Source organism: Stenotrophomonas sp. 22692 (assembly GCF_052045015.1).
Taxonomy (GTDB): domain Bacteria; phylum Pseudomonadota; class Gammaproteobacteria; order Xanthomonadales; family Xanthomonadaceae; genus Stenotrophomonas; species Stenotrophomonas geniculata.
This window is the reverse complement of sequence record NZ_JBQEMR010000019.1, coordinates 1-56,359: the sequence shown is the minus strand read 5'-3', so window position 1 is coordinate 56,359 and position 56,359 is coordinate 1. Positions and strand designations below refer to the sequence as shown.

The window sequence follows — 56,359 nt, the reverse complement described above, 5'->3', positions numbered from 1 at the left end:
GCCACCTGGAACCGCAGTGTTTCGACGTCGTCGCCACTGGCCTGCGCCGACGGTGCCAGCAATCCCGCCAGCACCAGGCCCAGCACGCATTCCCTGTGTTTCATCATCGCTCCCTGCGGCACCGCGGTGGTGCCTTCAACTCAGAACGATACCTCGACCGGCTGCCGCGACCACAGCACCGATTGATGCTTGGTCTGCTGCTTCCACGCCAGGCGGATCGCTTCGATATCGGCGCGGCGCTGCGGGGTGTCCTCGTGCAGCACCACCAGCACCTTCGTGCGCAGGCGGTTGGGCGCGGCATCACCGCGGAACAGCCACTGGCCGTAGGCATCGAACACGGTCAGGCCATCCGGGAAGCGCGGGGTCACTTCCTTGTCCAGGAACGTGCGCCACTGCGCCTCGCTGATGGTGTCGGCCTGCGGGCGGTTGCCGGCACCCTGCTCCTCGCCCACGCCGAAGTACAGCTCACTGCGCACCCAGCCATGGCCGGCGGACGGGCGTGCTGCATCGCCCTTCAGTTCGGCGGTGGTGGCCGTGGCATAGGCGCTGGGCGCCTGCGAAGAGAGGCTGGCGCAGCCGCTGGTGGCCAGCAGCACGGCGAAGACGAGGCCAAGGTGTTTCATCGGTACAGCTCCGGGGAAGGGGGACAAGGCGAGCCGGCAGCGTACAGCGCCACCTGCCCGGCGTGCTGATGCCAGCAGGGCATCAGCTCATGCCGGACTGGCAGGGGCTTGCATCGGCACCGGCCATCACGCGAAGATAATATATCGCTTCATCCGGATGGATGTAAGTGAAACTATCTCCCCCTTCCCCGTCGTCGTTGTTGCTGGAGTCCCCATGTCCGTCCGCCTGCCCGCGTCGCCGCTCGGCCTCGCCATCGCCCTCGCGCTTTCCTCCGCCGCCGTCCCGGCCCTGGCCCAGGACGCCACCAACCTGGACACGGTGATCGTCACCGGCACCCGTGCCGCCGACCGCACCGTGCTCGAATCCACCTCGCCGGTGGACGTGCTCACCGCCGAGGACATCCGCAAGGCCGGCGTGGTCAACGGCGAGCTGGGCAGCGCGCTGCAGGCGCTGCTGCCGTCGTTCAACTTCCCGCGCCAGTCCAACTCCGGTGGCGCCGACCACGTGCGCGCGGCACAGCTGCGTGGCCTGTCGCCGGACCAGGTGCTGGTGCTGGTGAACGGCAAGCGCCGCCACCACACCGCGCTGGTCAACACCGACAGCAAGATCGGCAAGGGCACCACCCCGGTCGACTTCAACTCGATTCCGGTCAGTGCGATCAAGCGCATCGAAGTGCTGCGCGACGGCGCCGGCGCGCTGTACGGATCGGACGCTGTGGCCGGCGTGATCAACGTGATCCTCGACAACGGCGGTGACGGCGGGGAGATCGAGGCCAGCTACGGCGCCAACCACACCGACCTCAAGCCGATCGGCCGCACTCTCACCGACGGCCAGACCGGCAACATCAGCGCCAAGGTCGGCACTTCGCTGGGCGAAGACGGCGGCTTCCTGCGCGTCGGCCTGGAATACAAGCACCGCAACGGCACCAACCGCGCTGGCTTCGACCAGATTCCGCCGTGGGACCAGACCCCGGGCAACCTGGCGCTGCAGGGCAAGCGCAACTACGTGCTGGGCGATGGCAAGAGCAAGGACATCAATCTGTGGCTGAACACCGAGATCCCGGTGGGCCAGACCTCGACGTTCTACGCGTTCGGTACCTTCAACCAGCGGGATACCGAAGGCGCGAACTACTTCCGCTACCCCGATGGCGATGCCAACTGGAAGGAGATCTATCCGAACGGTTACCGGCCGATCTCCGAAGGCGAGAACCGCGACGTGCAGACCGTGGCCGGCGTGCGTGGGCAGTGGGGCGAGTGGAGCTACGACGGCAGCCTGGATTATGGCCAGAACGACTTCACCTACCGCCTGCGCGATTCGCTCAACGCCTCGCTGGGCCCGACCAGCCCGACCCGCTTCAAGACCGCCGATTACGAGTACGCACAGACCGTGGGCAACCTCGACCTGAGCCGCGTGTTCCCCCAGAGCGAGAGCATCAGCCACACCCTGGGCCTGGGTGTGGAAGCGCGCCACGAGCGCTACCAGACCCGCCCCGGTGACCCGGCCAGCTACGCGGCCGGCCCGTTCACCGACCGCCCGACCGGTTCGCAGGCCGGTGGCGGCCTGACCCCGCAGGATGCAGCCACCCTGTCGCGTGATGTGGCCAGCGCCTATGCCAGCCTGTCCAGCCAGTTCGGCGAAAAGTTCTCCACCGATCTGGCCGCGCGCTACGAGCACAACGACGATTTCGGCGGTGAACTGACCGGCAAGCTCGGCCTGCGCTACGAATTCACCCCGGCGTTCGCGTTGCGTGGCGCCATCTCCAACAACTTCCGTGCGCCGTCGCTGGCACAGATCGGCTACGAGTCCACCTCCACCGGCTACAACGCTGGCGGCCAGCTGGTGCAGGGCCGTTTGCTGTCGGTCAACAATCCGATCGCGCGTGGCCTGGGTGCGCAGAACCTGAAGCCGGAGAAGTCGATCAACACCTCGCTGGGCTTCACCAGCCGCATCGGCGAGCACTTCGACCTGTCGCTGGACTTCTTCCAGATCGACATCGACGATCGCATCGCGCTGTCGGAGAGCATCACCGGTGATGCGCTGACCGACTATGTGGCGGCCAATTACGGCGTCAGTGGCCTGCAGAGCGCCAGCTTCTTCGTCAACGCCGCCGACACCCGCACCCGTGGCGCCGAGCTGGTGACCAACTGGCGCCAGTCGCTGGGCGATGGCCAGCTGCTGCTGACCGGCACCTATGCGTATACCAAGACCACGCTGAAGAACGTGCTGGCCACGCCGGCACAGCTGCGTGCGCTGAACCCGGACTACGTGCTGTTCGGCATCGAAGAAACCAACACGCTCACCGACGCCACGCCGCACACGCGCGGTAGTTTCTCGGCAGCCTGGAGCAACGACCACTGGTCGCTGAGCAGCCGCGTGAACCGCTACGGCAGCGCCACCCGCGTGTTCAACTTCGGTGACGGCTACATCCCGCGCCAGACCTACCAGGCCGAGTGGCAGCTGGATGCCGAGGTCGAGTACCGCATCACCCCGCAGTGGAGCGTGGCCATCGGCGGGCAGAACCTGACCGACAACTACCCGGATCGATCCAACAGCGATATCCACTACTTCGGCAACCTGCCGTACGACGTGCTGTCGCCGATCGGCAGCAACGGCGCCTACTACTACGGCCGCGTTCGCTATACCTTCTGATTGCTCTGGGTGTAATTGCCTTGGGTCGGTGCGGACCGTTGGTCCGCACTGTCTGGGTTCAATGCAGGCTGACCCTTTGTGCCGACCCACGGTCGGCACCCACCGAAGCAAGGCCGTAGCCTGCCCTCGACCCCACGTACACGCCCACGCTGGCAAGCTGGGCGTCATGGCTGAACCGCTCCCCCTGCGTCCGCCACCGCCATTGCTGGACGACGCCTGCGCGTTGTTCCTCGATGTCGACGGCACCCTGATCGAATTCGCTGCGCGCCCGGATGCCGTGCAGCTGCTGCCGGATGTGCGTGAAGCCATCGGCCGCATCAGCGACCGCCTGGAAGGTGCCGTGGCACTGGTCAGTGGTCGCCCGCTTGAACAGCTGGATCAACTGTTCGCTCCCCTGCAACTGCCTGCCGCTGGCCTGCACGGCCATGAACTGCGTGGCCAGGATGGTCGTGTGCTGCGTGACGAACACGATGACGACACCGCCGAGTGGCTGCACGCACTGCACCAGCAGGCGATGCGCTTCGCCCACGGCCATCCCGGCGTACTGGTGGAAGACAAGGGCGTCGGCCTGGCCCTGCACTGGCGCGGCGCGCCGCATGCCGCCAGCGATGTCCGCGCCTTCGCCGACCGCCACGTGCGCGGCCGTGCCAGCTACCGCCTGCAACCTGGCGACCATGTGGTCGAGTTCGTGCCTGTCGGCACCGACAAGGGCCGTGCCGTGCGCCGGATGATGCAGTACCTGCCCTTCCGCGGCCGCCTGCCGGTGTTCCTCGGTGACGACCTCACCGATGAATTCGGCTTCGACGCCGCCAACGTCCAGCATGGCTGGAGCGTGCTGGTGGGCGAGCGGGAACCGAGCAAGGCGGTGTTCGCGCTGCCCGACATACGCAGCGTGCACGCCTGGCTGCGTGAGAATGCCTATTGACCCGGCCACCCCACGGCCGCAACCGAGATGTACCGCGTGATGACCCAACCCGATCTTGATCTGGGCGTGGTCGGCAACGGCAGCTTCGGCGCCCTGGTCGACAAACGTGCCCGCGTTGTCTGGAGCTGCCTGCCCACCTTCGACGGCGACCCCACCTTCTGTGCCCTGCTCGGTCCCAACCAGCAGACCGGTGGCGACTTCGCCATCGAGCTGGAGGACTTCGCGAGCAGCGAGCAGGAATACCTGACCAACACCGCGATCCTGCGCACCGTCCTGCGCGACGCGCACGGTGGCGAACTGGAAATCCTCGATTTCGCCCCGCGCTGGCGCCAGAACGACCGTTTCTACCGCCCGGTCAGCCTGATCCGCCAGGTGCGTCCGCTGGCCGGCAGTCCGCGCATCACCGTGCGTGCGCGACCACTGGCGGACTGGGGCGCGCGCGTGCCGGAGTCCACCTGGGGCAGCAACCATGTGCGCTGGATCCTGCCCGAGCATGTGCTGCGGCTGACCACCGATGTACCGGTGCGCTTCGTGCGCGACGGTCTGCCGTTCGTACTCAACCATCCCATCCACCTGATCCTGGGCGTGGATGAATCGCTCAACCGCTCGATCAGTGGCTATGTGCAGGAAGCCTTCCAACGCACCCGCGACTACTGGCGCGAATGGGTGCGTTACCTGTCCATTCCGCTGGAATGGCAGGACGCGGTGATCCGCAGTGCGATCACCCTGAAGCTGTGCCAGTACGAGGACAGCGGCGCGATCATCGCGGCGATGACCACCTCCATTCCGGAAGCCCCCGGCAGCGTGCGCAACTGGGACTACCGTTACTGCTGGCTGCGTGATGCCGCGTTCGTGGTGCGCGCACTGAACCGCCTCGGCGCAACACGCACGATGGAGCAGTTCCTCGGCTACATCTTCAACCTGGCCACCACCGACGGCACGCTGCAGCCGCTGTATGGCATCGGCTTCGAAGCCAAGCTGGACGAGGACGAAGTACCCAGCCTGTCCGGCTACCGTGGCATGGGCCCGGTGCGGCGCGGCAACCTGGCCTGGGTGCAGCGCCAGCACGATGTGTACGGCAGCGTGGTGCTGGCGTCCACGCAGCTGTTCTTCGACCGGCGCCTGCAGGACCCGGGTGATGCGCACACCTTCGCCCGCCTGGAGCCCCTGGGCGAACAGGCGTTCGCCCTGCATGACGTACCCGATGCCGGCCTGTGGGAATTCCGCGGCCGCACCGAAGTGCATACCTATACCAGCGCGATGTGCTGGGCCGCGTGCGACCGCCTGTGCAAGATCGCCGTGCGCCTGAAGCGTGATGACCGCGCCCGCTACTGGCGCGAGCGCGCCGACACCATCCACGCGCGCATCATGGCCGAATCCTGGAGCGAGGAGCTGGGCCACTTCACCGATACCTTCGGTGGCCATCGGCTGGATGCCTCGCTGCTGCTGCTGGCCGATATCGGCTTCATCGACGCGCTGGATGCGCGCTTCATTGCCACCGTCGATGCCATCGGCCGAGACCTCAAGCATGGCAATTCGCTGTACCGCTATGTCGCGCCGGATGACTTCGGCGAGCCGGAAACCAGCTTCACCATCTGCACCTTCTGGTACATCGATGCGCTGGCGGCAATCGGGCGCATGGACGAAGCACGCGAGATGTTCGAGCTGCTGCTGAAGCAGCGCAACCACCTGGGCCTGCTGTCGGAGGATCTGGCCTTCGACAGCGGCGAGGCCTGGGGCAATTTCCCGCAGACCTATTCGCACGTCGGCCTGATCACCGCCGCGATGCGCCTGTCGCGGTCCTGGCAGGAGGCATCGTGAGTCGTCTGGTCGTGGTATCAAATCGTGTGGCCGTGCCCGGCGAGAACCGCGCAGGCGGCTTGGCGGTCGGCCTGCTGGCCGCCCTGAAGGAGCGCGGCGGCCTGTGGTTCGGCTGGAGCGGCAAGACCGTAAAGGAAGGCAGCGGCACGCTGCACCGGCAGAAGGACGGTGACATCGACTACGTCACCATGGACCTGAGCAAGCGCGAAGTCGATGGCTACTACAATGGTTTCGCCAACCGCACGCTGTGGCCACTGCTCCACTTCCGGCTGGACCTGGTCGACTACGACCGCGGCACCCGCGAGACCTACCACAAGGTCAATGCGCTGTTCGCCGACAAGCTCGCGCCATTGCTGCGAGAGGATGACATCGTCTGGATCCACGACTACCACCTGATCCCGCTCGGCGCACTGCTGCGCGAGCGCGGCATCGGCTGCCGCATCGGCTTTTTCCTGCACATCCCGATGCCGTCGGCCGACCTGCTGCAGGCGATGCCCGACCACCTGCGACTGTTCTCCGCGCTGTACGCCTACGATCTGGTCGGCTTCCAGACCCAGCGCGACGCCGATCGTTTCCAGACCTACCTGCGCCTGTTCGGTGGTGGCCGCGTACTCGACAACGGCGAGCTGGAAGCACCGGGCGGGCGCCGCTTCCGTGCGGCGGCTTTCCCGATCGGCATCGACACCGAGCTGATCGCACGCCAGGCCGGCACCGCCGCCACCAAGGCCGCGGTGAAGAACCTGCGCAACAGCCTGCGTGACCGCCAGCTGGCGATCGGCGTAGATCGCCTGGACTACTCCAAGGGCCTGCCCGAGCGCTTCCTCGGCTTCGAGCGCTATCTTGAGCGCCACCCCGACCAGCGCGGCTCGCTGACCTACCTGCAGATCGCGCCGGTCTCGCGCGGCGACGTCACCGAGTACCGGCAGCTGCGCAGCCAGCTGGAACAGATCGCCGGCCACATCAACGGTGGCCACGCCGAACCGGACTGGACGCCGCTGCGCTACGTCAACCAGAACTTCACCCATGCCACGCTCACCGGCTTCTACCGGGCGGCGGCGGTCGGCCTGGTCACGCCGCTGCGCGATGGCATGAACCTGGTGGCCAAGGAGTACGTGGCCTCGCAGGACCCGGAGGATCCCGGCGTGCTGGTGCTGTCTCTGCTGGCCGGCGCTGCCGACGAACTGAAGCAGGCACTGCTGGTGAACCCACATGATCTGGACGGCGTGGCCGACGCCATCGCCACGGCAGCGACGATGTCGCTGAGCAGGCGCAAGGAGCGCTGGCACGCGATGATGGAACATCTGCGCACCTACGACATCAACCACTGGCGCCGCAGCTACCTCGACGCGCTGGAAGGCTGAGGGAAAAAGGGGACGGAGGGGATTAAGTCGTTTGTGCACAAACGACTTAATCCCCTCCGTCCCCTTTTTTCTTCAATCCAGGAACCGCGCGGCCTGCTCCGGTGCGGGCAGGTAACAGGCGTCATGCCGCCCGAACCAGCGGTAACGGTTGCGTGCCAGCGCGCGATACGCGGCATCACGCCAGCCGCGCGGCACTGCCCGCAGCACGCCGCTCAAACGCCAGGCGCCGCCCAGCCCCGCCAGCACGCGCAGGATCGCATCGGTATCGGTCCAGGCGCCCTGCGCGTCCAGCAGCAGGAACGACATCGGGTCCTGCGGGTCCAGCCCGTGCGCGCGCAGCATCGCGCTGCCCTGTGCGCCCTGCATCGCCGCAAAGCGATAGCGCCCCCTGCGGTCGAAGCGCAGCAGGAAGCGCACCCAGCGGTTGCACAGCGCGCATACGCCATCGAATACGATCACCGCGCTGCCAGCCTCGGCGGCGGCCTCACTGCGGTTCGAGCCAGCCTTCATAGCGGATCAGGGCTCCCACCCAGGGCAGCGTCACATCGACCAGGAAAGTGTAACGCTCACCCTGCCAGGCTTCGCGGCAACGCACGCCACCAAACCAGCGCCTCGGCAGCGGCAGCAGCCCGAAGGCCCAGACCCGCCGCACAGACCAGTCGATGCCACCTTCGCGGGCCTGCTTCGAAGCGCACCGCGCCCAACTGCTCGCGCAGGTATCCCTCATGCGCCCACAGCCGCGACACCATCGGCCAGCGCCCAAAACGCCGCGCCCACTGCTCGCCCTGCCCGTGTGCCCTGAACGCCACTTCGGTCGGCAGCGCGTCTCCGTCCTTTGGCAACCGTGCCAACGCAGCCAGCAGCGGCACCAGCCAGTGCCACCCCCTCACGATGCGCGCCTGCCCCACGTAGCGGCAGGGCAACGGCGCGGCATGCAGCGCCTGCACCGGCGCGGCCAGGGTGGCGAAGGCCGGCCCCAGCACACGCGCGAACAGCGGAGTGGTCAGGGCGCGATCCAGGCCAGGGTTGCCATGCGCCCGGTGCGATGATCGCGCCGGTGCGAATACAGGTCCGGATCGGCCATGGTCGACACCGTGCCGCCATGCACCTGCGCCGGGTCCATGCCCGCCGTCTGCAGGCGCTGGCGGGCCAGCGCGAACAGATCGACCTTCCAGTGACCCGGACGCGTCGCCACGAACGCCGCTTCGGCCGCCGGATCATGGCCGACGAAGGCGTGGTAGACCTCCTCGCCGATCTCGTAGTCGGCCGGTCCTGCGGCCGGGCCCAGCCAGGCCCGCAGCTGCGCCGGCGGCGTCTGCATGGCGGCCACCGTGGCCTCCAGCATGCCGTCGGCCAGGCCACGCCAGCCTGCGTGGGCCGCGCCCACCTCACTGCCATCGGCGGCGGCGAACACCACCGGCAGGCAGTCGGCGGTCAGGATCGCCAGCACCACGCCCGGCACCGAGGTCACCGCGGCATCGGCCACCGGTTCGCTGGCGCCGGGCACCGGCGGCGCGCTGAAGCGCAGCACAGTGCTGCTGTGCACCTGGCGCAGCCAGTGCGGGGCCGACGGCAGCGCCAACCCCTGCTGCAGCAGCTGGCGGTTGTGCTCGACGTTGGCGGGGGTATCACCATCGGCCGCGTGCCGGTTGCCCAGGTTGAACTGCGCGAACGGCGCCGGCGAGATGCCCGCACCGTGCCGGCGCGTGGTCAGCGCATGGACGCCCGGAGGCGCCGGCCAGTCCGCCTGCAGCAAGGGCAGCGCGGCGTCCATCACCAGCGGTCCCGCTCGCGCGCGGCGAAGGCTTCGCTGTCTTCGCGCAGCACCTTCATCAGGTGCAGCATGTCGTCCGGCACCGGCGCGGTGTTGCGCACCGGCTCACCGGTGATCGGGTGCGTGAACTCCAGCGTCTCGGCGTGCAGGGCCTGGCGCTTGAAGCCGCGCAGCGCGGCCACCAGCTCGTCGCTGGCGCCCTTGGGCAGCTTCAATGCACCGCCGTACAGCGGGTCGCCGATGATCGGATGGCGCACGTGCGCCATATGCACGCGGATCTGATGGGTACGGCCGGTTTCCAGGCGGCACTCCAGTGCGGTGTGCGCACGGAAGCGCTCGCGCAGGCGGTAATGGGTGATCGCTTCCTTGCCGTCCTCGCGCACGGCCATCTTCAGGCGGTCGCGCGGGTGGCGGTCGATCGGGGCATCAGCGGTACCGCCGGCCACCAGCGCGCCCATCACGATGGCCAGGTACTGGCGGTGCACGTCGCGTGCGGTCAACTGCTCGACCAGCGCGGTCTGCGCTTCCAGAGTCTTGGCCACCACCATCACGCCGCTGGTGTCCTTGTCCAGGCGGTGCACGATGCCCGCGCGCGGCAGTACCGCCACCGACGGGTCGCGGAACAGCAGGGCATTGACCAGGGTGCCGCTGTGGTTGCCGGCGCCCGGGTGAACCACCAGGCCCACCGGCTTGTTGATCACCAGCAGGTGCTCGTCCTCGAACAGCACGTCCAGCGGGATGTCCTCCGGCTGGGCGTCGGTCTGCGTTTCCAGCACCACGTTGAGGGTCACCACCTCGCCGCCGCGCAGCGGATCGCGCGGACGCACCTGGGCGCCGTCCAGCAGGACCTCACCGGCTTTGATCCACTCGGTCAGGCGCGACCGCGAGTATTCGGGGAACAGTTCGGCCACGACGGCGTCGAAACGGCGGCCGGCAGCGGTGTCGGGGACGATGGCCTGGCGGGCCGATTCAGAGGGTTGTTCAGACATGGCAGGGGGGCATTCTTTGAAATTTTGGGGTCCCGGCGGCCGGTTTCAGTCGCTGGACAGGACACTAGGCTATCATCGACCCTTCGTATTCCAGCCGCGTCCCGCCTCGACCCCATGATCCGACGCTCCGCCATGCTCTCCGCGCCCGTCCGCCTCACCGCCCTGCTGCTGGTGCTGGTCATCGCCGCCACCGGCTGCCACCGTGGTGCCAAGAAGGGCGATCGCCCCGATGAAGGGACGCCGGTCGAACAGTTGTACGAGAAGAGCCACAAGCTGATGCAGGGTGGCAACTGGAGCGGCGCCGAAGCCAGCTTCCGCCGCCTGGTGGCCCAGTATCCGTACGGCCCGTACACCGAGCAGGCGATGATCGAGACCGCCTACGCCCAGTACAAGGCCGGCAAGCACGATGACGCGGTGTCCAGCATCGACCGCTTCATCCGTACCTACCCGACCCATCGCAACATCGCGTACCTGTACTACCTGCGCGGCCTGGCCAACTCCAATCGCAGTACGGTTTTCCTTCGTCGCGTATGGTCGCTGGATGCCAGCCGGCGCGATCTGTCCACGCCGCACCAGGCGTATTCGGACTTCAACATCGTGGTGGACCGCTACCCGAACAGCCGGTACGCCGCCGATGCGCGCCAGCGCATGCTGGAGCTGCGTGACGTGTTCGCCCAGCACGAGCTCGACAACGCCCTGTACTACATGCGCCGCGGCGCCTGGGTCTCGGCCGCCGGCCGCGCCAACTACCTGCTGGAAACCTACCCGCAGAGCGCGTTCCAGTACGACGCCGTCGCCGTCCTGGCCGATTCCTACACCCACCTGGGCAACAAGACCCTGGCCGACGACGCCCGCCGCGTCCTGCAGCTGAACCAGCCGGACCACCCGTGGCTGGAAGGCAAGTGGCCGAAGTACCCGTGGATGATCCGCAAGCTGAACCCGTTCGCTGGCGAGAAGTCCGCCAGCACCGGCCAGCGCAACGCGCGACTGGAAAAGAAATAAGAAAAAGGCCCCGCAAGGGGCCTTTTCTTTGTCGGTTATCCACGCCATGCGTGGAGGGTTCGTGCGCCCATGGACCACGACACTAGGAATTCTACGAATCCCCGGCGGATGCGACGCCGGTCCCAATCGGCGCGGGCGAGCTCCTCCACACTGCGGCGCAACGGCCATCCCGGCCGTGAAGGAGCGCCTCATGACCCCACCGCCACGCCATTTCCGTCCCCGCGCCTGCCTCCTCGCCACTGCCCTGCTGGCGCTGTCCCCGGGCCCCCTGGCCGCCGCACCGGTTGCACCGGGCGACCTGCTGTCTGCTGCCCCCTATCGCGCGTCATGGGTGCCGTCCAAGGCCGCGCAGGCCTACAAGCTGCACTACCGCACCCCGGATCATCGCGGCCAGCTGGCCGAAGGCACCGGCCTGCTGTATCTGCCCGCCGGCGCGGCGCCTGCAGGCGGTTGGCCGGTGGTGTCCTGGGCACATGGCACCCAGGGCATCGCAGATCGCTGTGCGCCCTCGGTGTCCGGCCCCTACCAACCCCAACGCGACGGGCGCTTCCTCGATCAGTTCCTGGCACAGGGCTATGCGGTGGTCGCCGCGGACTACCAAGGCCTCGGCAGTCCAGGTGACCATGCCTATCTGCATGTGCGCACTGCCGCGCGCAACGCCATCGACCTCGTCAAAGCCAGCCGCCAGTACCTGGGCAACGCAGCGCTGTCGCCGCGCTGGGTCTCGGTCGGCCATTCGCAGGGTGGCGCCGCCGCGCTCACCGCAGGCCACATCGCCCCCACCTATGGAGGGCCGGCGTTGCACTACCGCGGCAGCTTCACCACCGGTACGCCCACGGCAGTGGAGTTGACCGCGCTGGTGATGAAACCGGACAACCGCACCGCCAATCCAGGTGCAGTCAACGCGTATCACGCGTATCTGCTCGATGGCCTGCTGCAGGTCGCGCCGCAGATCGACCGCGTCCTCAGCGACACCGGCCGCGCCCGCGTGGCAGTGGCACGTGAGCAGTGCCTGGGCGAACTGGCCGCCACCCTGGACGGTGCGGATACCGGCAGCATGTTCACTGCACCGCTGACCAGCGTGCCGGGCATCTGGGCGGTGCTGTACGACTATCTCGGCGTACCGCGCCGCGGCTTCAGCCAACCACTGATGCTGGGCCATGGCAGCGCGGACCGCGATGTGCCCTATCTGACCACGCTGCTGTACGCCGCAGGACTGGCCCTGCGAGGCGAGCCGGTCGCGTTTCGACGCTACCCGGTCGACCACCGCGGCACGCTGGATGCGGCGGCGGCGGATGGCCTGGCATTTGTGCGTGCACGGCTTGAGGGCGGCCACTTCAGCGACGCTGCGGAAACCGCCGGCCTCGAACAGCTGCTCGGCGAAGCCCGGTAGATCCACGCCATGCGTGGATGATCTTCGACCATCGTGCGGACCAAGGTCCGCACCCACCGGAGAGGGCCAACGGGTTGCCGGCCATCGGCCGGCACTCCCTGTCGTCTGCTGGACCGGGCCTCAGCCCTTGTAGCCGTTGCTGATCGGGTAACGACGCTCACGGCCGAACGCCCGGCGCGAGACCTTCGGCCCGGGCGCGGCCTGATGCCGCTTCCACTCGCTGATGCGCACCAGGCGAAGCACGCGGTCGACCACGGTCGCGTCGTAACCGGCCGCCACGATCTCCGTGCGCGACTGCTCCTGATCGATGTAGCGGTACAGGATGCCATCCAGCACGTCATAGGCCGGCAGCGAATCCTGGTCCAGCTGGTTCTCGCGCAGCTCGGCCGACGGCGGGCGGCTGATCACCGCCGGCGGGATCACCGGTGCGCCGCCCACGGTGTTGCGCCACTTGGACAGCCCGAACACCTCGGTCTTGTAGAGGTCCTTCAATGGCGCATAGCCACCGCACATGTCGCCGTAGATGGTGGCGTAACCGACCGCGTACTCGCTCTTGTTGCCGGTGGTCAGCAGCAGGCCGCCGAACTTGTTGGCCAGCGCCATCAGGATCACGCCACGGCTGCGCGACTGCAGATTCTCTTCGGTCACGTCCGGCGTGGTGCCCTCGAACATCGGCGCCAGCGATTCCATCAGGCCCTTGAACGCCGGCTCGATCGACACCGCCTCCAGCTTCACGCCCAGTGCCTGGCACTGCTCGGCCGCCAGGTCGTTGGAAAGGCCTGCGGTATAGCGCGACGGCAACCGCACGGCGGTGACGTTCTCGGCGCCCATCGCGTCCACGGCCATGGCCAGCACCAGCGCCGAATCGATGCCACCGGACAGGCCCAGCCACACCTTCCTGAAGCCGTTCTTGCGGCAGTAGTCCTGGATGCCACGGGTCACGGCACGCCAGGCCAGCGCGTCCATGCTCTCGTCGCCATCGTCCATCCACACGTGCGGCATGAAGCGGCGGGTTTCACCGTCGTACTCCACCACCAGCCACTGGTCGACGAAGGCGGCGGCGGCCGGGTGCACGGTACCGTCGCCATCGGCCACAACCGAGGCGCCATCGAACACCAGCGCGTCCTGGCCACCGACCACGTTGAGGTAGGCAATCGCCGCCCCGCTCTCACGGGTGCGCGCGGCCAGCACCGCATCGCGCTGGGCATGCTTGCCCCGCTCGTACGGCGACGCATTCGGCACCACCACCAGCTGCGCGCCGGCGCGCACGGTGTCGGCCAACGGCTCGGCGAACCACAGGTCCTCGCAGATCAGCAGGCCGACCGGCACACCGTTGACCTCGAACACGCAGCTGCCGCCATCCGGATCGACATCGAAGTAGCGGCGCTCGTCGAACACCGCGTAGTTCGGCAGCTCGCGCTTGCGGTAGGTCTGCTCCACCAGGCCATCGCGCAGCACGCTGGCAGCGTTGTAGACCACCGCGCCAGCCGCCTGCGGCCAGCCGACCACCGCGGTGATGCCGCGGCAGGCGGCAGCGATGCGGGTCATCGCCTGCTCGCACTCGTACAGGAAGCCCGGGCGCAGCAGCAGGTCCTCCGGCGGGTAACCGCTCACCGCCAGCTCGGGGAACATCACCAGCTCGGCGCCGTACTCGTCGCGCGCCTGGCCGATCATCTCGATGATGCGCTCGGTGTTGCCGGCGACATCGCCGACCGGGAAGTCGAACTGCGCCATCGCGATGCGGATCGAAGCCATTGGGAATCCAGCCTGTGGTTGCAATGCCGCCATTGTAGCGCTGCGCCATGCGCGCACCGGGCGTGCTCACTGCGTGGACAGCCCTGGCTCAGTAGATCCACGCCATGCGTGGATGGGCCGACCAGGCGGCCGCCAGACGCAGAAAAGCCGCCCGAGGGCGGCTTTTCCAAAGCAAGCCGAGCGTGGGCTCGGCTCTACAGAATCGGCTGCCAGAGGCAGTCGTTCTTATTTCACCAGCTTGGCGATGGCAGCGCCCAGGTCGCCCGGCGAGCGGACGGTGACGACACCGGCAGCTTCCATGGCGGCGAACTTGCCTTCGGCCGTGCCCTTGCCGCCCGAGGCGATCGCACCGGCGTGGCCCATGCGCTTGCCGGCCGGAGCCGACGCACCGGCGATGAAACCGACGACCGGCTTCTTCACGTGATTCTTGATGTACTCGGCGCCGGCTTCTTCGGCGTCACCGCCGATTTCGCCAACCATGATGATGCCTTCGGTCTGCGGGTCTTCGTTGAACAGCTTCAGGCAGTCGACGAAGTTCAGGCCGTTGATCGGGTCACCACCGATGCCGATGCAGGTGGACTGGCCCAGGCCGACTTCGGTGGTCTGCTTGACCGCTTCATAGGTCAGGGTGCCCGAACGCGACACGATGCCGATCTTGCCCGGCTGGTGGATGTGGCCCGGCATGATGCCGATCTTGCACTCACCCGGGGTGATGACGCCCGGGCAGTTCGGCCCGATCAGCACGGTGTCCGGATGCGAACGGGTCAGCACGTTCTTGACGCGCAGCATGTCCAGCACCGGGATGCCTTCGGTGATGCAGACGATGACCTTGATGCCGGCAGCAGCGGCTTCCAGGATCGCGTCGGCCGCGTACGGCGGCGGCACGTAGATGACCGAAGCGTTGGCGCCGGTGCTCTGCACGGCGTCGGCAACGGTGTTGAAGACCGGCAGGTCGATGTGGGTGGTGCCACCCTTGCCCGGGGTCACGCCGCCAACAACCTGGGTGCCGTACTCGATCATCTGAGTGGCGTGGAAGGTGCCCTGCTGGCCGGTGAAGCCCTGCACGATCACCTTGGTGTTCTTGTTAATCAAAACAGACATGGGAATTCCTTGGTGTCGAATCAGGCAGCGTTCTTGACAGCTTCAACGATCTTCTTGGCGCCATCGTTGATGTTGTCAGCCGGGATGATGGCCATGCCGCTGTCGCGCAGCAGCTGCTTGCCTTCTTCCACGTTGGTGCCTTCCAGGCGCACCACGACCGGAACCTTGACGCCCACTTCCTTCACGGCGGCGATGATGCCTTCGGCAATCATGTCGCAGCGGACGATGCCGCCGAAGATGTTGACGAAGATGCCTTCAACCTTGTCCGAGGACAGGATCAGCTTGAACGCTTCGATGACGCGCTGCTTGTTGGCACCGCCGCCCACGTCCAGGAAGTTCGCCGGCTCGCCGCCGTTGAGCTTGATGACGTCCATGGTGGCCATGGCCAGGCCGGCGCCGTTCACCATGCAGCCGATGTTGCCGTCCATGGTGACGTAGTTGATGTCCAGCTCCGAAGCGATCACTTCGGTCGGATCTTCCTGGGTCTTGTCGCGCATGGCGACCAGGGCCTTCTGGCGGAACGCGGCGTTGTCGTCGCTGTCGAACTTGCCGTCCAGCGCGTACAGGTTGCCGTCGTCCAGGATGGCCAGCGGGTTGATTTCAACCAGGGCCAGGTCCTTTTCGTTGAACAGGCGGTACAGGTTCACCATGATGCTGGCGAACTGGCCGGCCTGCTTGGCGGTCAGGCCCAGCTTGAAGCCGAAATCACGGCCGTGGTAACCCTGCACGCCTTCGACGAAGTCGACGTTCAGCGAGTGGATCAGCTCCGGGGTTTCAGCAGCGACCTGCTCGATTTCCACGCCGCCTTCCGAAGAGGCGATGTAGGTGATGGTCTTGGTGCCACGGTCGACCAGCACCGACAGGTACAGTTCCTTGACGATCTCGCCGGCGGTGGTCACCAGCACCAGGTTGACCGGCAGTTCAACGCCTGCGGTCTGGTAGGTGGCCATCTTGGTGCCGAGCATCTTGGCCGCAGCGGCCTTCACGTCGTCGGTGGTCTTGCAGAACTTGACGCCGCCAGCCTTGCCGCGGCCGCCAGCGTGGATCTGCGCCTTGACCATCCAGGGGCCCTGGCCCAGGGAGTTGGCAGCGGCAACCGCTTCGTCCGGGGTCGCAGCGACCTTGCCGGCCGGGACCGGGATGCCGTACTCGGCAAGCAGTTGTTTTGACTGGTATTCGTGGAAATTCATGCGTCACCGTGGGAATAGGAACGACCGCACGCAATTCCTCAGGGCCCCGGCGGGGCGCCGGCATGGACCGCGGCGGGCCCACTATTGTGGCCGAGCCAGCGCCGGGGCGCAAAGAAGTCTGTACAAAACGCCAGACCCGGCCAGATTTCCACCGCCATTCAGGCAGTTGCGCCCGGGCCGCCGTTGGCCACCGGTATCCACGGCGGGCCAAATGCGCGATCCGGGCGGCTCCGGCGGCGCCCTGCCGGGGGCCCTATACTGGTCAACCAAGGTGTGTAGTGCCGGGCCTGCCCGGCTGCTTCCACCGCAGGCCACAGAGAAGCGACGTACCCGCCCGGCTTCAGGGGATGCCAGGCAGGACCGCCGCAGATTCCAGACCCAGGCAGCCAGAAGGGGAGTTCCGGCGTGTCACCCAGTGCTTCATTGATCGACCGCATCGAATCGATTCCGCGGCGTGAGCTGTACTTCTTCGCGCTGTACCGGGTGCTGATCGCCGCGGTCATCGCCGGCCTGCTCTACAGCCCCCTGTCCGGCATGGTCGGCGAGGCCCATCACCCGCGCCTGGCCGATACCGTCGCGGCCATCTATCTGCTGCTGTCGCTGCTGGCCCTGGCGATCGGCCGCAACGAACGCTGGCTGCGCCCGATCGTGGTCAGCAGCGTGCTGGTGGACATCATCGCCGCCACCCTGCTGGCGCATGCCCTGCCCGGTGCCAGCGCCGGCATCTCGATGTCGCTGCTGTTCAACATCGCCGCTGCCGCCACCCTGCTGCCATTGAGCTGGGGCCTGGGCCTGGCGATCGTTGCCAGCCTGGCTACCGGTACCGAATACCTCTGGAAGGTGCTCGAAGGCGGCGACCCCACCCGCACGCTGGCCGAGCTGGCCATGTTCGCCACCAGCTATCTGGCGTTGGCCTTCATCAGCTACCAGGTGGGCAACCGCGCGCGCCGCAACCAGCAGCTGGCCAACCAGCGCGGCGACGAAGTGGCCAACCTGTTCCAGATCAACGAACTGATCATCCGCCGCATGCGCACCGGCGTGCTGGTGGTGGACGCCGACAACCGCATCACCCTGGCCAATGAAGCGGCCTCGATGCTGCTCGGCGACAACGACGGCATCGGTGAGACAGGACGCCTGGATCTGGCCAGTGCCGCGCCGGAACTGGCGCGCCGCCTGCAGCGCTGGCGCAACGGCTGGGCGCAGGACGAACTGCCGCTGCAACTCAACCCCGACCAGCCCGAAGTGCAACCACGCTTCGCCCGCCTGCTGGCCGGCAGCGAGCTGGCCCTGGTGTTCCTGGACGATTCCAGCGTGGTCTCCCGGCGCGCCGAATCGCTCACTCTGTCGGCCATGGGCCGCTTCTCGGCCAGCCTTGCCCATGAAATCCGCAACCCGCTGGCGGCAATCAACTACGCCGTGCAGCTGCTGGAAGAAGGCACCGGTTTCAACGAAAGCGACCGCCGCCTGCTGCAGATCATCCGCCAGCAATGCCAGCGCACCAACGGCATCGTCGAGAGCGTGCTGGGGCTGGCACGGCGCGAACGCGCCACGCCCGAGAACGTGGACCTGGTCGCCTTCGTGCGCCGCTTCGTGCTGGAGTACAAGCAGGGCCAGACGCTGGAGACCGACAGCATCGAACCGATCATCAGCGACACGGCGGTGATGGCGCAGGTCGATACCAAGCACCTGTACCAGGTGCTCACCGTGCTGGTGCACAACGCATTGAAGTACGGCCGCATCGGCCAGCAGCCGGCGCGGGTACGCCTGCGCGTGGCACAGCACGAACGCAGCGCGGTGATCGACGTGATGGACCGTGGCCCCGGCATTCCCGAGAGTGTGGCCGCACAGCTGTTCCGTCCGTTCTTCACCACCTCCGAGCACGGCACCGGGCTGGGCCTGTATATCGCCCGCGAGTTGTGCCGCGCCAACCAGGCACGGCTCGACTACATCCCGGTGCCGGCAGGCGGCTCCTGCTTCCGCCTGGTGCTGCCCGGCCCGCACACGCTGTTGCCCACCTGATCCCCAATCTGTGCGTCAAACATTTGTCGCTTCCAGCCCCCTCGTTTATCTTTCACGCCCATGAACGAAACCCGCAGCGCCCTCGTCGTCGACGATGAACGCGACATCCGCGAACTGCTGGTACTGACCCTCGGCCGCATGGGGCTGCGCATCAGTACCGCCGCCAACCTGGCCGAAGCACGCGAGCTGCTGGCCAGCAATCCGTACGACCTGTGCATCACCGACATGCGCCTTCCGGATGGCAACGGCATTGAGCTGGTCAGCGAAATCGCCCAGCACTACCCGCGCACGCCGGTGGCGATGATCACCGCCTTCGGCAGCATGGACCTGGCCGTGGAAGCGCTGAAAGCCGGCGCCTTCGACTTCGTCAGCAAGCCGGTGGACATCTCGGTGCTGCGTGGCCTGGTCAAGCACGCGCTGGAACTCAACAACACCGAACGCCCTGCGCCCGGCCCCGCCACCGAACAGGCTGCACGCCTGCTGGGCGCTTCGCCGGCCATGGACGTGTTGCGCACCACCATCGGCAAGGTCGCGCGCAGCCAGGCGCCGGTCTACATCCTCGGTGAATCCGGGGTTGGCAAGGAACTGGTCGCTCGCACCATCCACGCCCAGGGCGCGCGTGCGGCCGGCCCGTTCGTACCGGTCAACTGCGGCGCCATTCCCGGCGAGCTGATGGAGAGCGAATTCTTCGGCCACCGCAAAGGCAGCTTCAGCGGCGCGCATGCCGACAAGCCCGGCCTGTTCCAGGCGGCACACGGCGGCACCCTGTTCCTGGACGAAGTGGCCGAGCTGCCGCTGCAGATGCAGGTGAAGCTGCTGCGCGCGATCCAGGAGAAGTCGGTGCGCGCGGTCGGTGCGGCCAACGAAGAGCCGGTGGACGTACGCATCCTCTCTGCCACCCACAAGGACCTGGCCGAGCTGGTCGAAGATGGGCGCTTCCGCCACGACCTGTACTACCGCATCAACGTGATCGAACTGAAGGTGCCGCCGCTGCGCGAGCGCCGCCAGGACCTGCCGGAGCTGGCGGCCGCCGTGCTGGCGCGGCTGGCCCGCAGCCACGGCCGTGCCACCCCGCTGCTGGCGCCGTCGGCGCTGGAGGCGCTGGCCCACTATGCGTTCCCGGGCAATGTGCGCGAGCTGGAGAACATTCTGGAACGCGCGCTGGCACTGGCCGAAGAAGACCGCATCGGTGCCGACGACCTGCGCCTGCCGCAGCACGCCCCGCGTGCGCCCGGCGGCGCAGCTCCCGCCGAAGCCGTGGCCGACCTGCAGCCGGGCGGCGCCGCCCTGCCCTCGTACATCGAGCAACTGGAACGCAGCGCCATCCAGCGCGCGCTGGAAGAGAACCGCTGGAACAAGACCCGCACCGCCGCGCAGCTGGGGATTACCTTCCGCGCGCTGCGCTACAAGCTGAAGAAGCTGGGGATGGAGTAGAGCCTTACAGTGCGTGGAGGCATCGCTGGCACTGCCAGCGATGGCTCACACGCGGCAGGAAGATCAAAGCATCCAGTCGCAAATGCCCCGCGCGGCATCGAGGCCTTCGATGGTCGGCAGCGCTTGATTGAGGCTTGGCGCAACGAAGATCACGGTACGTCCGCGACAGATGCCTCCTTTTGATGGCAAGCAGCAGCTATTGCAATCGTTTCGAAGTGATCCGTGAGCCCGCACGTGCACCCTGTGATCTCCTTCCAACCAAAGGAGTACACGTCATGAAACCGCTGCTCGTTCTCGCCCTTCTGGCCGGCATCGGCATCCTACCCACCACGGACGCAAGCGCCCAGACGACCCCGCTGGTGTGCCAGGAGAACTTCGCGCGGTCCGAGGCCTACCTCACCTGCAGGGTGAATAGTGTGGAAGTGGTTGCCGGTCGATGCCAGATGCAGATTCCTTGCCAGCGCAACAACGGGGCGACTTATCTCAACCATGGTTCATACGACGTCGCACGGCTACAGAACCTGTGCAACCGCGACGGTATGCTGGTTTACGGCTGCCCGCCGCGCCCCTGACCTCTGCGGAGGTGTCCCTGCAGGGCTCTTGCCCTGCAGGGATCAATCCTTGGTCACGCGATTGATCTCGGCCAGGCTGGTCACGCCCGCGGCGGCCTTCTTCAACGCCGACTGCCGCAGGTCATTCACCCCGATCTGCTGCGCCGCCTCGGCAATCTGCAGTGCATTGCCACCGGCCAGCACGATCGTAGCGATCTCATCGGTCATCGGCATCACCTGGTAGATGCCGGTTCGGCCCTTGTAGCCCTCGGTGCACTCATCGCACCCCACCGCCTCGTACAGCTCAATGCCTGCGTCCAGCTGCGCCTGGGTGAAGCCTTCGGCCAGCAGCGCATGCTCCGGCAGATTCGCCGGACGCTTGCAGTTGCCGCACAACCGGCGCGCCAGGCGCTGCGCGATCACCAGCGTCACCGAGCTGGTGATGTTGTACGGCGCGATGCCCATGTTCATCAGGCGCGCGATGGTCTGCGGCGCATCATTGGTATGCAGCGTGGACAGCACCATGTGGCCGGTCTGCGCCGCCTTGATCGCAATCTCGGCCGTCTCCAGGTCGCGGATTTCGCCGACCATGATGATGTCCGGATCCTGTCGCAGGAACGAGCGCAGTGCCGCGGCGAAGGTCATGCCGCGCTTGTTGTTCTGCTGCACCTGGTTGACACCGGGCAGGCGGATTTCCACCGGGTCTTCGGCGGTGGAAATGTTGCGCGTCTCATCGTTGAGGATGCCCAGCGCGGTATACAGCGACACGGTCTTGCCCGAACCGGTCGGGCCGGTCACCAGCACCATGCCGTACGGCTTGTGGATGGCGTCGTGGAACAGCTTCTGCTGGTCCGGTTCGTAGCCCAGCTTGTCGATGCCCAGCTTGGCCGCGCTGCCATCGAGGATACGAAGCACCACCTTTTCACCGAACAGGGTCGGCAGCGTGCTCACGCGGAAGTCGATCTGCTTGGTCTTGGACAGGTTGAGCTTGATGCGACCGTCCTGCGGCACGCGCTTTTCGGCGATATCCAACTGCGCCATCACCTTCAGGCGCGCAGCGATGCGCTGGTTCAACTTCACCGGCGCACGCGCCACCATCTTCAGCAGGCCGTCGATGCGCAGGCGCACGCGGTAATCGTCTTCGTAGGGCTCGAAGTGGATGTCCGATGCGCCCTTGCGGATCGCATCCACCAGCACCTTGTTGACGAACTTCACCACCGGGGTGTCGTCGCCCTTGGCGTCGATGCCGGAGTCGCCACCCGCGTTGTCTTCGTCGCCCAGGCCAACATCGAGGTTGGCCATGCCCTCGTCATCGCCACCCAGCGCATCGCCGATGGTGTCGTGGCTGGCGTGCCACTGCTCCAACGTACGACGGATCTGGTCTTCGTCGACCAGGATCGGTTCCACCACCAGATTGGTGTGGAACTTGATCTCGTCCAACGCATGGGTCGGGTTGCTGGTACCCACGAACAGCTTGCCACCGCGTTTGAACAGCGGCAGCACGTTGTGCTTGCGCAGCAGCTCCTCGCTGACCAGGCTCATCGCGTTCTGGCTGGTATCGAACGTGGATACGTCGAAAAGCGGCATGCCGAACTCGACCGCATTGGCGGCGGCGAGCTGCGAGGCGCTGACCAGCTTGTTCTGCGCGAACCACGTGGGTAGCGGCTGACGAGCGGCGGCGGCCTTGGCCATGGCGTCGCGGGCGGATGCCTCGTCCAGGGCGCCGTCCTGAACCAGGCGGCGGGCCAGGCCGGTGATGCCGACGAGGTTGGGAGGGGAAACAACGCTCATGGTCTTCCTCGTATCACTTTTGCCCTGACGGCTGGGAATCAGCGGTTGCAGCCGGAACCGGGCCGGTGGAGGCTAGGTAGCTCAGCAGGCGTAGTGGCTTGTTCCTTGGAGCGTCAGGCGCAAGCGCCTGCCAGCACTGGTCCGTCAGCTGCCGCGACGCTGCGGTATCCCCCAGCGACCGTGCGGCATGTTGCATTGCACCGAACAGATAATAGCCCGAGCCGGCATCGACCAGCAGCGCCGGGCCATGCTCGCCCTGCAACAATCGACGTCCTTCCGTTAGTACGGTGTGGTGATCGTCGGTGGCCGCCGCAGCGACCAGCGCCAAGCTGGCAGACAGGGCCGCGCTAAGCTGCAACGCCAAGTCGAACCCTGCTTCGGGCACCAGAACCGCCAATGCACCCATGATGCATCTCTAGCCCAAAATCGCACTCGACAAAAAGGCCCCGTACAAACGGGGCCTTTCTTCTTCGCACTCAGAATCAGAGCTTACTTCGGAGCAGGCGCAGCGGCACCCTGGCACGAACCCGGGCGATACTTCGACTCAATGGAGCCTTCGCAGGTCCACTTCGGAATCACGCCGTTGGCGACGTTGCTGTCATCAGCCAGCAGGGTGATGTTCTTGCCATCGATGTCGGACGAAATGCCCTGAGCGGTGGCAGTGATCTTCTTGTTGGTGGAATCCCAGGTCAGGTCCGAAACATACTGGGTCTTCTGCACATCCGGGGTCCAAGAAGCCGGCGGCAGCTTGTTGTTGCTGGCCACGTATTCCGACACGTCGGTACGCAGCGAAGAAGCCGCCAGGATCACTTCCGAGACCTTGGCCTTCTTGGTGTAGTTCGAGTACGCCGGCAGCGCGATGGCGGCCAGGATGGCGATGATCGCAACGACGATCATCAGTTCGATCAGGGTGAAGCCCTTCTGGTTCTTCATGGTGGTACATCCCCAAGATAAGTGGTGGTTGATGTCGGGGGTGGCTGCCGACCGGCCAGATGGCCGGATGAGCAGGCTGCCCGTCCCCGCGGGTGGATCAACGCAGGTTACGTGCCAATCTCCCATGGCAGCGTCTCCCCGATTTCCCCGCGCCAATGATGGCAGCAATTTCGCGGATGGGAACCCCCCAGAAGCGAATCTGCGATGGACGCGGCAATGTGACGCGGTACGTCACCTTTCGTCTCGCCAGGTCGAAAACCCTGCGCGGCGTCACGCCAGCAGGCTCCCCGGATGGCCCTGAACCGGCTACCATCGCCGGTCAGGATGCCCGCCTGGGGATGGCGGGCCTTGGGGAGCCAACATGTCTGTCAGTCGCAGTGCGATCAAGAAAGAGCCCGTGGCGCGTAGCACCATGGAGCTGCAGCCGTTTGTCTGGGAGGGGACCGACAAGCGGGGTATCAAGATGAAGGGCGAGCAGTTGGCGAAGAACGCCAATCTGCTGCGCGCCGAACTACGCAAGCAGGGAATCAACCCCGGTCAGGTCAAGCCGAAGCCGAAGCCGCTGTTCGGCGCGGCCGGCAAGCCGGTGAATGCCAAGGACATCGCTTTCTTCAGCCGGCAGATGGCCACAATGATGAAATCCGGTGTGCCGATCGTCTCGGCGCTGGAGATCATCGGCAGTGGGCACAAGAACCCGCGCATGAAGAAGATGGTGGATGATATCCGTACCGACATCGAAGGCGGCTCTTCGCTACATGAAGCGATCAGTCGGCATCCGGTGCAGTTCGACGAGCTCTACCGCAACCTAGTACGCGCTGGTGAAAGCGCCGGCGTACTGGAAACAGTGCTGGATACGATCGCTTCCTATAAAGAGAACATCGAAGCGCTGAAGGGCAAGATCAAGAAGGCGCTGTTCTACCCGGCCATGGTGCTGGTGGTGGCGTTCCTGGTCAGCACCGTCCTGCTGGTCTGGGTGGTGCCGCAGTTCGAGGAGGTCTTCAAGAACTTCGGCGCCGATCTGCCGGCCTTCACCCAGATGGTGGTGAACCTGTCCCGGTTCATGGTGTCCTGGTGGTGGCTGATGGCCATCGTCATGATCGGATCGGTGGTGGCCATCGCCATGACCTACCGGCGCTCGGAGAAGATGCAGCATACAGTCGACCGACTGATACTGAAGGTTCCCGTGATCGGGCAGATCATGCATAACAGCTCGATCGCCCGATTTGCACGGACCACGGCGGTGACCTTCAAGGCCGGCGTGCCGCTGGTGGAGGCACTGGGCATCGTGGCTGGCGCCACCGGCAACAAGGTCTATGGCGAGGCGGTACTGCGGATGCGCGACGACGTCTCGGTGGGCTACCCGGTCAACATGGCCATGAAGCAGCTGAACCTGTTCCCGCACATGGTCATCCAGATGACCGGCATCGGCGAAGAAGCGGGCGCCCTGGACGCCATGCTGTTCAAGGTGGCTGAATACTACGAGCAGGAAGTGAACAATGCCGTGGATGCCTTGAGCAGCCTGCTGGAACCGATGATCATGGTGTTCATTGGTACCATTGTCGGTGGCTTGGTCATCGCGATGTACCTGCCCATCTTCAAACTCGGCGCCGTCGTCGGCTAAAGGTATCAATGGCATTTCTCGACCAGCACCCCGGCCTCGGCTACCCCGCCGCGGCCGCCCTGGGACTGCTGCTGGGCAGTTTCCTGAACGTGGTCATCCTGCGGCTGCCCAAGCGGCTGGAGTGGCAGTGGAAGCGCGATGCGCGCGAAGTCCTGGAGGAACCGGACTTCTATGAGCCCCCGCCTCCGGGGATCGTGGTGGAGCCGTCGCACTGCCCGCACTGCAAGCACAAGCTGAGCTGGTACGAGAACATCCCGCTGTTCAGCTGGATCATCCAGGGGGGCAAGTGCCGCCACTGCAAGGCGCCGATCTCGCTGCAGTACCCGCTGGTGGAGGCGCTGACCTCGGTACTGGTGCTGGCCTGCGTCTGGCAGTTCGGTTTCGGCTGGCAGGGCTTTGGCGCCATCGTGCTGACCTGCTTCCTGATCGCCCTGTCCGGCATTGACCTGCGCACGCAGCTGCTGCCCGACCAGCTCACCCTGCCGCTGATGTGGCTGGGGCTGATAGGCAGCATCGACAACCTGTACATGCCGGCCAAGCCCGCCCTGGTGGGTGCGGCGGTGGGTTACCTGTCGCTGTGGACGGTCTGGTGGCTGTTCAAGCAGCTGACCGGCAAGGAAGGCATGGGCCACGGCGACTTCAAGCTGCTGGCGGCGCTGGGCGCTTGGTGCGGGCTGAAGGGCATCCTGCCGATCATCCTGTTGTCGTCGGTGCTGGGCGCCATCATCGGCTCGATCTGGCTGTACAGCCGCGGTCGTGACCGCGCCACGCCCATCCCGTTCGGCCCCTACCTGGCCGTTGCCGGCTGGCTGTACTTCATGTGGGGTGCGCCACTGGTGGAGCAGTACCTGGTGATGAGCGGGCTGCGCTGAGGGGAGTCCCCATGAGCCGCTATGTAGTTGGCCTGACCGGAGGCATCGCCTCCGGCAAGAGCGAAGTGACCCGGCGCTTCGAGGCGCTGGGCATCGTGGTGGCCGACGCCGATCTGGCTGCCCGTGCCGTAGTGGCCGCCGGCAGCCCGGCGCTGGCCCGCATTGCCGAGCGCTTCGGCGCCGACATGCTGCTGGCCGACGGTAGCCTGGACCGAGGGCGCCTGCGCGCCCACGTGTTCGCCGACCCGGCCGAGCGAACGGCGCTGGAAGCGATCACCCACCCTGCCATCCGCCTGCTGATGCAGCAGCAGTGCGAGCAGGCCACCAGCGCCTATGCGATTGCGGCCATTCCGCTGCTGACCGAGGTGGGCGGGCGGAAGGCCTACCCGTGGCTGGACCGGGTGTTGCTGGTGGATGCACCCGAAGCCGTGCAGCACGCCCGGCTGATGCAGCGCGATGGTATCGACGCGGCGCTGGCCGACCGGATGATTGCCGCCCAGGCCAGCCGCGCGCAGCGGTTGGCGCTGGCCGATGACGTGGTGGTCAATGATGGACAGCCGGAGGACCTGCAGGTGCAGGTGGAACAGCTGCATGCGCGGTATCTGGGGTTGGCCGGGGGTTGAGGCCGGGTTGCCGGCCAGCGGCCGGCACTACCAAAGCGTATCCACGCGTGGATCTGGGGATCTGCTGTAGAGCCGAGCCCATGCTCGGCTGCGACCATCAAAGCCGAGCATCGGCTCAGCTCCACAAAGCGCTCTGCATCCACACGTGGCGCGGATCTAGTCCAGCTGCAGGCGGGCGTAGCGGGCGAGTTCACGGGCGCCGAGCAGCAGGCCGTCGACCACATCGGGATTGAGTTGCTGGCGGGCACCGCCCTGCTCCCGCGCGAGTTCGGCGGCGTGCAGCAGCTGGATCAGGGTATGCAGACCGGCAAGCGTGCGGCTGAGGCCGGCCATCATGGCTGCCTGCGCCGGGCTGGCCCCCTGCACGTCCAGCGGCTGGCCGTCGGCGGCGTCGCGGCCATCCATGCGCGCCAGCAGCGCGGGCAGCAGGTCCTTGGGGTCATCCAGCAGAACTTCGACACGCTCGGCGACGTCGGCAGGCAGCAGGTTGGCCGCATCGCCGATCAGGGCGTGCAGCTGGGGGAACAGCGGGCGGTTGGACACGGTGGAACTCCTCGCAGTCGGCAGGCCACCTGCAGATGCAAGGTGGCGGACGGTGCGGGTTGGCGTACCGGAGACCCAACAATCAGCAAAAAGACTCCAGCGGATTCTGACGAATCCCCACGCACCGCCCGCCGAAACAAGGCACGCGGTGCATTTTCCACGACAGGCCGACGCCAGCCGGAAGTTTGCTGAATGTTGGTTTTTTTCAGGACGCCAATCCCGGCCAAGGCACCTGCCCCGGCCAGGTCATCAGGCCATCGCCGCACGCGGCGATCTGTAAGGAAATTCCCAAGTGCGGCGCGGGCTTGCCAATGCGTGCGCTGGAACACGCGCGGGGCGCGGCAGCGATCACGGTGGTGTCGTGTTGGGCCTGAGGCCCGATCATCGCGCGAGGGGAATTCGGTGGCACAAACGACACAGCGCGCGATGCAAGGTCGGCAGGGTTCGTGCCGACCGAGGTCGGCACCACCAAAGCAGGGCCCTTACAACGGCTTCGGCGAGAACGTCAGGGTGGCGATCACGCCACGCTGGCCGCCGGGGCGCACGCTCACCTGCCAGCCGTACAGATCGCACAGGCGGCTGACGATCGACAGGCCGATGCCGCCGCCCTGCGAATGGCCGGCGTGGGTGCCACGGTAGCCACGCTGGAACAGCTTGGCTGCGTCTTCCTCGCTCAGGCCCGGGCCGCTGTCGGTCACCGACACCGAATTGGTGCCGACGAACACGCGTACCTCGCCGTCCTGCGAGTACTTCACGGCATTGCCGATCAGGTTGCCCAGTGCCACCGACAGCGCCGCCTCGGGCGCATCGATCACCAGGTTGCGCTCACCTTCCAGCAGCAGTTCCAGCGGCTTGCCACCCAGCTGCGCACGATGCGCGTCCAGCAGTTGCTCGGCCACGCGGGCGACGTTGCTGGTGCCCTGCCCGCGCTCGTTGCGCGACAGCAGCAGCAGTGCGCCGATCAGGTCGCTGCACTGCTGTTCGGCACGCTGGATGCGCTGCAGGCGCTGCAGCACCTTCTCGTCTAGGCCGGGCCGGGTCAGCAGCAGCTCGGTGGCGCCACGGATCACCGCCAGCGGCGTGCGCAGCTCATGGCTGACGTCTGCATTGAATTCACGGTCGCGCTGCACCACTTCGGTCAGTCGCGAGGAATAGTCGTCCAGCGCCTGTGCCAACTGCCCCACTTCGTCGTCGGGGAAGCGTGGCGCCAGCGGTTCGGGATCGCTGGTGCCGCCGCGATAGGCACGCAGCCGCGCAGCCAGATCCGACACCGGCTTCATCACCTTCGACGCCGACCACCAGCCCAGCACCAGCGACAGCACGCTGAACACCAGCACCGACAGCACCAGCGCGCGGTTGAGCTGCTTGCCGCCGCGCACGCTGTCGGTCATGTCATAGGCAAGGAAGAACCAGGCGTCGGGCGTCTTGCGCACGGCCAGCTTGTAGGAGTACGGCTCGCCGTGCTCGTCACCGCTGACGCTGTGGATGCCATCGGAGAAGCCCGCCCACTGCGCGCGTTCTTCGCGCACCCGGTCGAACTTGTCCTTCGAATAGGCATAGGCCCTGATCTGCAGCACCGGCGCGTCCGGGTTATGCCCGGGGTGCTCGTAATAGCGGCGCGCATACTCGTCGATGTTGCGGTTCATCAGCTCTTCCACCAGCTGGTTTTCCACGCGCAGGCGGGCCCAGTTGGTGGCGAACGCGAACAGTGTCGTCAGGCAGAAGCCCAACAACACGAACGAAACGATGATGCGGCTGCGCAGGCGCCGCCGATAAGGCGTGCGCCGGCGCTCCCCCTTGGTTGCCACCGAATCAGGCTTCCGGGGTGGCGATGCGGTATCCGATGCCATGGCGGGTCTGGATCAGCGGCACTTCAAACGGCTTGTCGACCACCGCACGCAGGCCATGGATGTGCACGCGCAGGGAATCGGAATCGGGCAGTTCTTCGCCCCACACACGGGTTTCCAGTTCCTGGCGGGTCACCACGGCCGGGGCCGCTTCCATCAGCGCCTGCAGGATCTTCAGTGCGGTCGGGTTGAGCTGCAGCAGCTTGCCCTGGCGGCGCACTTCCAGCGTATCCAGGTTGTATTCCAGATCGCCGGTTTCCAGCACGCGGGTCTGCACGCCCTTGCCGCGCCGCGACAGGGCGTTCAGACGCACTTCCACTTCCTGCAGCGCGAACGGCTTGATCAGGTAGTCGTCCGCGCCGGAATCGAAGCCCGCCAGCTTGTTGTCCAGCGAGTCGCGGGCGGTGAGCATCAGTACCGGGGTCTGCTTGCGCGCTTCATTGCGCAACTTGCGGCAGACCTCGATGCCGTCCATGCCTGGCAGATTGAGATCCAGCACGATCGCGTCGAACTCGTGCACCACGGCCAGGTGCAGACCGGTAACCCCGTCAGCCGCGAAGTCCACGGTGTGGCCCCGGTCCTCCAGGTAGTCGCCCAGGTTGGCCGCAATGTCGCTGTTGTCTTCGATTACCAGGATTCTCACTGTCACCTCTAATTGACGAATTTGCCGACGCGCTGGGCCTGGCCCATATCACGCTGTGCCTTGTCCTTCCGCCGGGCGCGCTCGGCAACGGTAGTGCACTGCGTCGTGGCCCGGTTCGAACCCGTGGCCTTTTCACGTTGGCATATTAGACGACTATCTTCACGTGCCTGTGTCAAAACCGTGTTCACGATCTGCTGGTCGTTGAAGACATCGGTTCGTACCTGTTCAGGCATGGAATCGCGGTCAGGGTGCTGCTCGACGGCCGTACGCATGCGCACCAGCGCCTCGCGCACGCGGCTGCGGTCGGTCTGCTTCAGTTCGCTGTAGGTCTCGCCATCGTTGAGTTCGATTTCGATGCGCTCGATCTGCTGTTGCAGCGGCTTGCCGGGGATAAAGACCTCACCGGCCTGGTTCGATGCAGAGGCGGCGGTGGCCAGGGTCAGGCCCGAGACCAGGACCGCCGACATCAGGAGGGACTTCATGACAAACGAATCCTTGTTTGAGTTGAGTGCTGACTGTATTCGCACCACCTTCACGCCAGCAAGTGCCATGCGCAGGGGCATCGGACGGCCTAGTGGTTGGTGGCAGGGTTGAAGTTGTTGAAGGTGCGCTGGTCGTTGAGCAGGGCCTTGCCCTTCTCCTCGATCCGGCGGCGCTCAGCCACGGTCAGGCAGCGGCTTTTAGGCATGTTGCTGCCGGTGGTGCGGGTGTGCTGGCAGATCTGGCGGCTGTCTTCATGGGCGCGGACAAGAACCGTGTTGATCCGCTCCTGGTCGTTGAAGACCTCCGCCTGGACCTGCGGCGGGAGCTCCTGAAGCGTGCGGTGGTCACCCATGCGCTGGGTGATGCGCGCCAGTGCCTGCTGCACCTGGGCACGGTCGTCAGCGGAAATCTCGCTGTATTCGCCGTCATCGAGGGCCTTTTCAACCCGCCGGACCTGCTCGGCCACCGGTGCCTGCCCGTCCATCTGAATGGCGGTTTTCTCCGGCTTGGCGGAGACAGCACCAGACAGCCCCAGCAACAACGCGATCATCGTGATGCGGTACATCGCCAGCCTCCGGATCCATCCAGGAACGATGGGCGCCACTCTACGGCCGTCACGTTGCCTCCACAAGGGACCTGCGGCTGGCATAAAAAAGACCCAGGCGGTGCCCCGCCTGGGTCTGAAGTCGTATCCCGATACCGATCCTGCTGAGAGGCAGAGCTGCGGTTCGCTGAAGGCTACGCCGGCGCCGATTAAAGGCATGTTAAAGCCGGCCTCATTTGCCCATGAGAATTTCAAGCCATTGATTGATCATGGCTTTTTGAGCTTCTCGACGTGCTCGATGATGCGCGTGGCCACATCTACCCCGCAGGCGGCTTCGATGCCCTCCAGCCCTGGCGTGGAGTTGACCTCCAGCACCAGCGGGCCGCGCGCGGAGCGGATCAGGTCCACGCCACAGACCGACAGGCCCAGCGCCTTGGCCGAGCGCACCGCCACCTGATGTTCGGCGCGGCTGGCCTTGGCCGCCACCGCGGTGCCGCCGGCATGCAGGTTGGAGCGGAAGTCCCCTTCCGGCGCCTGGCGCTGCATCGACGCCACCACCTGGTCACCGACCACGAAGCAGCGCAGGTCGGCGCCCTTGGCTTCGCCGATGAACTCCTGCATCAGGAAGTTGGCGTACAGGCCCCGCAGGGCCTCGACGATGCCACGCGACGCACTGGCCTTCTCGGTGAGGATCACCCCCCGTCCCTGGGTACCTTCGTTGAGCTTCACCACGTGTGGCGGCGGGCCGAGCATGGACAGCAGGTCGACGGTGTCATCCGGGTTGTCGCCGAACACGGTGACCGGCATGTCGATGCCCTTGGCGGCCAGCAGCTGGTGCGCACGCAGCTTGTCGCGCGAACGCAGGATCGCGTCGGAGGGGTTGGGCGTACGCGCCCCCATCAGCTCGAACTGGCGCAGCACGGCGGTGCCATAGCGGGTGATCGAGGCACCGATGCGCGGAATGACCATGTCCACGCCGGTCATCGGCCGGCCCTTGTAGTGCATCGAGAAGCCATCGGCGGCGATGCGCATGTAGCAGCGCAGCGGGTCGAGGATGCGTACGGTGTGGCCGCGCGCGCGGGCCGCCTCGACCAGCCGGCGGGTGGAGTACAGGGAGCTGTTGCGGGACAGGATGGCGAGCTTCATCGCGGCAGGATCGGACGGCAGGCGCGCAGCATAGCGCGGGCGGGTGGCGGGTGGATGATGCCCAGCAGGCCGCCGCATCTGCGTGCCTGCCGGGGCTGTGCGAAGATGCCTTTCGCCGGCTGATGGACAGGACACGACCGGCTTACACACCCCAAGGAGAACCACAGATGCGAATGGGAATTCCGCTGTTGTTGCTGTTTGGCCTGGTGGGAGGTGCCGCAGACGTACAGGCTGCGCCGACCCATGCAGTCTCCCGGCTCTACTTCGATGCCAACAACACGCTGATCGGCCAGGGCCTGCGCTACTGCACAGGCAAGACACAGCACCAGGGCGTTGCCTCACACGCCAATACCCGCTGGATCGATGTTTCCTACGCCTGCCAGGGCGACTCGACCAACGTTTCCTACGGCAGCTGGGTGCCTGCGCAACTTCGGCAGGACTTCTGCACGCTGTATGACGCCTGCACGTCACTGATGCCATGGCCGGAACCCGGCCTGCCCGGCACCCTCGGCAACGGCTTCTACTCTGACTGACGCCCGGTAGCCGCTGCACCGTCTCCGGCGATGGCCGCACCGTCGCCGGGGACATCCTCATGGCTCATCCAAGGGATGCGTGGCGCCGCCGAACCGCGCGGGGCAGGCGCAACGAGAAGTGCCCATCGCGGACACGCACGGCCAGTGCGGTTTCCCGCCATTCCACAGGCAAGGCGAGTGCCGTGTGTGGCGTGGGGATGCGTGTGATCGCGTCGAACGACCAGTGTTCCTCATAGGCGTCGCAGCGAAGCGTACCGTCATCGCCGGCCTCGATCACATCGATCCAGGCCGCACTGCGGGCCTTGCCGCTGCCGCCCGTCGCACGGCGGCCAATGGCCTGCCAACGCCCCTGCCAGTGGACGAGCCATACGCCCTCGATGGGACGCAGATCCCCATCAAGCACGCTGCCCGCCACCACCACGCATCGTCCGGACGGGCTGGTGATCACCGTCTCCAGATCGCAGGCGTGACGGTCACTGGGCTCGCCATCGAGACAGAGCGCGTACGGGCAGATGCGCGCGAACAGGGTCGGATGCGCGGTCAGGCGCAGATCGTCGGGCAGCAGCGGGATGGCCCGCAGCACCCGGGCATCCGGCAGGACATGCCGCAATGCCTGCGGCAGCCCGGCGGCCAGTGCGGGATGCTCCGGTTCCAGCCATAGACCCCGGCAGGGGCGGAGCGTGCTCGATCGGCAGGGAAGATCCCGCAACCAGATCGCGGCTTCGGCATCCCCGCCAAGCTGCCGGCGCTCGTGCAGTTCCTGCCAGAACAGGCTGGGAACAATCGTCAGCAGGTGCATCACCTTCTTGTCCGCTTCGTCGTAGACGATCACCGCTTCGCTGCGATCAATGTAGCCACTGGCCACGCGCAGCGCGCTTCCCGCCAGCGTCTGCCACTCGCCACTGGCATCGTGGCTGCCTCCGGTGGATACGCCCTCGACAATGGCGCCATCGCGCAGCATCTGGGTGCTGTAGGCCGGCCCTCCCATGCCCAGCTCCCCCCAATCCAACAGGACATCATGCGTGGGCGGGCGTGTGGCAAAGGGCAGCGTCGCCCGCGAGCGCAGCAGTGCGCCGCCTACGGCATCGCCGACCAGATCGAAGCGCTGCAGCACGCCGCCCACTGCAAGGCACGCGGCCAGGGCGACAACCACGCCCAGCGGCGACCACCAGGCCACGCAGATGGCGACCAGGACCAGGAACGGCAGCCACTGGGTGAAACGGCGGAGGGCGATTCGATCAACGGTCATGCGGGCAGGGTGACTGCGATTGCGCACCATTCAAACCTTCAACGCGGTGCCAGGCAATGGGGGTCGAACCGGCATTGCCGCTAGACTTTCCCTGATGATGGAACCGATGACTGCCGTGAACCGCCGGAATCTGCTGCTGGACGTACTACCGCGATGGAGAGCACTGTCCAAGGATCCGGGAGTACCGCGCCGCATGCTTCGCCTGCCGGACTGGCAGGCAGACTGGAACGCGGGCATGGCCCTGCTTGCGCGTCATGCGCGCAATGGCGGTGAACCTGCGGAGGAACCGCTGCAGGGGCATGCGGCACTGGAACATGCCTACGGCTGGGAAGCGGTTGCCCAGACCGGCAGCAACCTGCTGCTGAAAGGCATTGACCGCGGCTTCGCCCCCACGGCATTGCAGCAGATGCATGCCGACGTGACAGAGCTGTGGCTGGAACACGCACGTTTGCTGGCGTTAGCCCGGGACAGCCTGCAACAGCAAGGCCACGACATCGCGCTGGCCGCGTCGTTGCAACCGCGTACAACGCAGCACTACGAATACGCACTACAGTTGTTGTCACTGGGCGTGCTGCTGGATGCGCAGGATCGTCTTCCGGCGCTGGTGGAGCAGGTGCTCTGCTTCGAAACCGACCGCGTGCTGGACTACCTCAGCGCGCCGGCACTCGGCCTTGCCGAAGCCAGCGATGCGATATTCCATCCGCGCCCGTTCGCCGAGCTGTTCGCGCCATTGCGCGACGGTGAAGCGTTCATCCCTTCACTGCTGGCCGGCTACCTGCAGGTGCAGTACCGCGACTTCTTCCTGCTGTCGCCCAAAGCCCAGAAGCGGACCCGACGCCTGACCGGACCGAATGCCTGGGGCTACTGGGCGCTTGAGGTAGCAGCGCTGGTGGTGCTGTATGGCGGCGACGATGCCGCGCTGCGCACCTGCCCGCACTACCCTTCCGACCTGGTGGACTTCGCCCGGCGCTGAGTCAGGCCCCCGGCAGACCGGAAATGCCGCCGAATCGATTCTCTTCCTCGTTGCCCGGCAGCAGCATGACCGGGAAGAGGACGAATACGCCCAACGGGATGAAGGCGATCACGACGTACCAGCCAGACTCGTCGATGTCATGCAGTCGTCGAACGGCCAGGGCCAGCATCGGCGGAAGGAGGACGATGACCGCGCAGACCGTCATGCCCCACCCCAGCGTCCGGAACGGTTCGAAGGCCTCCCCATCTAGCAGCACGGTGCCCGTCAGCCAGTATCCGCCGTCCATCAAGGTGTAGCTCGCTGCCACCACAAGCGCAGCAGACAGGGAGTACGACCAGAACTCTTTCCGGTTGGATCGCCCTGAAAAATCAAAGCAACGCCTGAGGGGCAAAAGTGCGGGGATCATTCGCGCTCCGGGCAGCGGACGATGGGTCAACGGTTAACGATCTTTTAGCATCCCCAAGCCCAGCACCAACTGAACCCTGCGGCCCGACGGGCACGGCAGACAGCGGAGGTTGCAGGAGCCCGCCGCAGCAGCCGCGCAGCCGGAGACGCAGCGCGAACTACCGCACATTTTCACAGACGTGGGCATCCTGAATCGAATCACTGGCTTGCAGCAGTGGCGGATGGGTCGAATTCCAGTTTTCCAGAATGGCGCCTCTGCTAGCGTCACTGCTCACTCATGGATTCGAGGTTTTGAATGGCTGCGATTTCTTTTCCGCTGATGCTTGCACTGCTTTCCACCCAGGCCCCGATGGCCGCAAACGCAGAAAGTGACTACGCCAGAGCCGCAGCAGCATCGATCGGGCCGGGCATCTGCGACCCCGGCATGGACATGCTGCCGAACGGCGGAGGCGTGGTGATCCGGCGCTGCGGCAAGAACGGTACGGTCGCGGGCGTTGGCAGCAATATCGATGCTGCGACGGCCAACACCAATGGCTTCCTGGCCGTCGCCGAGGAAGGCCCGGTATGCAGTGTTTTCGCACGCGATCCCTATGTCAGCATCCCGGCACCGGGTGTGGGTATCAAAGGAGAGTGCAGTTCCACTCCGATTTCCGCCTATGGCATGACGACCACCACTGCGGGACAGAACCTGCTTGAGCTGGCCATCACCCTGGCGGCGACGCAGGCGCGGTGCAATGTCGACTACTACTATGGGTCGGCACATGGCTATAAGTATCCCTACAGCTGCACTCGCCCGGGCCAATCCTGGAGCGTTGCCGGCCTTGGCTCCAGCGTCGACGATTCAAACGCGATGGCAATGCGGCTTGTGAAGAAATCATCCAAGACCGGTACGCACTGCTATTTTGACAACGCCGAGTTGAATGGCGTCGTCTTCCGCGCATACCTGCACTGCAACGGATCGACCTATACCGGTTTCGGGAGCTCTGTAACTGCCGCGGCCAAGGACGCGGCTGCGCAAGCGGGCGCATAAGCTACGCGGGCTGTGGTTCGAAGGAGCCACAGCCCAAAACTGGGGAAAGAGAGTCCGGCGCTGCTGCCACACGCTGGACCTGGGTGTGGTTCAACGAGTGCGCCGCGTCTGCCTGGGGTGAATACCCTGGAGACATGGAGCGGGCGATGGGAATCGAACCCACGTCAGTAGCTTGGGAAGCTACAGCTCTACCATTGAGCTACGCCCGCATTGCGAGTGAAAGTCTATGCGGAGCGGCCGGTGTTGCGCAATGGTGGCCGCCGCACCCGCCGGGCACGGCCCGGCGCTGCAGTGCAGGCATCCCAGGCACCTTGCGGTGCCCGGGATGTTGCATTCATCAGAAACTGCCACCCACGGTGGCGAAGATCGTCGCGTCACGGGCGCGCTTCTGCGCAGCCGTGGTGCTCAGGCCAACGTTGCCCTGCAGGCCGAACAGGTCCATGCGCGCACCCAGAACAGCGGTGGCGTAGTTCTTGTCGAAGTCCAGGCCCGGCACGCGGTAGCTGCCCAGTTCCGGCAGAGTCTGCAGCCAGGCGCTGGCCTGCTTGGTGTCCTCGAACTCGTGGTCGTAGGTCACCTGCACGTAGGGCTTGACGGTACCGCCATCGAAGCGGGCCTGCCAGCCGACGCGGCCGACGGTCGAGTCGACGTTCTGGCGGTCGTAACCCAGCGCAGTAGCCATGGTGCCGGCGGTCGCGCTTTCGGTGTAGCCGTCGATCTTCACCTTCTGCCAGATCACCGAAGCGATCGGGCCGTGGCGGAAGCCACCTTCGGTGCCGAACTCGTAACCGGCATTCAGTGCAGCAGTCAGGTTGCTGCCATCCGGCGAGCCACCATGCTCACGGGTGGCCGGGCCCAGCTGGACCTTGCGGTTCACGTCATACGACAACCAGGTGTAGCTGACCTGGCCGTTGACCCAGACGCGGTCGCCATACCAGGCAGCGAACAGGCCGGCGGTGGTGTCCTTCTGGGTGAAGTCGCCACGGCTGTTGCCGAAGTCGGCACTCATGCGGCCGAAGCCGGCGAAGCCGCCGACCACCACGCCGTCACGTGACCAGTCGACACCGAACAGGCCGGCCGGCGCCACGCCGTCGTACAGGTCGGCGTGGTCATAGCGCTGCATGTCACCGCGCACGCCACCCCACCACGACAGGCCATCGGCCGGACGGGCGCCCAGGTGGTTGCTGACCTGGTCGGCACGCGAACGGCCGACCGTCTGTGCCGAGTGGCTCAGCACCTGCTGCAGGCGCGGAGCCTCCAGCACCGAGACGGCGTACTGGCCCAGCAGCTGGTGACCGGTCACGGTGGGATGCACGCCATCGGCGAACAGATAGGTCTGGTACGCATCGGGGCTGACGTAGGTCGTCGGGTTGCAGCCGATGATGCTGCCCGTGGTGTTGGCCGGGTTGATCTTGCAGGCGGTGCCGGTGACGTTGGTGAAGCCGTACATGCCCGGGTTGGCGGTCACTTCACGCAGGATGCTGAAGGTATCGAGCGGAATGAACTCGATGCCCGCCTGCTTCAGGCCGCCGTACAGTGCCTTGTTGTAGCCCACCGACATGGCGGTGGCGGCTGCCGCGTTGGGGCCGCGGAACTGCGGGGTGATGCCCACGTCCGGCAGGTTCGGCACCAGCACGTACTGGGCACCGGCCTGCTTCAGGGCGCCGACCAGCGCGATCTGGTCGGTGACCGCCGCGCCGATGATGCCCTGCACCTGGGCCGGCGACGCACCCGCGCCGGCAGCACCGGCCGCGGCGAACAGGTCGTTGGCGCCGCCCCAGACGGTATACAGGGCATTACGATCAGCCTTGCCGCCGTTTGCGGCCAGGTAACGGGCCGCCTGCGACTTCAACGACGGGATCGCGCCAAGGGCACCACCGCCTTCGACCGACACGCGGGCACCGCCGACAGCGTAGTTGTCGCCGTTCTGGCCGTTGCCGTTGGGGTCCTTGTTGAGGCCGTAGTAGTTGGCGACCTGCTGCGACCACACCCAGCCCGGGTTGGTGGTGAACTGGCCGGAGAGCCCCTGGGTGGCCTCAGGCAGCAGCGGGCGGAAATAGCCGGCGTCGGTGAGGCTGTCGCCGAAGAACACCGCCTTGGAATACGGACTTTCGCCTGCCATGGCCGGCAGCGCGGCGAGTGCGATCGCAGCCGCCATCAGGGAGCGGATCGGGTGTTTGCTGAGCTGCATCTAGGAACTCCTGTGGGGTAAATAGGTTGGAATCCGGCGCACGTACGCCGGCGCACGGTCAATGGTTTCACCGCGCCGCCGTTTGCTCACGCTGCGCCGCCGCATGGATTGTCGCCTGATCACGCCGGAACCCGCTGTGCTGGAGCTGGCGCCCGGTTCAAATTGCAAACGTTCCGATCTCGACGGGCTATCAGCGACAATGCAGGGATGAACATCCAGCTCAACGGCGAACCCCGCACCCTGCCCGCCTCGGCGACCCTCCACGACCTGCTCGAGGCCGAGCAGCTGCTGCAGCGCCGGGTGGCGGTGGAGGTCAACGGCGAGATCATCAGCCGCAGCCGCCATGGCGAGCACGTCCTGGCCGAAGGCGACATCGTGGAGATCGTGCACGCGCTGGGCGGGGGCTGAGACCTGCGCGGGTTTGCCGGCCAGCGGCCGGCACGCCATTGCGTGATCCCATCTTCAGGCGGATAGGCGATAATCGCGCCATGAACGTTCATGTCTCCCCCGATTCGCTGGTGATCGCCGGCAAGACCTATGGCTCGCGGCTGCTCACCGGCACCGGCAAGTTCAAGGATCTGGAAGAAACCCGCCTGGCCACCGAGGCTGCAGGCGCCCAGATCGTCACCGTGGCCATCCGCCGCACCAACATCGGGCAGAACCCGGGCGAGCCCAACCTGCTCGACGTGCTGCCGCCGGAGCGCTACACCATCCTGCCCAACACCGCCGGCTGCTACACCGCCGAAGACGCGGTGCGTACCTGCCGGCTGGCACGTGAGCTGCTGGACGGCCACAACCTGACCAAGCTGGAAGTGCTGGGCGACCAGAAGTCGCTGTACCCGGACGTGGTGCAGACCCTCAAGGCCGCCGAACAGCTGGTCAAGGACGGCTTCGAGGTGATGGTCTATACCTCCGACGATCCGATCCTGGCCAAGCGCCTGGAAGAGATCGGCTGCGCTGCGGTGATGCCGCTGGCCGCACCGATCGGTTCGGGCCTGGGCATCCAGAACAAGTACAACCTGCTGCAGATCATCGAAGACGCCAAGGTGCCGATCATCGTCGACGCCGGCGTGGGCACCGCGTCGGACGCGGCAATCGCGATGGAGCTGGGCTGCGACGGCGTACTGATGAACACCGCCATTGCCGGTGCACGCAGCCCGGTGCTGATGGCCAGTGCCATGCGCAAGGCGGTCGAGGCCGGCCGCGAGGCGTTCCTGGCCGGGCGCATCCCGCGCAAGCGCTACGCCAGCGCCTCCTCCCCGGTGGATGGGCTGATCGGCTGATGACCAATCCTTTCGACAGCGCCGGTTCCAAGGCTCCGCCCAAGCCCTTCACCGTAAGCGAAGGCCGCCGCGAGGTGCGCAGCTTCGTGTTGCGCCAGGGCCGCTTCACCCCCGCCCAGCAGCGCGCGTTCGACGAACGCTGGCCGCGCTTCGGCATCGATTACAACGGCCAGCCGCGTGACCTGGACGCCACCTTCGGGCGCCCGGCGCACAAGGTGCTGGAAATCGGCTTCGGCAACGGTGCCGCGCTGCGCTTCGCCGCCCAGCACGACCCGTCGCGCGACTACATCGGCATCGAAGTGCACGCGCCCGGCGTGGGCCGGCTGCTGAACGCGCTGGCGGAGGACAACGCCGACCACGTGCGCCTGTACCACCACGATGCGGTGGAAGTGCTGCAGAACGAGATCGCCGATGGCGCGCTCGATGAAGTGCGCATCTACTTCCCGGACCCGTGGCACAAGAAGCGCCACAACAAGCGCCGCCTGCTGCAGCCGGCGTTCGCCGAGCTGCTGGTGCGCAAGCTGCGCCCGGGTGGCCGCCTGCACTGCGCCACCGACTGGGAAGACTACGCCGAGCAGATGTGGGACGTGCTCGATGCCACCGCCGGCCTGGTCAACCGCGCCGGCCCGCGTGGCAGCGTGCCGCGCCCGGACTGGCGCCCGCAGACGCACTTCGAGACCCGCGGCCAGAAGCTCGGCCACGGCGTCTGGGACCTGCTGTACGACCGCACCTGACGATCGCCTGAGGACGCCGCGCCCCACATGGATACCGCGCTGACGCTGACCAACGACATGAAGCTCGTGCTCGGGCTGGTCGGCTTCACGATGGCGATGTTCCTGTTCGAGCGCATCCGCGCCGACGTGGTCGCGCTGGTGGTGCTGGTGGTGCTGGGTGTCACCGGCCTGATCGCGCCGGAGGAAATCTTCGGCGGTTTCTCCGGTAACGCGGTGATGAGCATCATCGCCACCACCATCCTCGGTGCCGGCCTGGACCGCACCGGGGCGCTGAACCGGCTGGCGGCCTGGCTGCTGCGGCGCGGCCATGGCGTCGAGCAGCGCTTGCTGATGATGACCACGGCCATCGCCGGCCTGAACTCGTCCTTCATGCAGAACCCGTCGGTGATGGCGCTGTACCTGCCGGTCGCCTCGCGACTGGCAGCGCGCACCGGCCTGACCCTGCAGCGCCTGCTGCTGCCGATATCGGCGGCGATCGTGATGGGCGGCGCGCTGACCATGGTCGGCAACTCGCCGCTGATCCTGCTGAACGATCTGCTGGCCTCGGCCAACAACAACCTGCCCTCGGGCCTGGCCACCATCGAGCCGCTGCGCATGTTCGCGCCGCTGCCGATCGGCGTGGCCCTGCTGATCGCCTCGCTGCTGTATTTCCGCTACTACGGCGACCGCAAGCTGATCGAGGAAGAGAACCTGGTCAACGACGGGGTCACGCCCGCGCGCACCGAGAGCTACTTCGCCAAGACCTACGGCATCGAAGGCGATGTGTTCGAGCTGGTGGTCAGTGCCGAAAGCCCGCTGGTGGGCATGACCCTGGGCGAGGCCGAAAACCTGCACGATGCCCCGCTGCTGCTGGCCCTGAAAACCGGCAACGACACCCGCCTGGCGCCGCCAGCGGAAATGCGCATCTGGGTCGGCAGCGTGCTCGGCGCGATGGGCCCGCGCGAGCAGATCAACGATTTCGCGCAGAACCAGTTCCTGCGCATGTCTTCGCGCCTGAAGCACCTGGGCGACCTGTTCAACCCGAGCCGTGCCGGTATTTCCGAGGCGGTGGTACCGCCGACCTCGAACGTGATCGGCAAGAGCGCCGCGGACCTGCGCCTGCGCAAGGAGCGCGGCATCAGCCTGCTGGCGATCAACCGCGACAAGCAGGTGATCCGCGAGGACGTGCGCGACGTGCAGCTGCGCGCCGGCGACATGCTGGTCTTCCACAGCATCTGGACCGATCTGGCGCAGGCCGCGCGCAGCCGTGACTTCGTGGTGGTGACCGACTACCCGACCGGCGAGCAGCGCCCGCACAAGTTCAAGATCGCGATGGCGATCTTCGCGCTGACCATCCTGATCGCGCTGACCAGCAAGCTGCCGGTGGCGCTGACGCTGATGACCGGCGTGGCCGGCATGCTGCTGACCGGCGTGCTGCGCATGGACGAGGCCTATGCCTCGATCAACTGGAAGACGGTGTTCATGATGGCCGGGCTGATTCCACTCGGCTGGGCAATGGATTCCAGTGGTGCGGCGGCATGGGTGGCCGGCCATACCATCGACAAGCTGCCGACCGGCATCCCGGTGTGGGTGCTGGAGGTGGCGCTGGCGCTGCTGACCACGGCGTTCTCGCTGGTGATCAGCCATGTGGGCGCGACCATCGTGATGGTGCCCATTGCGGTGAACCTGGCACTGGCGGCGGGTGGCAACCCGACGGCGTTCGCGCTGATCGTGGCGCTGTCGGCGTCCAACAACCTGATGACGGCCTCCAACCCGGTGATTTCGATGATCACCGGTCCGGCCAACTACACCCCGCGCGAGATGTGGCGGGTCGGCGGACCGTTGTCGCTGATCTACACCTGTGTGGTGGTGTTGATGATCAACCTGATGTTCTGACGGTTGGGTTTGTTGGCAGGGCTGCGCCCTGCACCCGCAGAAGCCGAAGCAACAGCAACAGCGTGCATTCCGTGGGATGGCGGGGTGGGTCCGGTTGCGGGGGACGCTGCAAGTACGTCCCTGTAAGCTCGGTCGCCGCATCCATGCGGCTCACGCCCCCGCAACCGGCCCCACCCCGCCTTCGACAGATCGCTGCAATCTGCAGTAGATCCACGCCATGCGTGGATGGATCTGGATACCTGTTGATCTGTTGGGTGCGGACTGTTGGCTTGGTGGGTGCGGACCGTTGGTCCGCACACCGATACATCAAACCAGGTAAACCTGCCCGTCGCGCACATCCACCAGCACTGCGCGCAGGCGGTCGCCCTTGCACGGGCCGGCAATGCAGTCGCCGCTGTCCAGCGCGAACGAGGCGCCATGCGCGGCGCACACCAGGTGGCCTTCGCGGCTCTTCAGGAACTGGCCCGGGGCCCAGTCCAGGCGTCGGCCGGCGTGCGGGCAGATGTTCAGGAAGGCACGCACCTGCGCGCCGTCGCGGTACAGCACCAGCGATTCGGCATCGCCATCCACCACCGCTTCGACCTCGGCAAACGCGCCATCGGCAATGGCATCAAGGGCAATCAGGGAAGCAGCGGCAGTCATGGCGAAGGCTCGGACAGTAAACCCGCATTGTCGCATGCCCACTCAGGTGACTGGCTGCGACATGAACACAAGTCATTGATCCGTAATAAGCACAGGCTATATTTAACGAGTTTTTCACTCAATGACAGTGGCGCGTCCCGATACTCTGTTTTCGCTGATCCCAGCCTATCGAGCCGCCATGTTCAATCGCGCATCCGCCTTCAACCAGTTCCGCACCCTGTTCGCGCCGCGCAAGCCGCGTCACCCGCTGGTGCGCGTTGCCGTGGGCCTGCTTGGCCTGGCGATCCTGGCCGCGATGGTGTTCATCGGCGTGTTTGTTGGTGCGGCGATGATCATGGTCGGCCTGGCGTGGAAGCTGCTGGCCTCGCGCAAGCCGGGTGCCGCGCGTCCGATCGACCCGACCGTGGTCGAGGGCGAGTACCGCGTGGTGCGCAAGCCGGTGTTGCCGGTCTCGCGCTGACCTGCGCCATCCGCGCCCGCTGACGGCGGGCGCCATGCGTTCTAGACTGCGGGCACGCCCTTCCTGGATGCCCGCATGTCCGATGTCTCCGATGTGATCCCTGCCGTAGCCCTGCCGCGTGTGCCGGTAGCCGGTGGCGGCAGTTTCCCCGTGCACCGCATCTACTGCGTCGGCCGCAACTTCGCCGACCACGCCCGCGAAATGGGCGCAGCGGTGCCGGCGGCCGATGACCGCGGCCGCCCGATGTTCTTCAGCAAGCCGGCCGATGCGATCGTGGTCGGCCACGACGATGCCATCCCCTACCCGCCGGCGACTGCCAACCTGCACCACGAAGTGGAACTGGTGGTGGCGATCGGCCGCGATGCACCTGCCGGTGAGCTGGCCGTGGCCGATGCCGACGCACTGGTCTACGGCTACGCCGTGGGCCTGGACCTGACCCGCCGCGACCTGCAGGCCGCCGCCAAGGACAAGGGCCACCCGTGGGACGCCGCCAAGGGCTTCGATGCCTCCGCGCCGATCAGCGAGATCGTCCACGCCGAGGAAGTGGGCGACTTGGCCGCGCTGAACCTGTCGCTGGAGGTCAACGGCGAGGTGCGCCAGCAGGCGCTGCTGGACCAGATGATCTGGAATGTGCCGGAGATCCTGCACGAGCTGTCCAAGCTGTGGCAGCTGCGTGCCGGCGACCTGGTGTTCATGGGCACCCCGTCCGGTGTGGCCGCACTGAAGCCCGGCGACCGCTTCAGTGCCCGCCTGGAAAACGTGGCCGAGCGCCACGGTGTGATCGCCGGCTGACATCACCTGCGCTACCCTGCGCGCTGTCCACTTCCCCCACCGGAGAAAAACAACAATGGGAATGCTCACCGAGTTCAAGGAATTCGCGATGCGCGGCAACGTCATCGACCTCGCCGTCGGCGTGGTGATCGGCGCGGCCTTCGGCAAGATCGTGACGGCGCTGGTCGAGAAGATCATCATGCCGCCGCTGGGCATGCTGATCGGCAAGGTGGATTTCTCGCAGCTGGCGTGGACGCTGTCGCCGGCCCGCATCGGGCCGGATGGCAAGGAGATTCCGGCGGTGGTGATCGGCTACGGCGACTTCATCAATACGCTGATCCAGTTCGTGATCGTGGCCTTCGCCATCTTCCTGGTGATCAAGGTGATCAACCGCCTGTCGCGCAAGAAGGAAGCCGCTCCCGCTGCGCCGGCCGAGGAAGTGGTGCTGCTGCGCGAGATCCGCGACAGCCTGAAGAAATAAGGTATCGGGCGCCTACCGGCGCCCCTCCCACCTGTAGAGCCGAGCCCACGCTCGGCTGATCTGCAAAAGGCAGCCGAGCATTGGCTCGGCTCTACAGAAGCAGGCGAAAGCCCCGCCCCGGCGGGGCTTTCGCTTTGCTGCATCTGGCGGAAAACAGCATCCGCGCCAGCCATGACCTCCCGCCCATGCACCGGGCTGAACGACTGTTAAGCTCCAAGGCTTGGTCCCTTTCCGGAGCTGTCCATGCGTCGCCGCGTCCTTGCCATCGCATCCTCCCTCGCCCTGCTGGCCGCCCCGGCCTTCGCGGCGCCGCACACCACCACCCTGGCCCCGGCGTCGCTGGCCACCGCCGCACAGCTGCGCGACCAGGCGCTGGCCGATGACACCGGCTGGAAGGTGGTCGAATCGCTCACCACCGAAATCGGCCCGCGCATTGCCGGCAGCGAGGCTGACGCCCGTGCCGTGGCCTGGGCCGAGGCCAAGTTCAAGGCACTCGGTTTCGACAAAGTCTGGAAGGAGCCGGTGACCTTCCCGAAGTGGGAACGCCGCAGTGAGCACGCCGCAGTGACCGGCAAAAACCCGCAGCCGCTGCAGATCACCGCACTGGGCGGCAGCCCGGGCGGCACGGTGGAAGCGGAAGTGGTGCGCTTCGCCGACCTGGCCGCACTGCAGGCCGCACCGGCCGGTTCGCTGAAGGGCAAGATTGCCTTCGTCGATTACCAGATGCTGCCGTTCCGCGATGGCCGCGACTATGGCCGTGGCGGCGCGATCCGCAGCAAGGGCCCGTCCGAAGCGATCCGCAAGGGCGCAGTCGGTTTCCTGATGCGCTCGGCCGGTACCGACTCGCACCGCGTGCCGCACACCGGCATCACCCGTTTCGATGACGGCCTGACGCCGGTGCCGTCGGCGGCGCTGTCGGTGCCCGATGCCGACCAGCTGGCGCGCCTGCTGGCCCGTGGCAGCACTACGGTGAAGGTCGCGCTGGACTGCGGCTGGGATGGCACCGCCACCTCGTACAACGTGATTGGCGAGATCACCGGCCGCAGCCTGCCAAAGGAAGTGGTGGTGATTGGTGGTCACCTGGATTCATGGGACCTGGGCACCGGCGCGGTGGATGACGGCGCGGGCGTGGGCATCACCATGGCCGCGGGCCACCTGATCGGCCTGCTCAAGCAGGCACCGAAGCGCACCATCCGCGTGATCGCCTTCGCCAACGAAGAACAGGGCCTGTACGGCGGCAAGGCCTACGCCGAAGCGCACGCCAAGGACGTGGCCCTGCACCAGCTGGCTGCCGAGAGCGATTTCGGTGCTGGTCGCATCTACGCCTTCAACACCGGTTCGCCGAACCCGGAAGGCTCGCGCGAAGCGACGAAGCAGATTGCCGAAGTGATGAAGCCGCTGGGCATCGAGTACCAGGCCGACAAGGGTGGCCCGGGACCGGACGTCGGCCCGCTGGCCGCCAAGGGCGGTGCGTGGGCGTGGCTGGCGCAGGATGGATCGGACTACTTCCACCTGCACCACACCGCCGACGACACGCTGGACAAGATCGACCCGAAGGCGCTGGCGCAGAACGTGGCCGCCTATGCGGTATTCGCGTATCTGGCCGCGGAAGCCGATGGTAGTTTCGGCAGCGAAGCCAAGGCGACCACGCCGCCGAACGAGTGATGCGGTAGCGCCGGGCCATGCCCGGCGAGCGCAGTGGCGGGAGTGGTGCGAACCAAGGTTCGCACCCACCAAGGTAGATTTCGCACCCACCGGGCGCCACTCAGCTGCGGCGGTTTGCCCACTGTGCCAGCAAAACCGCCGTGGCCGAGGCCACGTTGAGGCTTTCCACCGCACCACTGCCGGGAATCGAGACCTGCAGATCGCACTGGCTCGCCAGGCCACGGTCCATGCCTTCGCCTTCAGCGCCCATCACGTACACAAGCCGTTCCGGCAGGGACGCACGGAACACGTCGTCGCCACCATCAACGAGGGTCGCGGCCAGCCCGAAGCCGGCCGCACGCAGCTGTGCCATCGCCTCTGCGGTCTCCGGCAGCTGCACCAGCGGCACCGCCTCGGCACCGCCCTCGGCCACGCGTGCGGCGGCACCGGACAGCGCCAGCGTGCTGCCGGCCGGCAGCAGCAGCGCCTTGACCCCGAAGTGTGCGGCCGAGCGCAGGATCGCGCCGAAGTTGTGCGGGTTGCCGACACCATCAAGCCACAACGCCAGCGCCGGACCTTCGCCCAGATCCGCCAGCCACTGCGCCAGCGGCACGACCGGCGCGCGCAGCACGTCGGCCACCAGGCCTTCGTGGTGCGTGGTAGCGGCCAGCTTGTTGAGATCGCCCTCTTCCACCACGCGATAGCCCACGCGGTTGGCCACGCACCACTTCAGCACCGGCTGCATGCGCGGAATCAGCGCGTCCACCAGGTACAGCTTGCGCAGCGCCTGCGGGCGCTTGGCGAACAGGGCCTGCACGGCGTTCCAGCCATACAGGCGCAGTTCGTCGTTGCCGCGCCCCGGCGGTGGCGGGGTGCCGCCCTCACGCGGTGGCAGCGGGGTGGCCCGCGGCGGTCGCGACGACGGGCGGCGGGCGTTCTTCCAGGGATCATTCACTACGGGACAACTCCAGCTTGCGTTGACGCCAGAAATCGGCGTTCTTGATGCCCAGGGCATCGGGGTCGAAGATCGGATCGAGGCCGAGCTTCTTCTGTCGTTCGTAATCACGCAGGGCCAGCATGGCCGGCTTCTGGATGATGAGGATGGCAATGATGTTCAGCCAGGCCATCAGGCCCACGCCGATGTCACCCAGCGCCCAGGCCAGGGTGGCGTTATGGAACGCGCCGAACACCACCATGCCGATGATGCCCAGGCGCAGCAGCAGCACGGTCAGCGGGCGCTTCTTGTTGTGGTTCACATAGCTGAGGTTGGTCTCGGCCATGTAGTAGTACGCCATGATGGTGGTGAAGGCGAAGAAGAAGATGGCGATGGACACGAACGCCGAGCCCCAGCCCGGCAGCACGGCTTCAACGCCGGCCTGCGCGTAGCCTGCGCCTTCCGGGATGCCGGCCAGGCCCTGGAAGATCGGCGCGGCGCCGGGCACCGGCGAGTACACATTGTAGGTGCCGCTGGCCAGGATCAGGAACGCGGTGGCGGTGCACACCATCATGGTGTCGAAGTAGATGGCGAAGGCCTGCACGTAGCCCTGCTTGGCCGGGTGCGAGACTTCCGAGGCGGCTGCAGCATGCGGGCCCGAGCCCTGGCCGGCTTCGTTGGCGTAGATGCCGCGCTTGATGCCCCACTCCACTGCCAGGCCCATCATCGCGCCGAACGCGGCGTGGGTGCCGAAGGCGCTCTTGAAGATGATGCCGAACATTTCCGGCACGCGGTCGTAGTTGATGATCATGATGACGATGGCCATCAGGATGAAGCCGGCGGCCATGAACGGCACCACCACTTCGGCGAAGTTGGCGATGCGCTTGACGCCACCGAAGATCACCACGCCCAGCAGCAGCGCGACCACGATGCCGATGCCCAGCTTCAGCGCCTGCACCGACTCCATGCCGAAAGCCTGGCCATCGAGCGGACCGCACAGCGCGGTGCCACGGCAGGCGTTGATGATGCTGTCGGCGATGGCATTGGCCTGCACGCCCGGCATCAGGAAGCCGGCAGCGATGATCGTGGCGATGGCGAAGGCCAGCGCGTACCACTTCAGGCCCATGGCCTTTTCGATGTAATACGCCGGGCCACCGCGGTAGCGGCCTTCGGCGTCCTTGGTCTTGTAGATCTGCGCCAGGGTGCATTCCACATACGACGTGGACGCGCCGAGGAAGCCCATCACCCACATCCAGAAGATGGCACCGGGGCCGCCGAAGGCGATGGCGGTGGCCACGCCGGCGATGTTGCCGATGCCCATGCGGCCGGCCATCGACATGGCCAGGGCCTGGAACGAGGACACGCCGGCGTCGGATTTCTCACCCTTGACGGTGAGGCGGCACATCTCGACGAAACCACGGATCTGCATGAAGCGCGTGCGCAGGCTGAAGAACAGGCCGGCGGCCAGGCACATGAAGATCAGTGCCTTGCTCCAGATGATGCTGTTGATGAAATGTACGGTAGCTTCCACGCGCGCTCTCTCCAGTCGGCGGGTTGTAAGGACGTCCCGTCGGCTGGAGGGGACCGGTCGATTCTCCCTGATCGAAGGCCGCTGCGGTAGCGCTGTCTTGTAGAGCCGAGCCCATGCTCGGCTTGGGCCCCCGAGGGCAGCCGAGCATGGGCTCGGCTCTACAGTGGCCAGCCCGCGCGCTCAGGGCAGCTGCGTGCGTATCCGGGCGAAGCGGCGCAGGTCGTGCAGCTCACCCCGCTTGTAGATCGCGCAGCGATCCACGCCCTCTTCCTGGAAGCCGTTCTTTTCCAGCACCCGTGCCGAGCCGAGGTTGAAGTCGACCACCCCGGCCTGCAGCCTGAACAGGCGCAGTTCGTCCATCACCCACGGCGCGAACAGGCCGACCACGCGGGTCATCAGGCCCTGGCCCCAGTAGGCCTGGCCCAGCCAGTAGCCAAGTTCAGCCATATGACCGCGCTCGGCCACGCCCTGCTGGGCGCCGACACTGCCGCAGGCCTGGCCGTCGATCTCGATGGCCAGGTTCAGGGTGCCGGGGGCCAGTACGCGGCCGGCGAGGAAGGCCTCGCCATCCTCGCGCGTGTACGGGTACGGGAAGCGATCACGCAGGCCCCGCGACACCTCGGCGTCGTTGGCATGGCGCAGCAGCGATTCCAGATCATCCGCGCGCCAGGGGCGCAGCTGGAAGCCATCGCCCCGCAGCAACGTGGTCGGATCAGGCATGGCCACCCACCGAGGGCGATTCCGCTTCCTGCTTCTCCAGCTCGCGTTTCACCGCTTCCGGCGAACGGGTGTACGGGGCCAGCCGCGCGTAGAACGCCGGCACCACGAACAGCGACAGGAAGGTCGAAAGGGTCACGCCGAAGATGATCACGATGCCGATCGTGCCACGGCTGGCCGAACCGGGGCCACCGGCCACCACCAGCGGGATCGCGCCGACCACGGTGGCGATCGAGGTCATCAGGATCGGGCGCAGGCGCACCATCGCCGATTCGATGATCGCCTCGCGCACGGTTCTTCCGTCGTCGCGCAGCTGGTTGGCGAATTCGACGATGAGGATGCCGTTCTTCGCGGCCAGGCCGACCAGCATGACGATGCCGATCTGGCTGAACAGGTTCACCGTGCCGCCACTCACCCACAGGCCGACCAGCGCACCGAGCACACCCAGCGGCACGGTCAGCATGATGGTGAGCGGGTGGATGAAGCTTTCGAACTGCGCGGCCAGCACCAGGTAGACCACCAGCAGGGCCATCGCGAAGGTCAGCAGCACTGCGCCACCGGCACTCTGGTACTCGCGCGATTCCCCCTTCCAGTTCACCTGCGCATACTGCGGCAGCTCTTCACGCGTGACCTGCTGCGCCCAGGCGATGGCCTCACCCAGCGGATACCCCGGCGCCAGGCCAGCGTTGATGGTGATCGAGCGCAGGCGGTTGAAGCGGTTCAAGGTGCCGGCCTCGGCCACTTCGCTCAGCGTGACCAGGTTGGACAGCGGCACCAGTTCGCCGGAAGTAGCGCGCACGCGGATCGCAGCCAGGTCGGCCGGGCTGGCGCGGCCGTCGCGACCGGCCTGCACGAGCACGTCGTACTCCTCGCCGTTGTCGACGAAGGTGGTGACGCGGCGCGAACCCATCATGGTTTCCAGCGCCGATCCGATCGCGGTGACCGGCACGCCGAGGTCGGCCGCACGCTGGCGGTCGATGTTGACCCGCATCTGCGGCCGCGTTTCCTTGTAGTCCGAGTCCGGGCCGACCAGGCCCGGATTGTCGGCCATGCGCAGCAGGATGCGGTCGCGCCACTGCGCGATCTCGGCGTACTCCGGCCCGCCCAGCACGATCTGGAACGGCTGCCCGCCGCTGCGCACCAGGCCACCACCGACCTGGGTACGCACGCGCACGCCGCGGATGGTGTCCAGTTCCTTCTGCAGCTCATTGGCCACATCCGGCGTGCCCTCGCTACGCTGGCGCCACGGCTGCAGGAAGATGCTGACGCGGCCGGTGTGCATTTCCTCGCTGGCGCCCCAGCCGCCCGGCACGCGCGGGTTGGCACGCACGATGGGTTTGTCCGGGCCGACATGCGGTGCCAGCATCGCTTCCACCTGCTGCACCTGCTGCACGGTGTAGTCGTAGCCGGCGCCCTCCGGGCCGTCGATCATGATCTGGAACGAACCGCGGTCTTCGGCTGGCGCCAGCTCCGACGGCAGCAGCTTGAGCAGACCCCAGCTGGCAGCCAGTGCGGCCACCATCACCAGCAGGTAGATCCAGGTGCGGTCGACATGGTGGTCGAGCACGCGGCCATAGCCCGAGGCCAGGCGCTCCAGATTGCGGTTGATGAAGCCATGCAGGCCACGTGGTGCCTGCCCGGTGTGCGGCTTGAGCAGCTTGGAGGCCATCATCGGCGTCAGCGTCAGCGCTACGAATGCGGACAGCGCCACCGCTGCCGCCAGCGCCACCGCCAGTTCGCGGAACAATCGTCCGGTATTGCCTTCCAGGAAACCGACCGGCAGGAACACCGCCACCAGCACGGCGGTGGTGGCGATCACCGCGAAGGCAACCTGCGTGGTACCGCGTTTGGAGGCCACCAGTGGGGGCTCGCCCAGGTCGATGCGGCGCTGCACGTTTTCCACCACCACGATCGCATCGTCCACCACCAGGCCGATGCACAGCACCAGTGCCAACAGGGTCAGCAGGTTGATCGAGAAGTCGAATGCATAGAGTGCGATGAACGCGGCCACCAGGCAGACCGGCACGGTCACCGCCGGAATCAGTGCGGCACGGAAGCTGCCGAGGAACAGCCAGATCACCGCCAGCACCAGGATCATCGCCTCCACCAGCGTGGCGTAGACGCGGTCCACGGCGGCTTCGATGAAGGTGGTGTTGTCGAACGCAACAAAGATCTGCGTGCCCTTGGGCAGCGACAGCGCCACCCGCTCGGCTTCAGCGCGCGCGGTGCGCGCCACGTCCAGCGAGTTGGCGGTGGAGGTCTTGACGATACCCAGGCCGATGCCCGGCTCGCCGTTACTGCGGTAGTAGGCGCGGCGCTCGGCCGAGGCCAGTTCGATCTTCGCCACGTCGCCCATGCGCACCACGTAGCCATCGCGGCCCTTGCCCAGCGGGATGGTCGCGAAGTCTTCCGGCTTGATGTAGTTGCGCTCCACGCGCAGGGTGAAATCGCGGTCGGTCGACTCGATGCGGCCGGCCGGCAGTTCCACGTTCTCGTTGCGCAGTGCGGTTTCCACATCGCCGGTGGTCAGCCCGCGCGCGGCCAGCTGGTCACGGTCCAGCCAGATGCGCATCGCGTAGCGCTGGCGGCCACCGATGCGGACCTGGGCCACGCCATCGAGGCTGGAGAAGCGGTCGACCACGTAGCGGTCGGCGTAGTCGCTCAGTTCCAGCGTGTCCATGGTCGAGGAGACCATGTTGAACCAGATGATCGGGTCGGCATCGCTTTCGACCTTGGCGATTTCCGGCGGCCGCGCTTCTTCCGGCATGCGGTCGGCGACACGGCTGACCGCATCGCGCACGTCATTGGCCGCCGCTTCGATATCGCGGTTGGAAGTGAACTCGATGCTGACCTGCGAGCGGCCGTTGGTGCTGCGCGCATTGATCGTATCGATGCCTTCGATGCCAGCCAGTGCATCTTCCAGAACCTGGGTGATGCGGCTTTCGATGACCGCCGCCGAGGCGCCGGTGTAGTCCACCGACACCGACACGATCGGCGGATCGATGGCGGGCAGTTCGCGCAGGGTCAGGCGGGTGAAGGACATCACGCCCAGCACCAGCAACAGCAGGCTCATCACCACGGCGAACACCGGCCGCTGGATGGAGATGTCGGACAGCTTCATCCGCCGTGGCCCTCGGCCGCGACCGGTGCAGCGGCGTCAGCGGGCTTTGCACCACTGGCCGGTGCCGCGTCCTTGGCCGCGACCTTCAAGCCCGGGCGCAGCTTGCCCGTACCGTCCACCACGATGCGCTGGCCTGCTTCCAGGCCCTGCTTGATCTCGACCACGCCGGCACGGCGTGCGCCGGTGATCACGTCCACGCGCTCGACGCTGTCGTCGGCGGTGATGCGGTACACGAAGGTATCGCGACCGACCTGCACCACGGCGATTTCCGGAATCACCAGCGCCGGGCGCTCGGGGTGGAACAGGCGCACGTCCAGCAGCATGCCCGGGCGCAGGGCATGGTCACCGTTGGCGAAGTCGGCACGTACGGTCACCGCACGGGTGGCCGGATCGATGCGTGCGTCGATGGTGCTGACCACGCCCTCGAAAGTACGGCCCGGCCACGCCACGCTGGTGGCACTGACCTTGTCACCGACGCCCAGCGCGGCCAGCTCCACTTCCGGCACCTGGAAATCGATGTGCATGTGCTCGATGTCATCGAGCGTGGCGATCACCGTGGTCGGCGTCAGCAGCGTGCCCGGGCTGACCTGGCGGATGCCGAGCACACCGGCGAACGGCGCACGCACGCGACGGTCACCGATGTCCGACTGCATCTGCGCCACACGCGCCTCGGCGGCATCACGGATCGACTTCTGCGTATCCAGCGTGGCGCTGGACACCAGCCGCTGCGCGGCCAGCTCGCGCTGGCGCTTGTACAGCTGGTCGGCCTCATGGAAGGTGGCCTGCGCCTGCACCAGCGCGGCCTCCTGGGCCTGCCCGCGCAGGGTTACGATCGGCGCACCGGCCGCAACATGCTGGCCGCTTTCGAAGTGCACCTTCTCGACGATCTCGCTGACCTTGGCGGTGACGCTGATGGATTCGCGCGCCTTGGCCGTACCCAGTGCCTGCAGCGTGTCGTTCCACTGCGTGGACTGCACGACCTGCGCGGTGACCGGCACCGCTTCTCCCTGCCGACGGGCGGCGGCCTCCTGTTTGCCCGCGCACCCGGCCAGCACGGCCAGGCAGAGGCCAAGGGCCAGGGTCGAAGCGATGCGAGCCAACATGAACGGTCCTGAGTGATCCACGGCCGCCGAGTGTAGGCAAGCGCCCACAGAAGCGATATGTGCCAAGCGTTTACCGGCGTGGAACCGGCGTCGCGATAGCGCCGTGAACCCGTTCCGGGCAAGGCTGGCAGCAGCGGTGTCGGCATGTGTCGAGGTGTATCCAGCCGTGCACCGCAGGCGTTGCCATCGTAGAGTCGAAGCTGCCCGGCAGAGGGCGTCGGGCGGGGACGGATCCTGGCGGGGATCCGGCCCCGGTTTTTTTCACCCGGCGGATCAGTACCGGTAGTTCACCTTCATCCACAGGCTGCGGCCCGGCTCGTTGATGCGTACCGGATCGGCCGGGAAACCGAAGTCGGCGCTGCCGGCCAGATTCAGGTGTTCGCTGTAGGCGCGGTCGAACAGGTTGTCGACGCCCGCACTGAGCTGCAGCTGCGAACTGAAGCGGTAGGCTGCGTTGAGCCCGAAGGTGGCGAAGCCGGCACTCGGCCCCAGGTCCTGCGCGACCACATTGCCCTGGCCATCGGCGACGCGATGCTGGTGGGTCACCGCGCGCAGCAGCGCACCGGCACTCCAGCGCTCGCCTTCCCAGTTCGCGCTCAGGCGTGCTTCCAGCGGTGGCATCTGCGGCAACGGACGCTGCTGGTCGCGGTTCTCGCCCCAGGCATAGGCCAGCGTGCCACCCAGCTTCCACTGCTCGGCCAGGCTCACTTCCAGCCCGGCTTCGGCACCGGCGATGCGCGCATCGACGTTGCGGGCCTGGCTCATGCCCATCATGCCGCTGCCGTGGTAGGTGAACAGGATGTAGTCCTGGATCTGCCCTGCGTACGCCGAAACCCACGCCTGCACACGCGGCCCCTTGTACTGCAGGCCGACGTCGAGCTGGGTGGTGCGCTCGGGCTGCACGCCGGTGAACGCGTTCACTGCACCGGCCGGGCCGTGGTTGGGCGAGAACAGCTCCCAGTAGTCGGGCATGCGCTCACTGTGACCGAGGCCGGCGTACCAGGTCAGGCCATCGGCCAGGTCCTGCTCGTAACGCAGGAAACCGCTGCCGAGCCATTCCTTGCGCGTCTGCCCTGCGCTGGGATTGGGCCGGTTGCCCATCATGCCGCGGATCAATTGCCGCTCATCGCGGGCGCTGGCACGGTCGATGCGCAGGCCACTGATCCAGCGCTGGTCGGTGCCGGCGCCCAGGGTCAACTCGGTGAACACGCCGTAGCGGCGGAAGTTGGCATCGGTCTCCCAGGCGGCCTGGCGGTAGGTGTCGCGGCCCATGCCCATGCGGCCACGATGGCGGCTGTCTTCGCCATCCACACCGGCCACCAGCTGCACGTCCTGCCAGCGCCACTCGGAACTAACCCGGCCGCCCTGGGTACGGCGGTCCACGTTCGAGGCCATCGGCATCGGCATCATGCTGTGCGGGTTCGGCGTGCGCAGCGTGTAGTTGTCCATCACATGGTCGGCTTCGTTGTAGTACACGTTGGCCTGCAGCGTATCCCACGCACCGGGCAGGTTGCGCTTCTCGAAGCGCGCGGCATAGCTGGTGCGTTCGAACGCAGCACCGTCCATGCCGCGCCCGGCGTAGCGCGCAATGGCATCGCCGGCACCGGCGGAGATTTCCAGCAGCGTGTCGGCATCCGGCGTCCAGCCGATGGCCACGTCACCGTTCCACTTGCGCCACTTCGACGGCACCACATCACCGTGGCCGTCCTTGTAGTCATCGGCCTCGGAACGGTTGCCGCTGGCGCGCACGTAGCCGGTCGGATTGCCCAGGGTCAGGTCCAGCACCTGGTCATTGCGGTTGCGCGAACCAACCAGCGCACTGGCATCGGCACGCAGCCCCGGTTCGTCGAAGCGCGGCGTATCGCGCTCGAAACGCACGGTGCCAGCCGACGCACCTGCGCCCCAGCGCACGCTCTGCGGCCCCTTGATGATGGTCAGCCGGTCGAAGCTCTCCGGCGCGATGTAGGACAGCGGATTGTCCATGCGCGACGGGCAGGCACCGATCAGGTTGCCATCGTTGCTGAGGATGTTCAGCCGCGAACCGAACATGCCGCGCAGCACCGGGTCGCCGTTGGTGCCGCCATTGCGGATGGCGGAGAAGCCGGGGACGGTCTTCAGGTAATCGGCACCGTCGCTGGCCGGCACAGGCTGCCGCGGCAGGCGCGGATCGGTCACCCAGTGCAGCGGCGAGGACGGTGCGGCGGCGGTGACCACCATCGTGTCGAGGGTGCGCGCCTGCTCGGCAGGCGCAGCATGGGCCAGTGACGCGGCCACGGCCAGGCCAAGGGCAACCGGCAGGCGCGCGCAGGCGCCCGCAGGGCGGGAAGTCATTTTCATCGGAACAGCTCCAAAGTACGCACGCGCGCACGGCGCCCGGTCAGGCGTCGTGCGGCAGATTCGACAGGGACATCAGCGGACGATGGAGACGCGCGGTGGCCCACGTGCGGCGTGCGCCGGCCAACGCAGTGCCGGCAGCACCTGTTGCGACCACGGGAACACCAGGCGCGGCCGCCACAGCAGCGGCAACAGCAGCACCAGCACTGCCAGCCACGGCAGCAGGCGCATGGCCAGCACGCAGTATTCGCAGGCTTCGCCGTGCATGGCGTGGGGGTCGGCGGGGCGGTTGGGCGCTGCCGGCGCAGCACCGTGCCGATCGTGCCCGGCCATGGTCATGCCGTGCATGTCATGGCCCATGGCGGCGTGGTCCATGCCTGCCATCGCGGCGTACTCCATCGGCGGCGCCTGCAGCGCGCGGCTGACCAGTGGCGCAAGCACCATCAGCAGCGTCGCCAGGACGGCGAGCTGGAGCAGAAGGCGCTGCGGGCGGGACAGGCGGGTCACCCCGCTAGTGTAGAGCCGGGTCCAGGGTTGCCCGTGCGACGAACCGTCGCAGGAGGGGTTTATCGGCAGGGCTGCGCCCTGCACCCGCCGAATCAACGTCAACGTCAACGTCAAAAGCGGGCAATCCGTGGGATGGCGGGGCGGGTCCGGTTGCGGGAGACGCCGTAAACCCATCCATGGGGGCTTGGCCGCGGCATCCATGCCGCG

The 56,359-nt window shown here is 66.6% G+C and carries 51 protein-coding genes, 1 tRNA gene and 1 pseudogene (1 of these 53 cut by a window edge); 23 read left to right on the top strand and 30 right to left on the bottom strand.

The window, feature by feature from the left end:
• Together ACTJJM_RS14120 and ACTJJM_RS14115 are read right to left on the bottom strand one after the other, a co-directional pair.
• Positions 1-104, bottom strand: the start of a protein-coding gene (locus ACTJJM_RS14120; RefSeq protein WP_440865774.1) for an SH3 domain-containing protein. It extends 754 nt beyond the left edge of the window; only the first 104 of its 858 coding nucleotides appear in the window; the start codon lies at positions 102-104; the stop codon falls past the left edge of the window.
• A gap of 36 nt (positions 105-140) precedes the next feature.
• Positions 141-623 (bottom strand): DUF3574 domain-containing protein, encoded by a 483-nt coding sequence (locus tag ACTJJM_RS14115; RefSeq protein WP_010481551.1) that lies wholly within the window; start codon positions 621-623, stop codon positions 141-143.
• A 214-nt stretch (positions 624-837) separates the two neighbouring features.
• Here ACTJJM_RS14115 and ACTJJM_RS14110 point away from each other — a divergent pair, with 214 nt between their 5' ends.
• The 4 genes from ACTJJM_RS14110 (at position 838) to otsA (ending at position 7,380) form a co-directional block, all read left to right on the top strand.
• Positions 838-3,273 (top strand): TonB-dependent receptor plug domain-containing protein, encoded by a 2,436-nt coding sequence (locus ACTJJM_RS14110; RefSeq protein ID WP_440865773.1) that lies wholly within the window; start codon positions 838-840, stop codon positions 3,271-3,273.
• A gap of 166 nt (positions 3,274-3,439) precedes the next feature.
• Positions 3,440-4,198 (top strand): trehalose-phosphatase, encoded by a 759-nt coding sequence (gene otsB / locus ACTJJM_RS14105; protein ID WP_010481547.1) that lies wholly within the window; start codon positions 3,440-3,442, stop codon positions 4,196-4,198.
• A 39-nt stretch (positions 4,199-4,237) separates the two neighbouring features.
• Complete coding sequence (locus tag ACTJJM_RS14100; protein ID WP_029550881.1) at positions 4,238-6,019, top strand: glycoside hydrolase family 15 protein; 1,782 nt, start codon at positions 4,238-4,240, stop codon at positions 6,017-6,019.
• Complete coding sequence (gene otsA / locus ACTJJM_RS14095; RefSeq protein ID WP_049413347.1) at positions 6,016-7,380, top strand: alpha,alpha-trehalose-phosphate synthase (UDP-forming); 1,365 nt, start codon at positions 6,016-6,018, stop codon at positions 7,378-7,380. The genes ACTJJM_RS14100 and otsA overlap by 4 nt, the downstream gene beginning before the upstream one ends.
• Positions 7,381-7,452: 72 nt before the next feature.
• Here the strand turns inward: otsA and ACTJJM_RS14090 are convergent, their stop codons facing one another.
• The 4 genes and pseudogenes from ACTJJM_RS14090 to rluD form a co-directional block, all read right to left on the bottom strand.
• Positions 7,453-7,890, bottom strand: a complete 438-nt coding sequence (locus ACTJJM_RS14090; RefSeq protein WP_010481531.1) for a thiol-disulfide oxidoreductase DCC family protein — start codon at positions 7,888-7,890, stop codon at positions 7,453-7,455.
• Positions 7,865-8,363, bottom strand: a pseudogene (locus ACTJJM_RS14085) (DUF4166 domain-containing protein). The gene ACTJJM_RS14090 and the pseudogene ACTJJM_RS14085 overlap by 26 nt, the downstream one beginning before the upstream one ends.
• A gap of 20 nt (positions 8,364-8,383) precedes the next feature.
• Positions 8,384-9,154, bottom strand: coding sequence for a peptidoglycan editing factor PgeF (gene pgeF, locus ACTJJM_RS14080; protein ID WP_440865772.1), 771 nt, complete (start codon positions 9,152-9,154; stop codon positions 8,384-8,386).
• A complete protein-coding gene (rluD, locus tag ACTJJM_RS14075) occupies positions 9,154-10,143 on the bottom strand; it encodes a 23S rRNA pseudouridine(1911/1915/1917) synthase RluD (protein WP_440865771.1) in 990 nt (329 codons plus the stop codon). Before rluD ends, pgeF begins: the two co-directional genes overlap by 1 nt.
• Before the next feature lie 114 nt (positions 10,144-10,257).
• Here rluD and ACTJJM_RS14070 point away from each other — a divergent pair, with 114 nt between their 5' ends.
• The gene (locus tag ACTJJM_RS14070) at positions 10,258-11,145 is read left to right on the top strand and encodes an outer membrane protein assembly factor BamD (protein ID WP_029379759.1); all 888 of its coding nucleotides are present in this window, start codon (positions 10,258-10,260) and stop codon (positions 11,143-11,145) included.
• 190 nt (positions 11,146-11,335) lie between these two features.
• Complete coding sequence (locus tag ACTJJM_RS14065; protein ID WP_019660165.1) at positions 11,336-12,538, top strand: lipase family protein; 1,203 nt, start codon at positions 11,336-11,338, stop codon at positions 12,536-12,538.
• 120 nt (positions 12,539-12,658) lie between these two features.
• Here ACTJJM_RS14065 and ACTJJM_RS14060 read toward each other — a convergent pair whose 3' ends face one another.
• The 3 genes from ACTJJM_RS14060 to sucC all read right to left on the bottom strand — a co-directional run bounded on the left by ACTJJM_RS14060 (position 12,659) and on the right by sucC (position 16,584).
• Complete coding sequence (locus ACTJJM_RS14060; protein ID WP_043402872.1) at positions 12,659-14,293, bottom strand: NAD+ synthase; 1,635 nt, start codon at positions 14,291-14,293, stop codon at positions 12,659-12,661.
• A gap of 225 nt (positions 14,294-14,518) precedes the next feature.
• A complete protein-coding gene (gene sucD / locus ACTJJM_RS14055; protein ID WP_005410793.1) occupies positions 14,519-15,394 on the bottom strand; it encodes a succinate--CoA ligase subunit alpha in 876 nt (291 codons plus the stop codon).
• Between the two features lie 20 nt (positions 15,395-15,414).
• Positions 15,415-16,584, bottom strand: a complete 1,170-nt coding sequence (sucC, locus tag ACTJJM_RS14050) for an ADP-forming succinate--CoA ligase subunit beta (RefSeq protein ID WP_004154430.1) — start codon at positions 16,582-16,584, stop codon at positions 15,415-15,417.
• 405 nt (positions 16,585-16,989) lie between these two features.
• Between sucC and ACTJJM_RS14045 the strand changes: the two genes are divergently transcribed.
• From ACTJJM_RS14045 to ACTJJM_RS14035, 3 genes are all read left to right on the top strand, one after another.
• The gene (locus ACTJJM_RS14045; RefSeq protein ID WP_019336430.1) at positions 16,990-18,603 is read left to right on the top strand and encodes a sensor histidine kinase; all 1,614 of its coding nucleotides are present in this window, start codon (positions 16,990-16,992) and stop codon (positions 18,601-18,603) included.
• 60 nt (positions 18,604-18,663) lie between these two features.
• A complete protein-coding gene (locus ACTJJM_RS14040) occupies positions 18,664-20,037 on the top strand; it encodes a sigma-54-dependent transcriptional regulator (protein WP_010481514.1) in 1,374 nt (457 codons plus the stop codon).
• Between the two features lie 275 nt (positions 20,038-20,312).
• Entirely contained in the window at positions 20,313-20,609 is a 297-nt protein-coding gene (locus ACTJJM_RS14035) for a hypothetical protein (RefSeq protein ID WP_010481512.1), read from the top strand.
• A gap of 42 nt (positions 20,610-20,651) precedes the next feature.
• Here ACTJJM_RS14035 and pilB read toward each other — a convergent pair whose 3' ends face one another.
• The 3 genes from pilB to ACTJJM_RS14020 form a co-directional block, all read right to left on the bottom strand.
• The gene (gene pilB, locus ACTJJM_RS14030) at positions 20,652-22,379 is read right to left on the bottom strand and encodes a type IV-A pilus assembly ATPase PilB (protein ID WP_010481510.1); all 1,728 of its coding nucleotides are present in this window, start codon (positions 22,377-22,379) and stop codon (positions 20,652-20,654) included.
• A 13-nt stretch (positions 22,380-22,392) separates the two neighbouring features.
• A complete protein-coding gene (locus ACTJJM_RS14025; RefSeq protein WP_010481509.1) occupies positions 22,393-22,785 on the bottom strand; it encodes a hypothetical protein in 393 nt (130 codons plus the stop codon).
• An 83-nt stretch (positions 22,786-22,868) separates the two neighbouring features.
• Complete coding sequence (locus ACTJJM_RS14020) at positions 22,869-23,312, bottom strand: pilin (RefSeq protein WP_010481507.1); 444 nt, start codon at positions 23,310-23,312, stop codon at positions 22,869-22,871.
• A gap of 361 nt (positions 23,313-23,673) precedes the next feature.
• On the opposite strand from ACTJJM_RS14020, the gene ACTJJM_RS14015 reads away from it, so the two are divergent.
• From ACTJJM_RS14015 to coaE, 3 genes are read left to right on the top strand one after another with little or no spacing between them, the layout of a single operon-like run.
• The gene (locus tag ACTJJM_RS14015) at positions 23,674-24,933 is read left to right on the top strand and encodes a type II secretion system F family protein (protein ID WP_440865770.1); all 1,260 of its coding nucleotides are present in this window, start codon (positions 23,674-23,676) and stop codon (positions 24,931-24,933) included.
• Positions 24,934-24,941: 8 nt separating this feature from the next.
• Positions 24,942-25,805: a prepilin peptidase gene (locus ACTJJM_RS14010; RefSeq protein ID WP_010481503.1), complete on the top strand. Its 864-nt coding sequence runs from the start codon at positions 24,942-24,944 to the stop codon at positions 25,803-25,805.
• A gap of 11 nt (positions 25,806-25,816) precedes the next feature.
• Positions 25,817-26,428: a dephospho-CoA kinase gene (gene coaE / locus ACTJJM_RS14005; RefSeq protein WP_043402827.1), complete on the top strand. Its 612-nt coding sequence runs from the start codon at positions 25,817-25,819 to the stop codon at positions 26,426-26,428.
• Positions 26,429-26,584: 156 nt separating this feature from the next.
• On the opposite strand, the gene ACTJJM_RS14000 is transcribed toward coaE, so the two are convergent.
• From ACTJJM_RS14000 to rimK, 6 genes are all read right to left on the bottom strand, one after another.
• Positions 26,585-26,971 carry a hypothetical protein gene (locus tag ACTJJM_RS14000; RefSeq protein ID WP_071306348.1) on the bottom strand — a complete coding sequence of 129 codons (387 nt, stop codon included), beginning with the start codon at positions 26,969-26,971 and terminating at the stop codon, positions 26,585-26,587.
• 482 nt (positions 26,972-27,453) lie between these two features.
• Positions 27,454-28,821 (bottom strand): sensor histidine kinase, encoded by a 1,368-nt coding sequence (locus ACTJJM_RS13995; protein WP_032952284.1) that lies wholly within the window; start codon positions 28,819-28,821, stop codon positions 27,454-27,456.
• Positions 28,784-29,461, bottom strand: coding sequence for a response regulator transcription factor (locus ACTJJM_RS13990; RefSeq protein ID WP_005410804.1), 678 nt, complete (start codon positions 29,459-29,461; stop codon positions 28,784-28,786). Before ACTJJM_RS13990 ends, ACTJJM_RS13995 begins: the two co-directional genes overlap by 38 nt.
• Before the next feature lie 8 nt (positions 29,462-29,469).
• Complete coding sequence (locus ACTJJM_RS13985) at positions 29,470-29,943, bottom strand: hypothetical protein (protein WP_019336437.1); 474 nt, start codon at positions 29,941-29,943, stop codon at positions 29,470-29,472.
• A gap of 89 nt (positions 29,944-30,032) precedes the next feature.
• Complete coding sequence (locus ACTJJM_RS13980; protein ID WP_010481495.1) at positions 30,033-30,509, bottom strand: hypothetical protein; 477 nt, start codon at positions 30,507-30,509, stop codon at positions 30,033-30,035.
• A gap of 246 nt (positions 30,510-30,755) precedes the next feature.
• Positions 30,756-31,634 carry a 30S ribosomal protein S6--L-glutamate ligase gene (gene rimK / locus ACTJJM_RS13975; protein ID WP_440865769.1) on the bottom strand — a complete coding sequence of 293 codons (879 nt, stop codon included), beginning with the start codon at positions 31,632-31,634 and terminating at the stop codon, positions 30,756-30,758.
• 167 nt (positions 31,635-31,801) lie between these two features.
• On the opposite strand from rimK, the gene ACTJJM_RS13970 reads away from it, so the two are divergent.
• Complete coding sequence (locus tag ACTJJM_RS13970; RefSeq protein WP_239682767.1) at positions 31,802-32,167, top strand: hypothetical protein; 366 nt, start codon at positions 31,802-31,804, stop codon at positions 32,165-32,167.
• A gap of 64 nt (positions 32,168-32,231) precedes the next feature.
• On the opposite strand, the gene ACTJJM_RS13965 is transcribed toward ACTJJM_RS13970, so the two are convergent.
• Positions 32,232-33,416, bottom strand: a complete 1,185-nt coding sequence (locus tag ACTJJM_RS13965) for a hypothetical protein (protein ID WP_440865768.1) — start codon at positions 33,414-33,416, stop codon at positions 32,232-32,234.
• Positions 33,417-33,510: 94 nt separating this feature from the next.
• Between ACTJJM_RS13965 and ACTJJM_RS13960 the strand changes: the two genes are divergently transcribed.
• A complete protein-coding gene (locus tag ACTJJM_RS13960) occupies positions 33,511-34,389 on the top strand; it encodes a PoNe immunity protein domain-containing protein (protein ID WP_440865767.1) in 879 nt (292 codons plus the stop codon).
• Between the two features lies 1 nt (position 34,390).
• Here the strand turns inward: ACTJJM_RS13960 and ACTJJM_RS13955 are convergent, their stop codons facing one another.
• Complete coding sequence (locus tag ACTJJM_RS13955) at positions 34,391-34,795, bottom strand: DUF805 domain-containing protein (protein WP_043402812.1); 405 nt, start codon at positions 34,793-34,795, stop codon at positions 34,391-34,393.
• Between the two features lie 294 nt (positions 34,796-35,089).
• Here ACTJJM_RS13955 and ACTJJM_RS13950 point away from each other — a divergent pair, with 294 nt between their 5' ends.
• Positions 35,090-35,824: a hypothetical protein gene (locus ACTJJM_RS13950; protein ID WP_049437318.1), complete on the top strand. Its 735-nt coding sequence runs from the start codon at positions 35,090-35,092 to the stop codon at positions 35,822-35,824.
• 135 nt (positions 35,825-35,959) lie between these two features.
• Here ACTJJM_RS13950 and ACTJJM_RS13945 read toward each other — a convergent pair.
• Together ACTJJM_RS13945 and ACTJJM_RS13940 are read right to left on the bottom strand one after the other, a co-directional pair.
• Positions 35,960-36,033: transfer RNA gene (locus ACTJJM_RS13945), tRNA-Gly, on the bottom strand.
• Between the two features lie 128 nt (positions 36,034-36,161).
• The gene (locus ACTJJM_RS13940) at positions 36,162-38,015 is read right to left on the bottom strand and encodes an autotransporter outer membrane beta-barrel domain-containing protein (protein WP_100446596.1); all 1,854 of its coding nucleotides are present in this window, start codon (positions 38,013-38,015) and stop codon (positions 36,162-36,164) included.
• A 207-nt stretch (positions 38,016-38,222) separates the two neighbouring features.
• On the opposite strand from ACTJJM_RS13940, the gene thiS reads away from it, so the two are divergent.
• The 4 genes from thiS (at position 38,223) to ACTJJM_RS13920 (ending at position 41,907) form a co-directional block, all read left to right on the top strand.
• Positions 38,223-38,423, top strand: a complete 201-nt coding sequence (gene thiS, locus ACTJJM_RS13935) for a sulfur carrier protein ThiS (RefSeq protein WP_049454766.1) — start codon at positions 38,223-38,225, stop codon at positions 38,421-38,423.
• Positions 38,424-38,503: 80 nt separating this feature from the next.
• Complete coding sequence (locus tag ACTJJM_RS13930; protein ID WP_010481470.1) at positions 38,504-39,298, top strand: thiazole synthase; 795 nt, start codon at positions 38,504-38,506, stop codon at positions 39,296-39,298.
• Entirely contained in the window at positions 39,298-40,032 is a 735-nt protein-coding gene (gene trmB / locus ACTJJM_RS13925; protein WP_053501092.1) for a tRNA (guanosine(46)-N7)-methyltransferase TrmB, read from the top strand. The genes ACTJJM_RS13930 and trmB overlap by 1 nt, the downstream gene beginning before the upstream one ends.
• 27 nt (positions 40,033-40,059) lie before the next feature.
• The gene (locus ACTJJM_RS13920) at positions 40,060-41,907 is read left to right on the top strand and encodes an SLC13 family permease (protein WP_010481466.1); all 1,848 of its coding nucleotides are present in this window, start codon (positions 40,060-40,062) and stop codon (positions 41,905-41,907) included.
• Positions 41,908-42,213: 306 nt separating this feature from the next.
• Here the strand turns inward: ACTJJM_RS13920 and ACTJJM_RS13915 are convergent, their stop codons facing one another.
• Complete coding sequence (locus ACTJJM_RS13915; RefSeq protein WP_197654389.1) at positions 42,214-42,549, bottom strand: Rieske 2Fe-2S domain-containing protein; 336 nt, start codon at positions 42,547-42,549, stop codon at positions 42,214-42,216.
• A gap of 178 nt (positions 42,550-42,727) precedes the next feature.
• On the opposite strand from ACTJJM_RS13915, the gene ACTJJM_RS13910 reads away from it, so the two are divergent.
• The 4 genes from ACTJJM_RS13910 (at position 42,728) to ACTJJM_RS13895 (ending at position 45,926) form a co-directional block, all read left to right on the top strand.
• The gene (locus tag ACTJJM_RS13910) at positions 42,728-43,009 is read left to right on the top strand and encodes a hypothetical protein (protein WP_440865766.1); all 282 of its coding nucleotides are present in this window, start codon (positions 42,728-42,730) and stop codon (positions 43,007-43,009) included.
• Positions 43,010-43,084: 75 nt separating this feature from the next.
• On the top strand, positions 43,085-43,801 hold the full coding sequence (locus tag ACTJJM_RS13905) for a fumarylacetoacetate hydrolase family protein (RefSeq protein ID WP_019660190.1): 717 nt from the start codon (positions 43,085-43,087) through the stop codon (positions 43,799-43,801).
• A 55-nt stretch (positions 43,802-43,856) separates the two neighbouring features.
• Entirely contained in the window at positions 43,857-44,261 is a 405-nt protein-coding gene (mscL, locus tag ACTJJM_RS13900) for a large-conductance mechanosensitive channel protein MscL (RefSeq protein ID WP_010481458.1), read from the top strand.
• Between the two features lie 243 nt (positions 44,262-44,504).
• Positions 44,505-45,926, top strand: a complete 1,422-nt coding sequence (locus ACTJJM_RS13895) for a M28 family peptidase (RefSeq protein WP_333582435.1) — start codon at positions 44,505-44,507, stop codon at positions 45,924-45,926.
• A 100-nt stretch (positions 45,927-46,026) separates the two neighbouring features.
• Here the strand turns inward: ACTJJM_RS13895 and ACTJJM_RS13890 are convergent, their stop codons facing one another.
• The 7 genes from ACTJJM_RS13890 to ACTJJM_RS13860 all read right to left on the bottom strand — a co-directional run bounded on the left by ACTJJM_RS13890 (position 46,027) and on the right by ACTJJM_RS13860 (position 56,152).
• On the bottom strand, positions 46,027-46,860 hold the full coding sequence (locus ACTJJM_RS13890; protein ID WP_071306356.1) for a TrmH family RNA methyltransferase: 834 nt from the start codon (positions 46,858-46,860) through the stop codon (positions 46,027-46,029).
• Complete coding sequence (locus tag ACTJJM_RS13885) at positions 46,853-48,370, bottom strand: alanine/glycine:cation symporter family protein (protein ID WP_010481454.1); 1,518 nt, start codon at positions 48,368-48,370, stop codon at positions 46,853-46,855. Before ACTJJM_RS13885 ends, ACTJJM_RS13890 begins: the two co-directional genes overlap by 8 nt.
• 180 nt (positions 48,371-48,550) lie before the next feature.
• On the bottom strand, positions 48,551-49,090 hold the full coding sequence (locus ACTJJM_RS13880; protein ID WP_440865765.1) for a GNAT family N-acetyltransferase: 540 nt from the start codon (positions 49,088-49,090) through the stop codon (positions 48,551-48,553).
• Positions 49,083-52,208 carry an efflux RND transporter permease subunit gene (locus ACTJJM_RS13875; RefSeq protein ID WP_010481452.1) on the bottom strand — a complete coding sequence of 1,042 codons (3,126 nt, stop codon included), beginning with the start codon at positions 52,206-52,208 and terminating at the stop codon, positions 49,083-49,085. Before ACTJJM_RS13875 ends, ACTJJM_RS13880 begins: the two co-directional genes overlap by 8 nt.
• Positions 52,205-53,311, bottom strand: coding sequence for an efflux RND transporter periplasmic adaptor subunit (locus ACTJJM_RS13870; RefSeq protein WP_317614588.1), 1,107 nt, complete (start codon positions 53,309-53,311; stop codon positions 52,205-52,207). Before ACTJJM_RS13870 ends, ACTJJM_RS13875 begins: the two co-directional genes overlap by 4 nt.
• Positions 53,312-53,584: 273 nt before the next feature.
• A complete protein-coding gene (locus ACTJJM_RS13865; RefSeq protein ID WP_100446604.1) occupies positions 53,585-55,648 on the bottom strand; it encodes a TonB-dependent copper receptor in 2,064 nt (687 codons plus the stop codon).
• Between the two features lie 72 nt (positions 55,649-55,720).
• Positions 55,721-56,152 (bottom strand): DUF2946 family protein, encoded by a 432-nt coding sequence (locus ACTJJM_RS13860; protein ID WP_100447153.1) that lies wholly within the window; start codon positions 56,150-56,152, stop codon positions 55,721-55,723.
• Between the last annotated feature and the right edge of the window lie 207 nt (positions 56,153-56,359).

Excerpts from the sequence above, each read along its gene's own strand:
- ACTJJM_RS14115 (WP_010481551.1), bottom strand. The coding sequence starts at position 623 with ATGAAACACCTTGGCCTCGTCTTCGCCGTGCTGCTGGCCACCAGCGGC.
- ACTJJM_RS14110 (WP_440865773.1), top strand. The coding sequence starts at position 838 with ATGTCCGTCCGCCTGCCCGCGTCGCCGCTCGGCCTCGCCATCGCCCTC.
- otsB (WP_010481547.1), top strand. The coding sequence starts at position 3,440 with ATGGCTGAACCGCTCCCCCTGCGTCCGCCACCGCCATTGCTGGACGAC.
- ACTJJM_RS14100 (WP_029550881.1), top strand. The coding sequence starts at position 4,238 with ATGACCCAACCCGATCTTGATCTGGGCGTGGTCGGCAACGGCAGCTTC.
- ACTJJM_RS14090 (WP_010481531.1), bottom strand. The coding sequence starts at position 7,890 with ATGAAGGCTGGCTCGAACCGCAGTGAGGCCGCCGCCGAGGCTGGCAGC.
- pgeF (WP_440865772.1), bottom strand. The coding sequence starts at position 9,154 with ATGGACGCCGCGCTGCCCTTGCTGCAGGCGGACTGGCCGGCGCCTCCG.
- rluD (WP_440865771.1), bottom strand. The coding sequence starts at position 10,143 with ATGTCTGAACAACCCTCTGAATCGGCCCGCCAGGCCATCGTCCCCGAC.
- ACTJJM_RS14070 (WP_029379759.1), top strand. The coding sequence starts at position 10,258 with ATGATCCGACGCTCCGCCATGCTCTCCGCGCCCGTCCGCCTCACCGCC.
- ACTJJM_RS14065 (WP_019660165.1), top strand. The coding sequence starts at position 11,336 with ATGACCCCACCGCCACGCCATTTCCGTCCCCGCGCCTGCCTCCTCGCC.
- ACTJJM_RS14060 (WP_043402872.1), bottom strand. The coding sequence starts at position 14,293 with ATGGCTTCGATCCGCATCGCGATGGCGCAGTTCGACTTCCCGGTCGGC.
- sucD (WP_005410793.1), bottom strand. The coding sequence starts at position 15,394 with ATGTCTGTTTTGATTAACAAGAACACCAAGGTGATCGTGCAGGGCTTC.
- sucC (WP_004154430.1), bottom strand. The coding sequence starts at position 16,584 with ATGAATTTCCACGAATACCAGTCAAAACAACTGCTTGCCGAGTACGGC.
- ACTJJM_RS14040 (WP_010481514.1), top strand. The coding sequence starts at position 18,664 with ATGAACGAAACCCGCAGCGCCCTCGTCGTCGACGATGAACGCGACATC.
- ACTJJM_RS14035 (WP_010481512.1), top strand. The coding sequence starts at position 20,313 with ATGAAACCGCTGCTCGTTCTCGCCCTTCTGGCCGGCATCGGCATCCTA.
- pilB (WP_010481510.1), bottom strand. The coding sequence starts at position 22,379 with ATGAGCGTTGTTTCCCCTCCCAACCTCGTCGGCATCACCGGCCTGGCC.
- ACTJJM_RS14025 (WP_010481509.1), bottom strand. The coding sequence starts at position 22,785 with ATGGGTGCATTGGCGGTTCTGGTGCCCGAAGCAGGGTTCGACTTGGCG.
- ACTJJM_RS14020 (WP_010481507.1), bottom strand. The coding sequence starts at position 23,312 with ATGAAGAACCAGAAGGGCTTCACCCTGATCGAACTGATGATCGTCGTT.
- ACTJJM_RS14015 (WP_440865770.1), top strand. The coding sequence starts at position 23,674 with ATGTCTGTCAGTCGCAGTGCGATCAAGAAAGAGCCCGTGGCGCGTAGC.
- ACTJJM_RS14010 (WP_010481503.1), top strand. The coding sequence starts at position 24,942 with ATGGCATTTCTCGACCAGCACCCCGGCCTCGGCTACCCCGCCGCGGCC.
- coaE (WP_043402827.1), top strand. The coding sequence starts at position 25,817 with ATGAGCCGCTATGTAGTTGGCCTGACCGGAGGCATCGCCTCCGGCAAG.
- ACTJJM_RS13995 (WP_032952284.1), bottom strand. The coding sequence starts at position 28,821 with ATGGCATCGGATACCGCATCGCCACCCCGGAAGCCTGATTCGGTGGCA.
- ACTJJM_RS13985 (WP_019336437.1), bottom strand. The coding sequence starts at position 29,943 with ATGAAGTCCCTCCTGATGTCGGCGGTCCTGGTCTCGGGCCTGACCCTG.
- ACTJJM_RS13980 (WP_010481495.1), bottom strand. The coding sequence starts at position 30,509 with ATGTACCGCATCACGATGATCGCGTTGTTGCTGGGGCTGTCTGGTGCT.
- rimK (WP_440865769.1), bottom strand. The coding sequence starts at position 31,634 with ATGAAGCTCGCCATCCTGTCCCGCAACAGCTCCCTGTACTCCACCCGC.
- ACTJJM_RS13970 (WP_239682767.1), top strand. The coding sequence starts at position 31,802 with ATGCGAATGGGAATTCCGCTGTTGTTGCTGTTTGGCCTGGTGGGAGGT.
- ACTJJM_RS13965 (WP_440865768.1), bottom strand. The coding sequence starts at position 33,416 with ATGACCGTTGATCGAATCGCCCTCCGCCGTTTCACCCAGTGGCTGCCG.
- ACTJJM_RS13960 (WP_440865767.1), top strand. The coding sequence starts at position 33,511 with ATGATGGAACCGATGACTGCCGTGAACCGCCGGAATCTGCTGCTGGAC.
- ACTJJM_RS13955 (WP_043402812.1), bottom strand. The coding sequence starts at position 34,795 with ATGATCCCCGCACTTTTGCCCCTCAGGCGTTGCTTTGATTTTTCAGGG.
- ACTJJM_RS13950 (WP_049437318.1), top strand. The coding sequence starts at position 35,090 with ATGGCTGCGATTTCTTTTCCGCTGATGCTTGCACTGCTTTCCACCCAG.
- ACTJJM_RS13940 (WP_100446596.1), bottom strand. The coding sequence starts at position 38,015 with ATGCAGCTCAGCAAACACCCGATCCGCTCCCTGATGGCGGCTGCGATC.
- thiS (WP_049454766.1), top strand. The coding sequence starts at position 38,223 with ATGAACATCCAGCTCAACGGCGAACCCCGCACCCTGCCCGCCTCGGCG.
- ACTJJM_RS13930 (WP_010481470.1), top strand. The coding sequence starts at position 38,504 with ATGAACGTTCATGTCTCCCCCGATTCGCTGGTGATCGCCGGCAAGACC.
- trmB (WP_053501092.1), top strand. The coding sequence starts at position 39,298 with ATGACCAATCCTTTCGACAGCGCCGGTTCCAAGGCTCCGCCCAAGCCC.
- ACTJJM_RS13920 (WP_010481466.1), top strand. The coding sequence starts at position 40,060 with ATGGATACCGCGCTGACGCTGACCAACGACATGAAGCTCGTGCTCGGG.
- ACTJJM_RS13915 (WP_197654389.1), bottom strand. The coding sequence starts at position 42,549 with ATGACTGCCGCTGCTTCCCTGATTGCCCTTGATGCCATTGCCGATGGC.
- ACTJJM_RS13910 (WP_440865766.1), top strand. The coding sequence starts at position 42,728 with ATGTTCAATCGCGCATCCGCCTTCAACCAGTTCCGCACCCTGTTCGCG.
- ACTJJM_RS13905 (WP_019660190.1), top strand. The coding sequence starts at position 43,085 with ATGTCCGATGTCTCCGATGTGATCCCTGCCGTAGCCCTGCCGCGTGTG.
- mscL (WP_010481458.1), top strand. The coding sequence starts at position 43,857 with ATGGGAATGCTCACCGAGTTCAAGGAATTCGCGATGCGCGGCAACGTC.
- ACTJJM_RS13895 (WP_333582435.1), top strand. The coding sequence starts at position 44,505 with ATGCGTCGCCGCGTCCTTGCCATCGCATCCTCCCTCGCCCTGCTGGCC.
- ACTJJM_RS13880 (WP_440865765.1), bottom strand. The coding sequence starts at position 49,090 with ATGCCTGATCCGACCACGTTGCTGCGGGGCGATGGCTTCCAGCTGCGC.
- ACTJJM_RS13875 (WP_010481452.1), bottom strand. The coding sequence starts at position 52,208 with ATGAAGCTGTCCGACATCTCCATCCAGCGGCCGGTGTTCGCCGTGGTG.
- ACTJJM_RS13870 (WP_317614588.1), bottom strand. The coding sequence starts at position 53,311 with ATGTTGGCTCGCATCGCTTCGACCCTGGCCCTTGGCCTCTGCCTGGCC.
- ACTJJM_RS13865 (WP_100446604.1), bottom strand. The coding sequence starts at position 55,648 with ATGAAAATGACTTCCCGCCCTGCGGGCGCCTGCGCGCGCCTGCCGGTT.